This is a genomic window from Mesorhizobium sp. M7A.F.Ca.CA.001.04.2.1 (assembly GCF_003998485.1).
In the GTDB taxonomy this organism is placed as follows: domain Bacteria; phylum Pseudomonadota; class Alphaproteobacteria; order Rhizobiales; family Rhizobiaceae; genus Mesorhizobium; species Mesorhizobium ciceri.
Window position 1 is genome coordinate 1 of the sequence record NZ_RZQT01000016.1, and the last position, 57,671, is coordinate 57,671.

The following is a 57,671-nucleotide window of genomic DNA, read 5'->3' on the forward strand; positions in this document are numbered from 1 at the left end:
CTCCTCTGATGGTCGCCGCGCCAACGATCCTGCTTCGCGACGATGCATCGCTTCGTGTCTTCGACACGGGGCAGGGCAGGCCTCCCGTCGTCTTCCAGCACGGCCTCGGCGGTGATGCGGCACAAGTGGCGCAGAACTTTCCCGATGGTCCTTCATACCGCCGACTGACCGTCGAATGTCGCGCTCAGGGCGGCTCCGGCGCCGGCAGCAAGCGTCCTTTTTCGATCGAGATGTTCGCCGACGACGTGTTGGCTGCCGCCGATGCCGCCGGCCTCGACCGTTTCGTCGCCGGCGGCATCTCGATGGGCGCGGCAATCGCCTTGCGGCTTGCGGCCCGGCACCCGGATAGGGTCACAGGTCTCGTGCTTGTTCGCCCTGCCTGGGCTTTCGACGCGGCATCGCAAAACATGCGCCCTTACGTGGAAGTGGCGGAGCTCATCCGCGGCCGTCCGCTGGATGACGCGCGCGATGCGTTTGCGGCCTCCGCCACGGCGGCTCGCTTTCGCATCGAGGCGCCGGACAATCTTGCTTCCCTGCTCGGCTTTTTCGCGCGCGCCAATGCGAATGTTTTCGCCGAGGTGATGCGAGCGATCGCAAACGATGGGCCCGGCGTGACGCGGGCAGCGGCCGCCGGCCTCGCGCTCCCGACACTCGTCATCGGCAGCGGCATCGATCTCGTCCATCCGCTGGCCACCGCGCGCAGCCTTGCAGACACCATCCCCAATGCCGCCTTTGTCGAGGTGACGCCGAAGGCCACCGACAAGGAGCGCCATTTCGCCGAAATCCGCGCCGCCATCGGCGGCTTTCTCAACACAAATTTTGACAAGCAGGACCAATCATGATCTCGAAATCTCTCTCCGGCCCGGCCGCCATCGCCGAACTGCCACGCGATCGCATGATCGCCGAATTCTCGCTCTGGTCTGCCAATCTTGCCAATTTCGAGAACGACTTGAAGCGCATCGAACCCTATGTCGATCTTCATCATATCGATGTGGCGGACGGTCATTTCGCCCCGTCCTTCCTGTTCTTCCCCGACCTCGTCGCCCGCATCGCCGGGCTGACGGCCAAGCCGATCCATGTCCACCTGATGGTCGATGAAGCAATCGTCGAGGCGCAGACGCGCCAGTTCATCGAAGCCGGCGCCGACATGATCAGCGTCCATGCCGAGAATGGCGAGGCGGGATTGCGCGCCGTGCGGCTGGCGCGGGAGCTCGGCGCCGAGGCGGGCGTCGTGCTCAGGCTGGAGACGCCTGTGGAAGCGGTGACGGCCTTCGTCCCGGAAGTCGCCTTCGTAACGCTTCTTGGAACCGCAATCGGCGTCAAGGGACAGAGCCTGTCGGACAAGGCCTGCGACAGGCTGGGCGCTACCCGCGCTATCCTGAGAAAGGCCGGCCGTGAGGCGCAAGTGGTTCTGGCCGCCGACGGCGGCATCCGCCACGAGACCGTGCCGTTGCTGCGTGCCGCCGGCGCCGAAACCGTGGTTCTCGGTTCGCTCGCCTTCGGTGACAAGGACCTCGCCGGCCGCATCGGCTGGCTGCGCGGCTTGAAGGTCGCGGCATGACAACGGAAGCCGCCCTTGCGATCGATCTTGGCGGGACGGAGCTTCGCGCCGCCCTGGTCGACCGCGAAGGCAAGATCCTGGCATTCGCGGCGGTGCCGACGCAGGCGCAGGCCGGTCCAGACGTGGTGATCGGCCAGATCGAGGCGCTGGCGGCGACCGTCCATGCCGAAGCCCCGGCACTGTCGGTCGTCGGCGTCGGTGTCGGTGCGCCGGGACCGCTTGATCCGCTGGCCGGCATCGCCGTCGGCCCGCCGACACTCACCGGCTGGCTGGATGTACCGCTTGCCGACATCCTCGAGCGGCGGCTCGGCCTGCCGGTCCGTCTGGAGAACGACGCCAATGCCGCGGCGCTCGGCGAATGGCGCTTCGGCGCCGGCCATGGCGCTCGCTCGCTGGTCTTTGTCACGGTGTCGACCGGCATCGGCGGCGGTGTCGTCGTCGATGGGCGCATCCTGCATGGCCGCCGTGGCCTTGCCGCCGAGATCGGTCACATGACCATCACCAATGAGGGCGAGCGTTGCGTGTGCGGCGTCATCGGCTGCTTCGAGGCCATCGCTTCGGGAACCGCGCTCGGCCGCCGCGCCACCGCCGCCACGGCGGCCGGCGACGGCTCTGCCTTGCGGCGCCTGTCAGCGGATGCGGAGGTGACCGGCCGCCACGTCGTCGAGGCGGCACGGCTGCGCGACGATCTTGCCTCGGCCTTGCTGGACGAGGAAGCCCGCTGGCTGGGCGTCGGCTTCACCAACCTGTTACATCTCTATTCGCCCGATGTGCTGGTCGTCGGCGGCGGCATCGCCAATGGGCTCGACCTGATGGCGCCGACCATCGAGGCAACCATCAGGCAGCGGGCCATGCGCGCCTATCGCGACGTACCGGTCGTTCCAGCACAGCTCGGCCGCCATGCTGGGCTCGTCGGCGCCGCCAGCCTTGTGCTGTTCGACGACGAGGGCACTTTGGCAGCCCGCATGCCTGTCGGCCCAAGCACATATCCGGACACACCACTGAGCAAGATCGGCACCGTCTGACGTGCGACTGCATGACAAAGGCCGGAGGCAGCATGCCTCCGGCCTTTTACGCATAAGCCACGCGTGGTTACTCGGCGGGGACGACATCCGCCGGCAGGCTGTCGTCAGCCGTGCCCGCCAGCGCCCTCGCCAGCTTGGCCTCGTCGAGTTCGCCTTCCCAGCGCGCCACCACCAGCGTGGCGACGGCATTGCCAACGAAGTTGGTCAGCGCCCGGCATTCCGACATGAAGCGGTCGACGCCGAGGATCAGCGCCATACCGGCGACCGGCACCGCCGGAACCACCGACAGCGTGGCGGCAAGGGTGATGAAGCCCGCTCCGGTGATGCCGGCGGCACCCTTGGACGAGAGCATGGCCACCAGCAGCAGCAGGATCTGGTCACCCATCGACAGGTGGATGTTGGTCGCCTGTGCGATGAACAGCGCCGCCAAGGTCATGTAGATGTTGGTGCCGTCGAGGTTGAAGGAATAGCCGGTCGGGATGACCAGGCCGACCACCGAGCGCTTGGCGCCGGCCTTCTCCATCTTTTCCATCAGCGAGGGCAGGGCGGCCTCCGACGAGGAGGTGCCCAGCACCAAAAGCAGCTCTTCCTTGATGTAGCGGATCAGCGACAGGATGGAGAAGCCGTTGTAGCGGCAGACCGCACCCAGCACGATGAACACGAACAGGAACGACGTCACGTAGAAGGTGCCGACCAGCATGGCGAGATTGATGACCGCGCCGATGCCGTATTTGCCGATGGTGAATGCCATGGCGCCGAAGGCACCGATGGGGGCGGCCTTCATCAGCACGCTGACCAGCTTGAAGATCGGCGTCGTCAGCGCCTGCAGGAAATTGAGGACGGGCTCGCCCTTCTCGCCGACCAGCGCCAGCGCGATGCCGAACAGCACCGAGAAGAACAGCACCTGCAGGATGTCGCCGTCGGCGAAGGCGCCGACGATGGTCGACGGGATGATGTTCATCAGGAACCCGGTGACCGACTGATCGTGCGCCTTGGCGGCGTAGGTGTTGACGGTCGAGGCGTCGAGCGTCGCCGGGTCGATGTTGAAGCCGGCGCCCGGCTGCACGACATTGGCGACGACAAGGCCGATGATCAGCGCCAACGTCGAAAAGGTGAGGAAATAGAGCATCGCCTTGCCGGCAACACGCCCGACCTTCTGCAGGTCGCTCATGCCGGCAATGCCCGTTGTCACGGTCAGGAAGATGACCGGGGCGATGATCATCTTGACCAGCTTGATGAAGGCGTCGCCGAGCGGCTTCATGCTCTCGCCGACCGACGGATAGAAATGGCCGAGCAGGATGCCGACGGTGATCGCGACGAGCACCTGCACGTATAGTTGGGCATAGAAAGGTTTGCGCTGCGCGGCAAGCGCGCCTGATTGGTCTGCGATGTGCATCGAACTCTCCCTGGCCGGATGGGCGAAAACGGATCGCCTGCGTGACTTCTCCCATCGCGGCGCTCCGGTCGCACGCCGCTGAAAACAGTTTTGCAAGCGTCGTGCCAGATCGGGGAAAGGCCGGAATCGCGGATTTCCGCCTTTGTCAGAGGTCGCGCGGACAATACTTTTGTGCGGATTTCCGCACAAGTGGCGTTTGCCTGGGCGGATTTTCGCATTACACTGACCGGAAAGCCGCGAAGAAAAGGGAGAGGGCAGACGCCGCAGGCAGGCACCGATAGCGAATCCCAAGGGTTTGCCGGCCGTGAGTTGCTGCGCGAGGCGGTGGCCCGGCTGCGCGATGGCCGCTGGCTTGCCGTGGTCGCAGCCCTTGCCGTCCTGGCTGGCGCGATCGCCATCGCCGGGCGCATCGCCTCCGGCCAGGCGGCCGACAATCTGCGCGACACAGCACTTGCCGCTCTGCCGCTGGCGGCGGGAACGCTGACCGGCGAAATCGAAAAGCAGCGCCTGGTTCCCTTGGTGCTGGCCCGCGACGATGCTGTGCGGGGCGCGCTGCGCCGGGCCGGGAAGATGCAAGAAGCGGCCCTCAACGACAAGCTCAAGGCGATTGCCGGCGATGCCTCGGCCTCCGCCATCTATGTCATCGATACGGCAGGCATCGCCATATCAGCCAGCAATGCCGGCGAACCGACCAGCTTTGTCGGCATCGACTATAATTTCCGGCACTATTTTCAGGAGGCGATGGCGAAAGGTGCTGCCAGCCAATATGGCCTCGGCACGATCAGCGGACGGCCGGGACTCTACCTTTCGAGCCGCGTCGACGATAACGGCAAGCCGCTTGGCGTTGCGGTGTTGAAGGTCGAGCTCGACGGCGTCGAGGCAAATTGGCGTTCCAGCGGTTTCCTTGTCTTTGTCACCGATGAACGAGGCGTCGTGCTGGCCACCAGCCAGCCCGACTGGCGGTTTCGTGCGCTGGCACCACTGTCGGCCGAGGACGTGGCCGCCGCCCATGAGCAACTGCAATTGGCCGATGCTGCCTTCGAGCCGCTGCCGTTCAGACGCGGCGCCGGCGATGGCCTGGCGACGATCGACAACGCCGGAAAACCACGCCAGTTCGTCGAGGTGGTGCAGGATTTGCCCGGTGCAGTCCCAGGCTGGCGTCTGTGGCTGCTGACGCCCGCCGACGCTGCTCTCTCCTCGGCCGCCAATACGGCGCGCCTGACCACGCTCCTGGGCTTGCTGCTTCTAGGCTTGATTGCCTACGTGCTGACCCGGCGCCGGCGAACGCGCAGGCTGCGGCAGGAAGCGCTGGCGCGCATGAATGCCGAGCTCGAAAGCCGGGTCAGCACCCGAACGGCCGAGCTGACGCGCTCCAACACCGCACTTGCCGGCGAAATCGCCGAGCGCGAGAATGCCGAAGCCAAGGTCCGCCGACTGCGCGACGATCTCGCCCAGGCCAACCGGCTTTCCATCCTCGGCCAGATCGCCGCCGGCGTGGCGCATGAGATCAACCAGCCGGTCGCCGCCATCCGCACCTATGCCGAGAATGCAGGTCGTTTTCTGGACAGCGGCAAGACCGGATCGGCCAGCGGCAATCTGACATCGATCGTTTCGATGACCGAACGCATCGGCGCGATCACCGGCACCTTGCGCACTTTCGCCCGCCGGCCGGGCGTCGCCGCTTCGCCGCTGCCGGTGCGCGAGGCGATCGACGGCGCGCTGTCGCTGCTGTCAGGCCGCATACGCGATTCCGGCGTCACCATCGTCAGGCCGCGTGGCAATGCCTCGCCGGTGGTCATGGCGAGCCGCATCCGGCTGGAGCAGATCCTGGTCAATCTGTTGCAAAATGCATTGGACGCGATGAAGGACCAGCCCGATCCCCGCATCGAGATCGAACTTGCCGAGCGCGACGACAGGGTGCTGATTTCGGTGCGCGACAATGGCCCCGGCCTTGGTCCGGAGGCGGCTGGCAATCTGTTCATGCCGTTCCAGACCACCAAGGAGAAGGGGCTTGGCCTGGGGCTGGTGATCTCGCAGGAGATCGTCCAGGAATTGGGCGGCACGCTGCGGCTCGATCCCGGCAATGGCAGCGGCGCATCCTTCACCATCGATTTGAGGCGAATTGAATGACAGACGGATCAGGGCTGGTCGCGCTCGTCGACGACGATGCGGACCTCCTTCACGCCACCACGCAATTGCTCGAGCTTGCCGGCTTCACGGTGGTCGCACTCGACGCCGCCGAGGCAGCACTTGCCGTCGTCGACAGGAATTTTGAGGGCGTCGTCGTCAGCGATATCCGCATGCCGGGCATGAATGGTCTGCAGCTGTTCGATCGCATCAAGGCGATCGATCCGGATATACCGGTGATCCTGGTCACCGGGCATGGCGACGTCGATCTCGCGGTGGCGGCGCTCAAGGACGGCGTCTACGATTTCATCCCGAAACCCTATGCCGGCGATCGCCTTCTCGAGGCGCTGAAACGGGCGAGTGAGAAGCGGCGGCTGGTGATGGAGAACCGGCGGCTGCGCGAAGCCGCGGCACTGGCCGCCGACGGCCTGCCGCTGATCGGCGAGGCACCTTCCATCAAACGGCTGCGCGAGACCTTGCGCCAGATCGCCGACATGGATGTCGACGTGCTGGTCGAGGGAGAGACCGGAACCGGCAAGGAAGTGGTGGCGGACCTCCTGCACCGATGGGGGCGGCGGCGCGCAAAACCCTTCGTCGCGCTGAATTGCGGCGCTCTGCCGGAGACGGTCATAGAGAGCGAGTTGTTCGGCCACGAGGCGGGCGCGTTCACCGGCGCGCAGCGGCGGCGGATTGGCAGCATCGAGCATTCGAGCGGCGGCACGCTGTTTCTCGACGAGATCGAATCCATGCCGCCTGCGCTCCAGGTCAAGCTGCTGCGCGTGCTCGAAACGCGCAGCCTCACGCCGCTTGGCTCGAACGAGATACGGCGCATCGATCTCAGGGTCGTCGCAGCGACCAAGGTCGATCTCGGGCGGCCGGACCAGCGCGGCGATTTTCGCGAGGATCTGTATTTTCGCCTCAACGTGGTGACGCTGCGCATTCCGCCGCTGCGTGAACGCCGCGGCGATATCCCGATGCTGTTCGGGCATTTCCTCGGCAAGGCGGCCGAACGGTTTGGCCGGCCTGTCGCCAAGGTGAATGCAGCCGTCAGCGATCATCTCCAGTCGCATGACTGGCCGGGCAATGTGCGCGAGCTCGCCCATTTCGCCGATCGCGTCGCGCTCGGTCTCGGCCCGGACGAGGAGATGAAAACGGTTCGCGCGTATTCGCCGGAGCCTGCGGCAGCATTGCCCGAACGGGTCGGCCACTATGAGGCGCAACTGATCCGCGATGCGCTACGCGACCATGGCGGCGACGTGCGCGCCGCCATCGACGCGCTCGGCGTGCCGCGCAAGACTTTTTACGACAAGCTCAAGCGCTACGGCATTGCCGCGTCCGAATTTCGCAATGGCGGCGATGCCGATACGCAATCCATCTCGGAAAAGCGATGAACACGACACTGGAAACGACGGCAAATCCCTCGCCGCAAGACCTCACTTTTCTCAGCGAAAGGCTGACGGCGTTTAACGACGGCGATGTCGGCGCGTCCGAAAGGCATGCGCTTGCGGTGTTCGTGCGCGACGACGCCGGCGCGGTCGTCGCCGGCATTTCCGGCTACACCGCCTGGGGATGGCTTTATGTGCAATGGCTCTGGGTGGATGAGCGGCTGCGTGGCCAGCACATGGCCGGCAAGATGCTGGACGCGGCCGAACATGAAGCGGTGGCGCGCGGCTGTCAAAACGCCTGGATCGACACCTTCAATCCGAATGCCGCCAAGGTCTATCAGCGCCAGGGTTATCAGCCCTTTGGAACACTTGCCGACTTCCCCGTCGGCCGCAGCCGCATCTTCCTGCAGAAGAAACTGGCTTAACCGGCGAGTTTTCCGCCCTGCATCGGCCGCGGTGCGCCGGTCGTGCTCGGAAAACTGATCGGCAGCCCGCGCAGCACGCGAACCGCGAGGAAGGCAAAGCATTCCGCCTCCACCGCGTCGCCGCTCCAGCCCAGGCTCTCGGCCTGCACCACCTCGACGCCGGCGCGGCTGGCCAGCATCGCCATCATGGTCGGATTATGGCGACCTCCGCCGCTGACCACGAGTTTCTTCGGCCGGTGCGGCAAGAGGTCGAGCGCCTTTCCGACGGCCGCAGCGGTGAAGGCGTTGAGCAGCGCCGCGCCATCCTCGGCGCTTAGGCCGTCCGCCATCGCCGCGCCGAAGTCGAAACGGTCCAGTGATTTTGGGTAGGCTTTGCTGAGATAAGGGTGCTGCAGCAGCTTTGCCAAGCGCTCCTCGTCCACCTTGCCCGCCCCGCCAAGCGCGCCGTCGCGGTCCATTTCGCCGAGCCCTTTCGACTTGATGAAATCGTTCAGCGGTGCGTTGGCGGGGCCGGTATCGAAGGCAACGACATTGTCGGCACCGTCCCACCAGGTGATGTTGGCGACGCCGCCGAGATTGAGCACCGCCACCTCGCCGCTGGCGCCGGCGCTGCGCATCAGCGCGGTGTGGTAGGCCGCGGCCAAGGGCGCGCCTTGTCCGCCGGCGCGCATGTCGGCCGAACGGAAATCGTAAGCGACCTTGGTGCCCAATAACGCGTGCATCAGTTCACCGTCGCCGAGCTGCCTTGTCTGGCCAAGCCGTCCGACCTGCGGCGCACGATGCAGCACGGTCTGGCCGTGAAAACCGACGACGCCGATGTCGGCCATCGTCATGCCATAGCCCTCGACCAATTCCTTGACCGCCGCCGACTGCGCTCGCGTCAGGGCTTCTTCCGCGGTGCGAAAAATCGCCGGCTCCGGCCCGACAAAGTTCCACGCCCGTGCCTGCGTCAGCGTCTCTTCCAGCAGGGAGCGGATCGACGCGGGATAGGGCATCAGCCGGTAGGTGCCGAAATCCTCGATGCGTTCGCCATCGGTCTTGATCAGCGCGACGTCGATGTTACCGTCCAGCACCGTGCCGGTCATCAGGCCGACGGCCCAGATTGGTTCCATAGTCGTTTCCTCGTTGAGCATGATCTTTTCCGAAAACCGTTTCCCACTTTTCGGGACCATGCTCCAGTCCCCATCGATGAGATCGCCGATAGCTTTGCGAAGCCTGACGATTCTACCGTCAAAATATCGGTCGGATGAAGGTCCAAGCCTTGCCACTGTCGAAGCGGCGGTCTCGGTGCTGAAGGCCGAGCGGCCTTCGTAGCGCCACAGGCGATGCTGGACCGCGCAACGTTGGTTCTGCAGCCGTCTGGCTCAACAACCGCCGAGATGCCACCTCTTGCCTGTCAGCCCCGAAGGCGCGACCTTGCCTGATCTGGCGAACGCTTCCGCCGAAATCCGCAAGGAGTGAAAAATCATGGCATCCGATGTGGCCGTCATTGCAGGCGCCGGCGCTGGTCTGAGCGCCTCGCTTGCGCGCCTTCTCACCCGGGAAGGCTTTCGCGTGGTTCTGGCCGCCCGCAATGTCGAGAAGCTCAGCGCTCTGACCGACGAAACCGGTGCGCTGGCCGTCGAGACGGATGTTGCCGACGTCGCGTCCGTCGCCAGCCTGTTCGACACCGCAGACAAGGCCGGCCCGCTGGCGCTTGCAGTGTTCAACGCCAGCGCGCGCACCCGCGGACCGATCGCCGAGCTCGATGCCGAAGCGGTCAAACAGGCATTGCTGGTCGGCGCCTATGGCGGCTTCCTGGTCGGCCAGCAGGCGGCGCGCCGGCTGCTGGCGCGGGGTTCCGGATCGATCCTGTTCACCGGCGCCACCGCCAGCGTGAAGGGATTTCCCGGCTCAGCCGGCTTCGCCATGCCGAAATTCGGCCTGCGCGGCCTGGCGCAGTCCATGGCCCGCGAGCTCGCTCCGCAGAACATCCACGTCGCCCACTTCATCATCGACGGCCAGATCGAGCCGCCCGGACAGGTGGCCGATCCCGGCCGGCCGGACCGCCGTCTATCGCCGGACGCCATCGCCGAGGCCTATCTTACAACCCATCGCCAGCATCGCAGCGCCTGGAGCTCGGAGCTTGAGCTGCGGCCCTGGGCAGAGACGTTTTGACAGTGCAGCTGATCGCCTAGGGCCAACTGATCGCCTGGCGGGAAGTAACGCGGTCCTTCCGCCATTCCTTTTACATTAGGCGACACTAATATTTTGTGGCCATGAGCTGCTTATCCAATACATAAAAAAGCGCAGTGTAATATATACGTTTGTTTAACGTCGGTTGTGCATCTTGCTGGCTTTCCCGGTCTAATTGAGAACGCGTATGCCGGTTACACGTCGTACACTGCTTGCGGCCGGGAGCGGCGGGTTGCTGATCTCGCAAGCCCGGGCGGCCAACACTCCAGGACAGCAGGCGGAGAACGCCCCAAAGCCGATCGCGAGCGGCGATGTCTTGCGCATCGCAATGCCGGCCTTCGCTTCCAATCCGTTCTTCCCGGCCGACGGATCGGGGGACAATGGCATAGACATGGAACTGGCCCACGGCATCGCCGCGGCGCTTGGGGTCGAGCCGGTGTTCGACCGATCCGCCGCAACGTTCGACGATATCGTCAGACAGGTCAGTTCCGGACAGGCCGACATGGCGATTGGCAAGCTCAGCAGGACGCTTCAGCGCGGCCGGTCGATCATCTATTCCCGCCCCTACGCCATGCTGCGGCAAGGGCTGATCGCCAACCGCCTCAACCTGGCGCGTATCGCGCAAGGCAAGCCGCCAGAACAGATTGTCCGTGATTTCTCAGGTGATCTCGGCGTGATCGAGGGCTCTTCCTTCGCCACTTATGCGGCCACGACTTTCCCACATGCGCAAATCCATCGCTTGGCAAGCTGGGACCTGATCATCGATGCGATCCGAAACGGGACGATCGACATGGCCTATCGCGATGATTTCGAGATCAAGAAGCTGATGGTCGACGATCCGTCGATGACAGTCGTAGCGCGCTCCATCACGCTGACCGACAAGGTCGATACGATCGCAGTCGGCGTGCGGCCGGACAATCCGCATCTCGCGGCCTTTGTCGATCTGTATCTCGACCTCGCGCGGGGTCAGCAGATTCTCAACACGGACGAGATCATCGCCCGCTATCGCCTGGGGAGCAAAGCCTGACAATGGCCATCTCCGACGTAGCCGGACCCCTGCCTTTCGATTGGCGTCTCGCGGCAAGGCGTATCTTGCGATCGCCGGTGACGACGATTGCGATGATTGCTGCAGGAATCCTGTGCGGCCTCTACTATCCAGACTTTGCCCATGCGATCAGCCCTGTCGCACAACTCTACCTGAATTTCCTAAAGATGGTCGTCCTGCCCTATTTGGTCTCGTCGGTCATCTTCTCCATCACGGCGATGGTCCAGGACCCGAAATCGGTCCGCTACCTCGGTAAGGTGGGTATGGCCGTGCTGGTCGTGTCGTTCCTGGCCGTGCTGGTGAGCGGCACCTTGTCGCTGATCCTGCAGCCGGGCCAGATCGAGAATCCCCAGTCGCGCATCGAGCTTGGCGAGTTCATCAATTCGCAAGGCAGCGTGTCCACCGATCTCGCCTTCCCGTTCCAGCCGCCGCCCTCCAATGGGGATCCCAGCGGCGGGCATTCGATCCTGCTCGACCTGGTGCCGAACAACGTCTTCAATGCGCTGGCCTCGGGACAGACCATCCAGGTTCTGCTGTTCTGCCTGCTTTTCGGGCTCGCGATGGGGAAGATTCCCCAGCCCTCGTCCATGAGCCTGACGCAGGCGCTCAACGCGGTCTACAGGGCCTGTACGGTGCTGACCAACTGGTTCATCTGGGGGTTGCCCTTTGCAACCTTCATCCTGATCGCGGACCAGACCGCGTCGACCGGAACCAAGCCGCTCACGCTGATGGGCGGTTACCTGCTGGTGATGGGTCTTTCCTGCCTCATATTCGTTGCCGGCGCCTTTGCCATTATCGCCATCCGGTCGCGACGAAGCTACTGGACGACGATCAAGACCTGCCAGCCGCTTCTCATGGTAGCCATCACCACACGCTCTACGGTCGCCTCGCTGCCGTGGGTGATCAACCTTTTGAGCGAGCGCCTGCGGTTCAGCCTGGTGGTCGTGGAACTGCTGGTGCCGCTGCAGGCGGCTTTGCTGCGTACAGGCCCGGCGCTGCTCTACACTTCGGGTGCGCTGTTCATCGCCCAACTCTACGGCCACCCACTTGCCGTCTCGGACCTCGTGCTCGTCGGCATCATCTCGGCGCTTCTCGCCCTCACCACCGGCGGCATGGGCAGCCTGCTCATCCTGTCGCAGATGTCCATCGTCTGCGGCTACCTGAAGCTTCCCTTCGAGGCGGCGTTCGCTTTGTTCGTCGCGGTGGATGCGGCCGTGGACACGTTCATGACGCTGGCCAGCGTCTGCACCGTCGCAGCGAGCACGGCAATGATCGCTCCCAGCCACAGGGAGGCGACACAGCCTGAAACCGTCTCGGAACAGCTCGAAGCCGAGCCTGCCGGATGATCGACGACAGCATCCGTCCCCAACTCGGCATTATCGGCGGCCTCGGGCCGCTTGCATCGGCTGACTTCTACTTCAAATTGACCCGGATAACCCAGGCGTTCAGAGACAACGAACATGTGCCTGCCGTGATCCTCAGCGTACCGCAGCTGCCCGACAGGACCGAAGCCATCCTTGCCGGCCATGACGGCCCGCTGGCGCCTTTGAAAGCCGCGGTCTCGACGCTCAATGCGCTCGGCGTCGCCTGCGTCGCGATGCCGTGCAACACCGCCCATCATTGGTACGACCAACTGGCGGCGAATTCGCGCGCGGAAATCATCCATATCGGCGACGCCGTGGTGGCGGAGACGCGTCGTAGCCTGGAGCGGGGCCGGGTTGCTGTTCTCGCCACCCAGGGCACGCTGGTCTCCGGCTTCTATCAGGACAGGATGTCGGCGGCGGGATTTGAGCTCTGCCTTCCCGCGAACACCGAATTTCAGGCGTGCGTCGACAGCGCGATCAGCCTCGTCAAGGCGGGTTCGATCGTGGATGCGGCGGTTGAAACCGAGCGCGCGCTCGACATCGCGCAAGCGACCGGCGCCGATGCCGCCCTGCTCGGCTGCACCGAACTGTCGGTGGTGGCCGCCAGCCTCAACGACGTGAATGGATTGCTCGTCATCGACAGCAATGCGGCCCTGGCGCGAGCCTGCCTGACGCGATTAGGGTTCGGTACGCAGGAAGCCCGAGGGCTGCCGACCGTATCGCGACCGCCAGGACATGATTGGCCGATGCGCGGCAGCTTGGCCGTACTGGCGTAACCCGATCTAGACGCTCTCGAGGTATGTCTCGATCTCGAAATCGCTGACATTGAGCGCAAACGTGTTCAGCTCCTGGCGTTTGCAGGCCACAAAGGAGTCGCGCAGGATGGCTGGAAAAATCTCCGCCACATGCGTCCCGCTCTCGAAGGCGGCGATCGCGGATGCCCAGTCCGGCGGCAGCTTTGCCGGCGGAAGTCCCTGGCCGTCTGTGCCGATCGGATCACCCGGCGACAACTGTCTTTCGATGCCGGTCAGCGCGGCGCCCAATATGGCCGCAAGCACCAGATAGGGGTTGGCGTCGGCTCCCGATACGCGGTGCTCGATACGGCGAGCAGCGGTCGGCCCGCCCGGAATGCGGATCGCGACCATGCGATTCTCATAGCCCCAGGCGACCGCGGTTGGCGCATAGGATCTTGGGCGCAGCCTGCGGTACGAATTGAAGTGCGGCGCGAATACCAGCGTGCTCTCGGCCATTGCCGCAAGCAGGCCACCGACTGCATGGCGCATGGTCTCCGAGCCCTGGTCGGTGCCGTCGTCGAAGACGTTGCGCCCTTCACCGTCGACCAGGCTGAAATGAACGTGAAAGCCGTTGCCCGCCCGGTCGCCATAGGGCTTGGCCATGAAGCAGGCGGCAAAGCCGTGCTTGCGGGCAATGCCCTTCACCGTGCGCTTGAACAGCACCGCATCGTCAGCCGCCCGCAACGCGTCCGCGACATGGTTCAGATTGATCTCGAACTGACCGACGCCGTTTTCGGCGATGGCCGTGTCGACGGGAATGCCTTGCGTCCGGCAAGCCTCGTAGACGTCATGGATGAAGGATTCGAAATCGTCGATTTCGTCGATCGACAGCGCCGCGTCGGAATCGAGCCGGCGTCCGGTCACCGGCGAGACAGGGCCGACCGGCCGCTGCGATTGCGGATCGACGAGGTAGAATTCGAGTTCCGTTGCCGCGACCGGGGTCAGGCCCAGGGCCTTGTAACGATCGAGGATGCGGGCCAGCGCCCGTCGCGGGTCGCCGAGATAGGGCGCGCCGCTTTCGTCGGCAAGCCACAGCGGGACAAGTGCCGTCGGATGCGCCGTCCAGGCCACCGGCAGAATGCCGCGCCCGGTCCATTGGCACAGTCCATCGGCATCGCCGGTCGAGAAAACCAGGCTGTTGCCTTCGATGTCTTCGCCCCAGACATCCAGTCCGATCAGCGAAAAAGGCATGCGCAGCTTGCCTTCCAGCGCCTTTCTTGCCTGCTCGACGGGAATGCGCTTGCCGCGCATGATGCCGTTGAGGTCGCACACCGCCGCCCTCAGGCTCTGGATGTCGGTTCTGCTTTCAAGCCAGTTCAAAACGTCCGCAATTGCATCGCTCAATTTAAAACCTCTGGTTTTCGAAGGTGCCGCAGCCTGACCGGCCGCACGTCCCTGGTAAAAATAGCTGGTGAGTTTTAGGAAAACAGACGTGGCTGTCGCCAAGCGCTTTTCCTTATTTTTTCAAGTCACTAGCTGGTATGTCGGGAGGCATTTCAAAACCAATTGCGCGATCTGCGATCGCAACATAGAGGTTGGAGGGCGGAATGCCAAGCACGAGCCGGTAAACCAGCGCGCAGCCGCTATCGGCGGGATCGGCGAGCTCGCTGCGGTAAGATCTGGCGCACGCAGCGCCCGAGCCACGCTGTGCAAAACGATCATCACAAATCTTGACCTCGCATGCACTTGCACCTCTGGCCGCTGTCTGGCTTTTTGGGGTACCCATCGCAACGGACTGATTCGCGTCATGCCGCTCGATTGCAATATGCCCAAGGCAGTCTGCGGGTGGGTCGTGAAGCGCGCGCAATTGACGAAGGAGAAACAGGCATGGCCGAGTTCAAGAAGCCCGAAATCTCCGAGATGAGACCCAAGATCACCGTTATCGGCGTCGGCGGCGGCGGCGGCAATGCCGTCAACAACATGATCGCCGAGCAGCTTCAGGGTACCGAATTCATCGCCGCCAACACCGACGCGCAGGCGCTGACCATGTCCAAGGCGACGCGGCTGATCCAGCTTGGCGCTCATGTCACCGAAGGGCTGGGCGCCGGATCGCTTCCCGAGATCGGTCGCGCCGCGGCCGAGGAATCGCTCGACGAGATCATGGATCATCTGGCCGGCACGCATATGTGTTTCGTCACCGCCGGAATGGGCGGCGGCACGGGAACCGGTGCGGCTCCAATCATCGCCCAGGCGGCGCGCAAAGCCGGCATCCTGACGGTTGGCGTCGTCACGAAGCCGTTCACCTTTGAAGGCCGGCGCCGCATGCAGATGGCCGAAGAAGGCATCGAGCGGCTGCGCGAGAGCGCCGACACGGTGATCGTCATCCCGAACCAGAACCTGTTCAGGATCGCCGATGCCAAGACCACCTTCGCCGATGCGTTCGTCATTGCCGACCGGGTGCTCTATGCCGGCGTTAGCTGCATCACCGACCTCATCGTCAAGGAAGGCCTGATCAATCTCGACTTCGCCGATGTCAAATCCGTGATGCGCGACATGGGCCGCGCCATGATGGGCACCGGTGAGGCTTCCGGTGAAGGCCGCGCGATGAAGGCGGCCGAAGCCGCGATCGCCAACCCGCTGCTCGACGAAGTGTCGATGAAAGGCGCCAAGGGCGTGCTGGTCTCGATATCGGGCGGCAGGGACATGACCCTGTTTGAAGTCGACGAGGCCGCCACCCGCATTCGCGAAGAGGTCTACGAGGATGCCGACATCATCGTTGGCGCCATCTTCGACAAGGGCATGGAAGGCCGCTTCAGGGTCTCGGTCGTGGCGACGGGCCTCGACCGTGCTTTTGGCGCCGAGGATGCCGACGCCGGCATCGCGCGCGACCACGCCGGTCAGCCGGCGCGGACGCTTCAATAGTGTTCGGTAAACGGGCAGGGCGCTGCCGCGCTCCTGCCCTCGATACCAGCGTTCAGCTCAGCCGAACTTCGGGTCCAGACTGCCCGACTTGTAGCGCTTGGCCATTTCGGCGACCGGCAGCGGCTTGATCTTCTGCGCGTTGCCGGCGGTGCCGAACTGTTCGAAGCGCTCCTTGCAGAGCTTGCGCATGGCGGCCATGGCCGGTGTCAGATACTTGCGCGGGTCGAACTCGCTCGGGTTCTCGGTCAGCACCTTGCGGATCGCGCCGGTCAGCGCCATGCGGTTGTCGGTGTCGATGTTGATCTTGCGCACGCCGTGCTTGATGCCGCGCTGGATCTCCTCGACCGGCACGCCCCAGGTTGGCTTCATCTGGCCGCCATATTTGTTGATGATCTCCTGCAGGTCCTCGGGCACCGAGGACGAGCCGTGCATGACCAGGTGCATGTTCGGCAGCCGGCGATGGATCTCCTCGATGACGTTCATGGCCAGCACCGCGCCGTCCGGCTTGCGCGAGAATTTGTAGGCGCCATGGCTGGTGCCCATGGCAACCGCCAGCGCATCGACATGGGTGTCTTTGACGAACTCGACCGCCTGTTCGGGATCGGTCAAAAGCTGGTCGTGGCTGATCGCGCCTTCGACGCCGTGGCCGTCTTCCTGCTCGCCGCCGCCGCTCTCGAGCGAGCCGAGCACGCCGATCTCGCCTTCGACGGACACGCCGCCCCAATGCGCCATGTCGACGACGCGCTTGGTGATGCCGGAATTGTAGGCGTAGTCGGCCGGCGTCTTGCCGTCTTCCTTCAGCGATCCGTCCATCATGACGGAGGTGAAGCCGTACTGGATCGCGGTGACGCAGGTGGCTTCGTTGTTGCCATGGTCGAGATGCATGCAGACCGGAATGTCGGGATGGATTTCGACCAGCGCGTCGATCAGCTTGGCCAGCACCACGTCATTGGCATAGGCGCGCGCGCCGCGGCTAGCCTGCAGGATGACCGGCGACTTGGTCTCCTCGGCGGCCTCCATGATGGCGAGGCCCTGTTCCATGTTGTTCATGTTGAAAGCGGGCACGCCATAGCCGTATTCGGCGGCGTGGTCGAGCAATTGTCTCAGTGTTATGCGAGCCACCCAATAGTCTCCCGTATCTGGTTTCAAGCGCAACGTCGCGGGCCGGCCGGTTTGCCGGTCGGCCCTTGATGCTTCTGGCGGGATTTCAAGGGAACCGCAACCTTCGGAGCGCTTCTCGATCGCAATTCTTGTTGCAGGGCTGAAATCCGGCCAGTTTGACGACCTCAGGCCGCGATCAGGTCCCGCGCCGCCAGGAGTTGCACGCAGGCGTTCGCCGCTTCCTTGCCCTTGACGGTGAAGTGCTCGAAGAAGAAGCGGTGGTGCTCGGCGCTGTCGTGGTAGTTGTGCGGGGTGAGCACCGCCGACAGCACCGGCACGCCGGTCGACAGCTGCACGTTCATCATGCCGTCGATGACAGCACTTGCGACGAACTCATGCCGGTAGATGCCGCCATTGACCACAAAGGCTGTGCCGAGGATCGCGGCATAACGGCCGGTCCCGGCCAGGGTCTTGGCATGCAGGGGGATCTCATAGGCGCCGGGCACGTCGAAAATGTCGACGGTGAAGCGTTCGCCTCCCAGAGAGGCCAGTTCAGCTTCGAAGGCCTGTACGCACTGGTCGACGATGTCGGCATGCCAGCGCGCGCGGATAACGGCGATGCGGGTCGTTTCATAGTCTTTATGGGAATGCTGATTCATGGGTCCATCCTTCCGTTTCGAACCAGAATCAGGACGCACGATACGGATTAAGCCCGCAAAAAGCGGGCCGGCTTCCGTTTCGTCCTCTTCCATCCGGACTGTAACCGTCGGCTCCGGAATCACACCGGATCTGCTGACCTTTCCACTAGAGCGCCACGCGTCCCTTGGACGCGTAAAGGACGCTCTAGCACTTAAGAATCCACGCATTGATGCGTGGACCGGAAAGCGCTCGCGGGCTTGGGTAGAAACCCTTACCGCCGGTGGGGACTTTCACCCCGCCCTGAGAACATTAACGGCTTTGTATGAAAGGGCAGGACGCTGCTGTCAACCGTGAGAAGGTTGGGCCAAGCACGTTCGACTACCGCGTGCGCCACGCCGCCGCCGATGCGGCGATCAGCATGAGCAGTGCTGCAACCATCACGCAGACAGCAAAGCCGAAGTTGGAATAAAGCGGCCCGAAGCTGGTGGTGCCGACAAAGACCGCGAGGTAAGTCACCGCACTGTTCAGCCCCATGATCGTGCCGCGCCGCGACGGATCGAGCGCAGACAGGCGCATCACCAGGACGTTCAGGCCGAAATGATTGGCCAGTCCCCAGATTGCCACCATGGTCAGGGTCAGCCCGAAACTGCCGCTCGTCGCGGCCATCGCGACGTAGACCACGGCGACAAGAAGATAGGCAAACGGCATGACGCGCCGCGCACCCAGTCTGTCGATGATGCCGTCGAGCAGAGCAGCCGTCCCGAAGCCTATGCCGTAGGCAAGCGCCGCCAGGCCGTTGGCGCTCACCGGCTGTCCAAGCCCGACATGAAGATGGTCGCCGAGATAGCCATAGACGCCGTAGAACGAAGTCATGAAGGCCGCGCACGCGACCAGCAGCGGCAGGATTCCGGGAATGCCGAGCGCTTCCAGCCGGGCGGGCGCCGGTCCGGCCTTCCTGATGTCGCTGAGCGACGTCGCTGTCAGCCCCATCCATGCAAGGGCCGCAAGCACCGCGACCGCTGCGAAAACGGCGCGCCAATGCACCAGATCGGCAAGCACGGCCGAAAGCGAAACGCCGGCAACCATGCTGAGTGTCCATCCGGTCAGCACGACGCCGATCGTGCCGCTCTCCCTGCCCGGAGGAGCAATGGCCGCCGCGCTGGCATAGATCGCCGGCATGGCGACGCCGGCGGCGATGCCGGCCAGCAGCTGTGCGGCGACCAGCATGATCACCGTGGGTGCCGCGGCGCTGGCGACCAGCGCCAGTGCCAACAGCAGCAGTGCGCCCTGCAGCATTCTGCGAGCACCGAGCCGGTCGATGTAGCGCGCCAGGAACAGCGCGCTGGCAGAGGTGCCGAGGCCGAACGCGGCCGCCGCAATCATCACGGCCGGCACGCTGGTGCCGAACGACGAGGCGACAGCCGGTGCAATCGGACCCAGCACCAGCGAGTTCGAGCCGATGACCGCGATGCAGCCCGTCAACAGATAGGCAAGCGCCGGGATCGGGGCTCGGGCAGTCAATGGTGCAAGTTGATCAATGTTCGACATATCGGCATAATGGCCGTATTCTATTCAGCGGAGAACCAGGAATTTCGCCATGGATGAAGAAACAGATGGCATTCTGCAGAACAGGCCGGCGGCCCGCGATCTCGACGCGATAGACCGAAGAATATTAGGTGTCCTGGTCGATGATGCCACGATCAGCTACGCCGAACTCGGCGATCGCGTCGGCTTGTCGCCACCGGCAGCGCATGAGCGGGTCAAACGGCTCCGGCGCAGCGGCGCCATCCGCAACACGGTCACCATCATCGATCCCCGGGCGGTGAAAAAGCCTTTGCTCGCCTTTGTCCATATCGACACCAGGGGCTGGGGAAAGACGCCGGAACTGATGGCGGTCTCGCAATATCCCGAAGTGGAGGAAATCCATACCGTCGCCGGCGACACCTGCATGCTGCTGAAGGTCCGCACCGAAGACACCAGGGCCCTCGAAGGCCTTTTGGCGCGCCTCTACGAAACGCCGGGCGTCACCTCGACGCGCAGCTATGTGGTGCTCTCGACCTATCTGGAGCGGCCGGTGCAGCCGGGTATCACCGAGACTTGGCCGACACCCAAGCACATGGCCGAGCCTCTGTACTAGAAGCGAGCGGCTACGCCCGCTCGGGAAACATCTGCTTCAGGCCCTCGCGCGAGGCCTTGGCGACACCGCGCTCGGTGATCAGGCCGGTCACCAGCCGCGCCGGCGTCACGTCGAAGGCCGGGTTGGCCGCCGGCGTCGTCTCAGGCGAAATGCGCACCTGGGCAATCTCGCCGGCGGCGGTCTTGCCCCAGACCAGCGAGACCTCGTCGGCCGAGCGTTGCTCGATCGGGATTTCGGCCAGTCCGTCATGCACCGTCCAGTCGATGGTCGGCGACGGCAGCGCGACATAGAACGGCACGTCGTTGTCGGCGGCGGCGAGCGCCTTGAGATAGGTGCCGATCTTGTTGCAGACATCGCCGTCGGCCGTGGTGCGGTCGGTACCGACGATGACCATGTCGATTGCGCCGCGCTGCATCAGATGGCCGCCGGCATTGTCGACGATCAGCGTGTGCGGCACGCCGTGCCCGGCCATCTCCCAGGCGGTCAACTGGGCGCCCTGGTTGCGCGGCCGCGTCTCGTCGACATAGACATGGACCGGAATGCCGGCTTCTGTGGCCAGGTAGATCGGCGCGGTCGCCGTGCCGTAATCGACCGTCGCCAGCCAGCCGGCATTGCAATGGGTCAGGATGTTGACCGGCTCGCCCTTCTGCTTGCGCGCCGCGATCGCCTTGATGATGGTGAGACCGTTCTCGCCGATGGCGCGGTTGAGGCCGACATCTTCGTCGGCGATCTCACTGGCCCGCCGATAGGCGGCTGCACCGCGTTGTTCGGTAGGCAAAGGCCGCAGGAAGCGCCGCATTTCGTCCAGCGCCCAGCGCAGATTGATCGCGGTCGGCCGCGTCTCGTGCAGGGTCTCCCACACGGCGTCGAGCGCTGCATCCGACGCATCGTCGGCCATCTGCATGGCGACGCCATAGGCAGCGGTGACGCCGATCAGCGGCGCGCCGCGCACCCACATGTCGCGGATGGCGGTGGCGATGCCGGCAACCGTGCCGATCCTCTCGATGCGGAAATCATGCGGCAGCCAGCGCTGGTCGATGATATCGACCGAACGCCCGTCGTCGCTCAGCCAGATGGTGCGATAGTGGCGGTCGCCGACGTTCAAATGCTGCTCTCCTGTTCGATCAACGCGGCCAGTTGGTTGACCTCGTCGATGCTGTGGATCTGGCGCCGGTTGACGGCGAGGTGGCGGCCGAATTTCAGCGCCTTTGCTTCACAACTGGCGCGCAGATCCTCGTCGGCAATGGTCTCGAAATCGGCATTGTGAGCGAGACCGAGGATGCGCCGGTGCACTTCGACGCCGGCAAAGCCTAGCAGGTCGGTCCAGATCTGGTGCAGCACATGGTCGAGCGCCTGCTCTGAGGCAAGGATGTCGCCCTGGTCCTCGAACAGGCTCTTTTGGTAGAGCATGCCGGTGCGCTCGCTGCGCCATAGATGCGAAAACTCGGCGCGGAACACCGACCAGGTCTCGACCGTCACACCGAGCAGATAGGCGCGCATGGCGTCGCGCTTGCCCTTCTGTTCGTGGCCGCGTTGCGAGAAGAAGGACATCCAGAAATTGGCAAGCAGCATGCCGACGTCGAAAGCCATCGGGCCGTAGAAGGCGAACTCCGGGTCGATCATCCGGGTCTCCGTGTCGGTGACCATGATCGAACCGGAATGCAGGTCGCCATGCAGCAGCGTTTCGGCATTGGCGGCGAAGATGTGCTTCAGCCGCTGCGCCTCGACCTTGAGGTCGCGGTCGGCGCGCAGTTCGGCGACCAGGCCGTCGAGCTGCGGCGAGGTGTGCCGGTTCATCTTGGCATCGAAATAGGGATCGGAGAACACCAGGTTTTCGGTGATGTCGCAAAGCTCGACATTGTCGGCGAACAGCGCCAGATCGGCCTTGCGGTCCTTGGCGGCCATATGCAGGTCGGAGCCGCGAAACAGCGTCCGGGCCATGAACAGGCCGATATCCCGGGCGATGTTCGGCAGTTGGCGGCCGTCGATCAGGGCACGGCGCAGGATGATATGCGGCGGCGCAAGATATTCCATGATGATCAGCGCCTGGCATTCACCGAAATAATGGATCGCCGGCACCGAGCCCGGCGCGCGCGCCTCTTGCCTGGTCAGCGCGTGATATTCGAAGAAGGAGCGCTTCAACGGCAGCGGCCAGCTGTCGCCGACCAGGCGGACATAGGGCAGGGCCTGCTTGACCACGGCCGCACCGCTGGCGCCTTCGACGATGAACACCAGGTTGAGATTGCCGTCGCCGACCTCGCGGACCTTCCAGGCGCCGGTGTCCTTGCCGATCTTCGCGCACAGCGCCTCGTTGCCGCCAAGGCGTGCAGCCAGGGTTTCGACCGACAGGGCTTCGAACGGCAATTCTTCAGTCATCGTTATCCTCCCGCATATGCGCTTCCAACATAACGGAGGCGTGGCGGCCGGGCCAAGCTAGGAAGCGATCTGGCAATTGTCAATCGTGTTGACAATTGCCGATGCAGCTCATAGCGTCATGTCAGGGAGGAACGCATGGTCGGCAATGCCGTGTTCCGCGTAGAGGGACTGAGGAAATCCTTTGGCCATAACGAGGTGCTTGGCGGCGTCTCGCTGGAACTGTATGCCGGTGAAGTGACCGTGCTGATGGGCGCCAACGGCGCCGGCAAATCCACCCTCGTCAAGATCATCTCTGGTGTCTATGAACGCGGCGGCGGGACGATGGTGCTCGCCGACCAGGATTTCGCGCCGAAAACCCCGGCCGAGGCGATCCGCGCCGGCGTCGTCACCGTGCACCAGAACATCAATGACGGTGTCGTTGCCGATCTCGATGTCGCCACCAACCTGACGCTGGACCGGCTGAGCGGCAGCGGTGCGCCGACCCTGTTCAATCCAATGCGCGTGCGGCGAGAGGCCAAGGCGGTTGCCGACCGCATGGGGCTGGCCATCGATTTGAAGGCGCGGGTGAGTGATCTTTCGCTGGCCGATCGCCAGATGGTGGCGATTGCCCGCGCGCTGGCGCACAAGCCGAAAGTGCTGATCCTCGACGAGCCGACCTCATCGCTCTCCAGCGCCGAGGCTGATCGGCTGTTTGCCCTGATCGACAGGCTGCGCGAGCAAGGCGTGGCCATCCTCTACATCTCGCACCGTATGTCGGACATAAGGCGGCTGGCCGACCGCATCGTATCGATGCGGGACGGGATCATCTCAGGCATTTTCGACAAGAAACCGCTCGACTATGAAGGCGCGGTCAACGCCATGCTCGGCCGCAAGATCCATCTCGACCGGATTGTTGTCAGGGATTCAGCCAATGCCGTCTTCAAGATAGACGGTCTGCGCATCGCACAAGGCGCGCGGCCGATCTCGCTGACGCTCGGCGACGGTGAGGTCGTTGCCATCACCGGCCTCGTCGGCGTCGGCAAGACGGCGCTTGCCGAGACGCTGTTTGGCGTGCGCCAGCCGCTGGCCGGCACAATGACGCTGAACGGCAGGCCTTATGCGCCTGAAACAGCCGGCGAGGCGATCGCCGCCGGCGTGTTCCTCGTTGCCAAGGACCGCGGCGAGAACGGCATCGTCGGCGGCTTCAACATCCAGGAAAATATCAGCCTGCCGTTTCACAAGCGCATGTCACGTTTCGCTGTTCTCAAGCGCCGTCTGGAACGCGCCACGGCGCGCCGGCAGATCGAGGAGCTGGGCATCGTCTGCCGCTCCGAGAAGGACGAGATGTCGGAGCTCTCCGGCGGCAACCAGCAGAAGGTGATGGTCGCCCGCTGGATGGCCCAGCATGCGAGACTGTTCATTCTGGACGAGCCGTTTCAGGGCGTCGATATTTCCGCCCGGCGCGACATCGCCGCCAAGCTCAGGGCCAGTGCAAACGGACGCGCCACGCTGCTGTTCGTCACCGAACTCGACGAGGCGCTGGAGACCGCCGATCGCATCCTGGTCATGTCGGAACAGACCATCGTCGGCGAGCACCGCAATGCCGATGTCGATCTCGACCGCCTGTTGGCCGAGGTCGCCGGCGGGCCGCTGCACAGTGCCGCCTGAGCACGGGCGTTAGGAATGGGAATGGAAAGAGCATGGGTTCGGATTGGCTAAAAACGGCAGCAGCGCGCGGGAGCGCCGAATGACATTGCGCGACCACGCCATCCGCTACGGCTTCATCGTGCTCTTGTTCGGGCTCGTCGCCTATTTCTCGATCGCCGCCGACGGTTTCGTTTCGCCGCAAAGTGCGGTTTTCATCTTCCAGTCGGTCGCCATCACCGGCGTGCTGGCGCTCGGCGTCACCGCCACGCTGGTCGTCGGAGGTTTTGATCTATCGATCGGCTCGGTCGCCACCTCAGCCATGATGGCGGCCGCCTATGTCATGGTGGTGCTGGAGCAGAACGCCCTTGTCGCGGTCGTCGTCTGCCTGCTCATCGGCGCCATCGTCGGCCTGATCAATGGCTGGCTGATCGTCTACATGCGTGTGCCCGATCTGCTGGCGACGCTCGGCATGATGTTCCTGCTCGTCGGCCTGCAGCGCATTCCAACCGAAGGCCGCTCGATCGCCACCGGCATGACCATGCCGGACGGTTCGGTCGCCAACGGCAAATTCTCCGACGCCTTCCTGGCGCTCGGCCGCCACCGCTTCGACTTCTTCATCCCGAACCTCATCCCAGTGTCGGTGGTGGTGCTGCTCGTGCTCGCCGTGCTGATCTGGTTCTTCCTCGAATACACCCGTTTCGGCCGCATGATGTATGCCGTCGGCAGCAATGAGCGCGCCGCCGAACTCGCCGGTGCGCCTGTCAAGGCATACAAGATCTGGGCTTACGTCATTTCAGGTGTTTTTGCCTCGATCGGCGGCATTTTGCTCGCTGCCCGGCTTGGACGCGGCGACATCGCCTCGGGTAATAATCTGCTGCTCGATGCGGTTGCCGCGGCGCTGATCGGCTACGCGGTGCTGGGTGCCGCCAAGCCGAATGCGTTCGGCACCGCCATCGGCGCGCTGTTCGTCGGCATCTTGCTGCAAGGCCTGACGATGATGAACGCGCCTTACTACACGCAGGATTTCATCAAGGGCGTGGTTCTGGTCGTCGCCCTTGTCTTCACCTTTGCGCTTTCGGGCAGGGGCAGGAGATAGCTTTCGACCGGAACAGGATTTTCGAGTTCAACAAGAGTGGAGGAAAACAAAGTGAGCATTACAAGAAGACTTCTGGGGAAGGTGGCGCTCGGATTGGCCGGCGCAACCATGCTGATGCAGTTTCCGGCTTTTGCCGCGGACAAGCCGGCGCCCTTCGACAAGCCCGGCGTCAAGATCGCGCTGGTGCGCTATCTCTCGACCGGCGACTTCTTCCAGGCCTATCTCTCGGGCGTCGAGGCGCAGTCGAAGGCGCTCGGCATCGACCTGCGCGTCCTCGACAGCCGCCAGGATGCGGCTCTTCAGTCCGACATGGTCGATCAGGCCATCGCGCTCGGCGTGCAGGGTATCATCATCCAGCACGGCCTGACCGAATCGATGAAGGACGCCGCGCAGCGTGCGGTCGACGCCGGCATCAAGGTTGTGGCCTTCGACGTCAATGTCGAAAACCCCAAGATCCCGCAGATCGAACAGTCCGATCGCGACCTGGCCCGCCTCGCGCTCGAGCAGGCGGTCAAGGACAATGGCGAGAGCTGGAATGCCGGCTATGTCTATGTCGCCGGCATCGCGCCGCTCGACCGCCGCAACGAGACCTGGGTTGACGTCAAGAAGAAATATGCCGGCATCAAGGAAGTCGCGATGTTCGGCACGCTCGACAATCCGATCGCCAACTCCGTCGCCAACCAGGCGCGTTCGGTGCTGACGGCGCATCCCGACATCAAGGTGATGTTCGCTCCCTATGACGAATTCGCCAAGGGCGTGAAGATCGCTGTCGACGAAGCGGGCTTGAACAAGGGCATCAAGATCTATTCGGCCGACATTTCGACCTCGGACATCGCTGCGATGCGCGAGCCCGACAGCGCCTGGGCTGCGACCGCCGCGACCAATCCGGCCGTCGTCGGCCAGGTCTCGGTGCGTGCGCTGGCACAGCTGCTGGCCGGTGAAGATCCGGGCCACAACGTCGTCGTGCCGCCGACACTGATCACCCAGAAGGACCTCATCGACAAGGACATCAAGAACATGGAGGACCTGTCGGCCAAGCTGCCGCAGTTCGCCCACGCCGATGTCGCGATGCCGGCCTGGATGCCGAACCCGAACGCCAAGTAACTTTCGCAATCGAAGGCCGCCTGCAGCCGCTTGCTGCAGGCGGCCTTTTTGCCGAATATCTGCAGCCGGCGCCAGGCTCCGGCCCAAGGTTCGGTGCGTATATGGAAGCTCAGGCGGCAATCGAGGAAAACCTATCCGGCGCCGTCGCCGGAACCTTGTTTCGATGCCCGCAGGCCACCACGGGTGTCGTGGTGTTGGGTGGGTCGAGTGCCCGCGTCGATGTTGGGCGCGCACGGCTCTTTGCAAACGAGGGCTCGTCGGCTTTGGCCCTGCAATGGTTCGGCGGTGAGGGCCAGCCTCCCGGAATATGCGAAATTCCCCTCGAAACCTTCTTCGCGGCAACCGATTGTCTCCTTGAAACAGGATGCCACCGCATCGTCTATGTCGGCACATCCAAGGGTGCCGAGGCCTCACTGCTTGCGGCGGTCCATGACCCGCGCATCGACGCTGTGGTCGCCATCAGCCCGTCATCGGTGATTTGGGGAAATATTGGTGCTGGCCGGGATGGCGTCAGCTGGCCTGAACGATCCTCATGGTCGCTCGACGGAATCCCCCTGCCGTTTGTGCCGACGGATCCAAACTGGACACCAGAATACGTGGATGGCTTGGTATCCTACAGGGGACTCTTCGAACATTGCTTGAAAACCTCCAGGCAGGAAGCGGCTGCGGCGACCATCCCCGTTGAGACGGCATCGGCCGAGATCCTGCTGGTCGCAGGCGGCGACGATGCGCTGTGGCCCTCCCTATGGTTCGCGACAGAGATTGTTCGGCGGCGCAGCGAAGCAGGCAAGATCACACATCTCGTGTCATCGCCGGATGCGGGGCATCGCATTCTCTTGCCTGGCGAGAACACACCACGCTCGACATTGCATGCACATGGCGGCAATGACGAGGCCGAATCACGGTTGGGCAGAATGGCGTGGGAAGGCATCCGAGAACTGCTGTAGCTGCAGATCCCGAATACTTTCGCCTGTTTTGCGTCAGTCTCGGCCGGTTTTCCCTACCGCAGCGCTGCCGCGATATTGCCGCCGTCGACGGTCGTCACGTCGGCGGTGGTGCGGTCGGCCAGCGCATGATGCAGGAAGGCCTGCGCCACGTCCTGCGCCGTCACTTCCTGGCCGAGCAGATTGCCGGACATGTAGTCCTTCTCCGACACGCCGCGCGCGCCTGAGCGGCTGGCGATCATGGCGTCGGTCAAGAGGCCCGAGCGGATACGGTCGGCGTTGACGGCGTTCGAGCGGATGCCATGCGCGCCATAGTCGAGCGCGTACTGCCTGGACAGGAACAGCGTCGCCGCCTTCGGCACGCCATAGGCGCCGAACTTCGGGCCAGGGTTGACCGCCTGCTTGGAGGTGTTGAACAGAAGCACGCCGCCGGTGCCCTGTTCGAGCATGATGCGCACGGCGTTCTGCGCCACCGACTGGTGGGCGAAGAAATTGAGCTCGAAACTCTTGCGCAAAAGCGCATCGTCGAGCTCGCCGATGCGGCCTTCCCAGGCAGCGCCGGCATTGGAAACCAGGATGTCGACACCGCCGAACACGGCGACCGCTTTGTCGAAGGCGGCACGCACCTGTGCCGGGTCGGTGATGTCTGCGGCGACGCCGATCGAATTGTTGCCGGCTTTCTTCGCTGCATCGGCGGCTTTTTCGGCGTCGAGATCGACGACGACGGCATGGGCGCCATTGTCGGCGAACAGCTTTGCCGTCGCTGCACCGATCGCGCCGGCACCGCCGGTGATCAGCACCACCTGGCCGGTCAGCGGCTTCGGCTTGTTGGAGGCGAGCTTGGCCTGTTCCAGCGACCAGTATTCGAGCGGGAACAGGTCGGCCTTGGAAAGCGGATGGAACCGGCCGACGGCCTCGGCGCCACGCACTGCCTCGATCCACATCTCACCGACATCCGACGCGATCTTCGCGTCCTTCAGGGTGCGGCCGTGGCCGAACATGCCGAGGCCGGGCACCAGCGTCAGCCGCGGCATCTGGTCGAGCATGGTGCGCTTGACGTCGTCGAGCGCATCGTTGGTTTCGAAATAGGCGCGATAATCCTTGGCGAACGCGTCGACATGGCTCTTGATCACCGCCTTGTAGTCGCCGGCCTTGTCCGCGTCGGGCGCCGGCAGCGCCATCGGCCCGGTCTTGATGCGGATCGACAGATCGGGCGTCGAGACGCCGCGCCCGGCATAATCGGCGATCTCGGCTGAATTGATGAAATCGACAATTGCCGGCGAAGTGCGGAAATCGCTGACCATTCGGTCGAAGCGGCCTTCGCCGCGCGCTACCGCCACCGCGCCGCGCAGCATCGGCGCGATCGACGCCGGCGTCGCGAGCTTTGCCGGCAAGGCTGCCTTTGCCGCCTTCGGCTTGCCGCTTGCGGCAATATAGTCCTCGGCGACGTTCACATAATGGATCATCCGGTCGTAGGCCTGCTTCGCATCGTCGCCGAAGGTGAAGATGCCATGCTTGTCGAGGATCAGGCCCTCGACGTCAGGATCGGCGTCGAAGATGTCGGCAGCCGCCTTGGCGAGGTCGAAGCCGGGCATGATGTAAGGCACGTAACCCATCTTGCTGCCGAAAACCGTCTTCACCAGCGGCTTGGAGTCCTCCTGGTCGACGATGGCGAGAATGGCGGTCGAGTGCGTGTGGTCGACGAATTTGTGCGGCAGGAAGGCATGCAGCAACGTCTCGACCGACGGGTTGGGCGAGGACGGATCGATGAGGTTGACGCGTTGCAGGGCAACCATGTCCTCGTCGGCCAGCCTGTTCAGCGCGCGCGCCTTGAGCAGCGGCTTGAGCTTGACCGCCGGCAGGCCCTGCGGCTCGATGACGCCCATGTCCCAGCCGCTGCCCTTGACGCACAGCACGTCCCACTGGTCGCCGACGAGGTCGGTTGCCGTCGTCTTGCAAGAAGTGTTGCCGCCGCCATGCAGGACCAGCCGTGGTTCGCCGCCGAGCAGCCGGGTCGTGTAGACGCGCAGCGCCAGGTCGCGGCCGACACCCTTTTTCGCGTAGTCGGCGACGAGTTTTTCGGCTGCTTCGTCATTCCACAAATTCTTCATGTTCGCTTCGTCCGGTTGTTTGTCTTTGATGGTGAAACAGGAATGCCGCGACGCTTTGATGACAATGCGCCGGCGACGGAGAGGGGATTTCCTAGGAGGCCTTTTCTGTCGTGGCAGCAGCATGATCCAGGAGCCGCTGCGCCATGTGCGCGCCGACCACCAGATGCGTGCAAAGGCCGCCGGCGATCGCCGCGAGCAGCGGTTCGAACTTGCTGTCCTCCTGCACCACCACCAACCGCCTGGCGATGGCGCGCAGCGATGCAAGCTCGGCGGAGATCACCCGCCTGTTATAACTGCAGTCGAGCACCTTGCCCTCGGCGTCTATGATCTGCCCGGCAATCACGCCGGCAGCGCCTTGGCTGCGCAGATCCGCCATTTCACTTGGCGTCAGCGCGCCGCATTTGACCAGATGGCTGTCGGCGTCGACCGCGCCGACCGAGTATAACGCCAGGTCGCATTCGCCGACACCCGACAATTGTTCCCGGATCACCGGCTCGGCACGCAGCGCACGCGCAAGTTCTTCCGTAGACAGCACCAGCGGCGCGTAGAAATTGAGCCCTTTGGCGTTGAGCCGCCGCGCGATCTCCATAGTGCATTGGTCGGGGCGATAGGAATAGGGCGCGCCGAGATTGCCGCAGAGCTGCACCACCGTGACATCCTGCAGATCGGCATAGGACATGACGTCGGCAATCATATAGACGGTGCGGCCCCAGGCAACGCCGATGCGGTCGCCCTTCTTGACCAGTTCGAGAAAGACGCTCGCCGCCAGCACGGCGATTTCCGTCGACGGGTCGGCAATATGATCATTCTCCGGCGCGATCCAGACGGCGTCGAGGCTCAGCGCATCCTCGAGCTTGCGCGCCAGCACGTCGTCGGTGAAAAGCTGGGTCGAAGTCGAGATGTTGACGATGCCGGTCTCGCGCGCCTTGCGCAGGTACATGGCGACCGAGGCACGGGAAATGTTAAGCTGGCTCGCCACCTGGTCCTGCCGCAGGCCATGGGCATAGTAGAGCCAGGCGGCCTTGTGGATGAGTTGTTCTGCCGGTCGGATCGCCATGCCGTCTCCTCAGCTGACATTATTCACGGCTCTCGACAAAAGTCAAACTGGGCAGAGGTATGCGATGCTCCCGCTTGCGCCGAATCTGGTTCATCATTGTGCCGAATGCGCTCCGTCGTGGCATCGTTTGTGGTGACGCGGCCCAAGCCTGTGATTAGAACGTCTGAAAGAAAATCGCGGGGGAGCATGGGATGGGCAATCCTTACGAACAGGATCTCGACAAGAACGCGGCCAACCATCAGCCGCTGACGCCGCTCACCTATCTGGAGCGCGCGGCCAAGACCTATCCCGACCATATCGCCATCATCCATGGCCGCCAGCGCATCGACTATCGCACTTTCTGGCAGCGGTCGCTGAAGCTTGCCTCGGCCCTTCAGAAGCGCGGCATCGGCAAGGGCGACACCGTCACCGTCATGCTGTCAAACACGCCGCCGATGCTGGAGGCGCATTTCGGCGTGCCGATGACCAAGGCGGTGCTGCATTCGCTCAACACCCGCCTCGATGCGGCGGTCATCGCCTTCCAACTCGATCATGCCGAGACCAAGGTGCTGATCGTCGACCGCGAATTCTCCGGCGTCGTCAAGCAGGCCCTGGAACTGGCCAGGGTCAAGCCGCTGGTCATCGACTATGACGATCCCGAATACGCCGCCGACGCGCCGTACCCAAAGGGCGAGCGGGTAGGCTCACTGGACTATGAGGCATTTGTCGCAGGCGGCGACGCGGACTTCGCCTGGTCGATGCCCGACGACGAGTGGGATGCGATTTCGCTCAACTACACGTCCGGAACGACGGGCAATCCGAAGGGCGTCGTCTACCACCATCGCGGTGCGGCCCTGATGGCCTACACCAACACCATCCATGCCGGCATGGCCAAGCACGCGGTCTATTTGTGGACGCTGCCGATGTTCCACTGCAATGGCTGGTGCTTTCCTTGGACGCTCGCCGTCCAGGCCGGCACCCATGTCTGTCTGCGCTGGGTGCGGCCGAAGCCGATCTACGATGCGATCGCCGATCAGGGCGTCACCCATCTGTGCGGCGCGCCGGTCGTCATGTCGGTGCTGATCAATGCCAGGGACGACGACAAGCGCGCATTTCCGCAGACGGTCACTTTCAACACGGCTGCAGCACCCCCGCCGGAAGCCGTGCTGTCGGGGATGGCGGATGCCGGCTTTGCCGTCACCCATCTCTACGGCCTGACCGAGACCTATGGCCCGGCGGTCGTCAACGAATGGCACGGCGCCTGGGATGATCTCGAAAAGGGCGAGCGCAGCGCCAGGAAGGCGCGGCAGGGCGTGCGCTATGCAGCGCTCGAAGGCCTGACGGTCATGGACCCCGAGACGATGCGGACGACACCGGCCGACGGCGAGACAATCGGCGAGGTCATGTTCCGCGGCAACATCGTCATGAAAGGCTACCTGAAAAACCGCAAGGCGAGCGACGAAGCCTTCGCCGGCGGCTGGTTCCATTCCGGCGATCTCGGCGTCATGCACCCCGATGGCTACATCCAGCTCAAGGACCGCTCCAAGGACATCATCATCTCCGGTGGCGAGAACATTTCCTCTATCGAGGTCGAGGACGCGCTCTACAAGCACCCGTCGGTTGCCTCTTGCGGCGTCGTCGCCAGGCCCGACGACAAATGGGGCGAAGTGCCTGTTGCCTATGTCGAGCTGAAACCCGGCAAGGTCGCGACCGAAGCCGAGATCATCGATCACTGCCGCGCGCTGCTTGCCCGGTTCAAAGTGCCGAAGGCGGTCATCTTCGCCGAAATCCCGAAAACCTCGACCGGCAAGATCCAGAAATTCCGGCTACGCGAGATGGCCAAGGGGGCTTAGCTGCATCGCCACCCATGCTTCGCCTCGACAATTTGTCGCGGGCTTCGTCATCCTAGGGTATAGCAGTCGCGAAGCGACGTCGCGGAAACCCCTGGAGCTGCTCCGCAGCCCCAGGGATCCATGCCGTGACCTTGCGGCCGAGCTCCGACAGTCGAGAATGGCGGCTGCAGGCTACAGCTCGCTGACCGGTGTAAACCTGTTGATCCGTCGCACTCTTTGACCAACGTCGCGGCATGGATCCTAGGGTCTGCGCCGCGTCGCTTCGCTCCTTGCTTCGCCCTAGGATGACGAATTCATCAGGGCCAGCCGCTAACGGCGATCGTCGATTCCACCTTCTCACTGTCACCATCTGTCACCATTCGTACGTGTATACCGAATCCGCATTGACAGGTCCTTCTTTTCGATTTACGAGTGATGAAAATCAAAATTCGTCACTCGTAAATCGATAGAGGATCATGTCCGAAGCCGCCACCATAGTCGCCGAAGCCGCCCGACAGGAAAATGTAACGCGCATTCTCGATTGCGCCGAGCGCCTGTTCCGGCACTATGGCTACGGCAAGACCAATGTCGCCGACATTGCGCGTGAGCTCGGCATGTCGCCGGCCAACATCTACCGTTTCTTCGCCTCCAAGGTCGAAATCCACCAGGCCGTCTGCGGCCGGATGCTCGGCGCCAGCTACAAGATGGCCTACGAGATTTCGCGCCTGCCGATCAGCGCCGAGGAGCGGCTCCGGCGCTACGTGCATGCGCAATACAAGATGACGATGGAGGTCATGCTCGACGACCAGAAGGTCCACGAGATGGTCATCGTCGCCCTCGAACGGGATTGGGGTGTGATCGACAAGCATGTCGACAGCATTCACGACCTGTTCGCGGAAATCATTCGTGACGGGATCGAGGCCGGTGAGTTCAGAAAACAGGATCCGGTTATCGCGTCTCGCTGTTTCGGCGCCGCGACCGTCATCCTGTGTCATCCGCAGATGGTGGCGCAATGCCTTGCCAAGACCAACCGGGCAATGCCTGACGACCTCGTCGACTATGCAATCAAGGCCTTGAAGTAGCCTCCGCCCGCCGGGCGCCGGTTTCAACGATTCATCTCCATTTCGGGAGTACGCGCGTGTCTTCGTTCAGTTCAATCATCGGCAGGTTGCCGGCTGTAGGCCCGGTGCTGCTTGTCACCGCCACTCTCGGGCTTGCCGGCTGCAGCCAGGAAAAAGCCGAAGTCAAGGATATCATCCGCCCGGTCAAGGTTGTCGAGATCGCGAAGGTACATGACACCCGCACGCTCTCCTATTCCGGGTCGGTGAGGGCCCGCACCGAGAGCGCTCTGGCATTCCGCGTCAATGGCAAGATCACCGAGCGCCTCGTCGATATCGGCCAGCATGTGGCCTCGGGCGATGTGCTCGCCCGCATCGATCCCATTGACTACGACCTTTCGGTCAAGAGCGCGCAGGCAGCGCTCGATGCCGCCGAGCGGCAGGTCGAGACCGTGGAACTCGCCCGCAAGCGTGCCGAGCAGCTTTTTGCCAAGAATTTTGCCCCGAAATCACAGCTCGAACAGGCGACCTTGACCTATGACCAAGCGGTCGCCACCCGTGATTCCGCCCTTTCGACACTGGCTCAGGCGAAGAACCAGGTCGGTTATACCGATCTCAAGGCCGACAGGGATGGCATCGTCACCACGGTCAGCGCCGACGTTGGCCAGGTGGTCGGTTCCGGCACGCCGGTTGTCACTGTCGCTGTCGACGGCGAAAAGGAAGTGCTGATCGCCGTCCCCGAAATGGAAATCGCCGAATTCAAGGCGGGCAAGGCGGTCAAGGCGGGCTTCTGGTCGGATGATGCGCTGGCGCTCGACGGCAAGGTCCGCGAAGTCGCCGGCAGCGCCGATCCGCAATCACGCACCTTTGCCGTCCGCGTCAGCCTGCCCAACGATCCGCGTGTGCTGCTCGGCATGACCGCCAGCATCGAAGCCACGGCGGCCAATGAGCGGCAGCTGGTCTCGATCCCCCTGAGCGCACTGGCCGAGCAAGGCACCCAATCGATCGTCTGGACCGTTGATCGTGGCGCCGACACCGTTCATGCTCGTCCGATCAAGGTTGCCGAGTTCGCCGCCGATGGCGTGCGTGTCGCGGAGGGTTTGAAACCCGGCGATGTCGTGGTCGCCGCCGGCACGCAATTCATGACCGAGAACCTCAAGGTGAAGCTCGCCGGTGATACGGCGCTGCAATCGGCATCCGCGGCGGACGGCGACGCCAAGCAGGTGCGCTGACGACAGACAACCGGCTGCGCGTTCCCGCAGCCGCTGGTTTCCGGGCGGCAGGCGCCCGACCGAGACGCTCGATTGATGTAACCCCACATCGATTTCGCGTCCCACCGCGATGAGTGCTTCTCCGCTGGGAGAGCCTTGCCGCCCGGAAGCCACTACGAACCCTCGATTTTGTTGCGCTAGATAGATGGACCAGCGTCGATGACCAATTCCACGGAAGAGAAGCGGCCCTTCAACCTGTCGCGCTGGGCAATCGGCCATCCCGCCATTGCGCGGTTCCTGTTCGGCCTGATCATCATTTCCGGCGCGCTCGGCCTGATGCGCATGGGCCAGAAGGAAGATCCCGATTTCACCTTCCGGGTCATGGTCGTCCAGGCGATCTGGCCGGGCTCCTCGATCCAGGAGATGGAAGACCAGGTCGTCAACAAGATCGAACGCAAGCTGCAGGAGACGCCGCATCTCGATTTCGTGCGCTCCTTCACCCGCGCCGGCAGCGCCATCATCACCGTGCAGATCAAGGGCGACACCAACACCGCCGAGGTGACCGACGCGTTCTACCAGGTGCGCAAGAAGGTCGGTGACATTGCCGGTGACTTGCCACAAGGTCTGCTCGGCCCCTATTTCAACGACGAATTCGGCGACACCTTCATCACCCTGCATTCGATCAGCGGCGACGGCTTCAGCTATCCCGAGCTGAAGAAGTTCGCCATCCAGGCGCGCGACATGCTTTTGACGACGCCCGGCGTCGAGAAGGCCGTCATCATCGGCGACCAGCCTGAAAAGCTCTACATCGACGTCTCGTCCAAGGCCCTGGCCGAACGCGGCCTGACGCTGACCGATCTGCAGAATGCGATCAAGGGACAGAACAATGTCGACCCGGCCGGCTCCGTCGATACCGGCACCAACTCGGTGCGCATTTCCGTCGAGGGCGATGTCGGCAAGGTCGAGGATATCAGGAACCTGCGCCTGCGCGCCGGCGGTCAGGTCACGAGGCTGGGCGACATCGCCACGGTGAGTTCGGGGTTGCAGGATCCGTTCCAGCGAAAGTACCGCTTCAACGGTCACGACAGCGTGCAGTTGGGCGTCGTCATGGCCAAGGGCTTCAAGGTTACCGATGTCGGCAAGGATGTCGAGGCCACCTACAAGCGCTTCGAAGAGGCGCTGCCCTACGGCGTTGCGGTCGACCAGATCTCCGACCAGCCGGGCGTCGTCACCGATGCGGTGGCGGAGTTCATGCATGCGCTTGGCGAAGCGTTGCTGATCGTGCTCGTCGTCTCGTTCCTGTCGATCGGTTGGCGTTCCGGCCTGGTCATCGCCATCGCCATCCCGCTGGTGCTGGCCGCGACCTTCGCCATCATGTACGAGCTCGGCATCGACCTGCAGCGCATCTCGCTCGGCGCGCTGATCATCGCGCTCGGTCTTCTGGTCGACGACGCGATGATCGTCGTCGAGATGATGGAGCGCAAGCTGGAGGAGGGAATGGTCAAGGTCGAGGCGGCGAGCTTCGCCTATTCCTCGACCGCCTTCCCGATGCTGACCGGCACGCTGATCACCACGGCCGGCTTTATTCCGGTCGGCTTCGCGGCCTCGACCGCCGGCGAATATGTCCGCACGCTGTTCTATGTCGTCGGCATCGCGCTGATCGTCTCCTGGTTCGTCGCGGTCTATTTCACGCCATGGCTCGGCAACATGATCCTCAAGCAGCGCAAGCATGCCGGCAGCCATCACGATGTCTTCGACACGCGTTTCTACCGCCGGCTTCGTGCCACCGTCAGCTGGGCCGTGCGCCATCGCATCATCGTCCTGGTGATGACGCTGGTCACCTTCGGCACCAGCCTGTGGGCTTTCCAGTTCATTCCGCAGAACTTCTTCCCGCAATCGTCGCGGCCGGAAATCCTCGTCGACCTTTGGCTGCCGGAAGGCACCAGCATCAAGGAAGTCGAGGCGCAGGCCAAGGCGCTCGAGACCAAGATGATGGACGACAAGGACAAGCGTTTCATCGCCACCTATATCGGCGAGGGCGCGCCGCGCTTCTTCCTGCCGCTCGACCAGCAGCTGAGCAACCCCAACTTTGCCCAGTTGCTCGTCATGGCCAATGACGAACCGGCTCGCGAGCGTCTGATCGTCAAGTTGCGCACCGTTCTGGCGCAAGACTTCCCGTCCATCCGTGCCAAGGTCGATCGTCTGTTCCTCGGTCCGCCGACCGGCTGGCCGGTGCAGATGCGCGTCATGGGGCCGGATCGCCAGGAGGTGCGCCGCATCGCCGACCAGGTGAAGGCGAAGTTCCGTGAAGATCCGCTGCTTGGCGCCGTGCATGATGACTGGCTGGAGCCGGTTCCGGCGATGAAGCTGGTCATCGACCAGGATCGTGCCCGCGCACTCGGCGTCACCTCGCAGCGCATCCGCCAGATGCTGCAGGCGACGATGTCCGGCGCGCCGCTCGACGACTTCCGCGACGGCGAGGAGACGGTGTCCATCGTCGCCCGCGAGCCGAATGCCAGCCGCAGCCTGCTGTCCTCGGTCGACTCGGTCTATATCCCGACCGACTTCGGCGGTTTCGTGCCGCTGTCGCAGGTGGCCAAGGTGGTGCCGGTGCTGGAGCAAGGCATCGAATGGCGCCGCGACCGCCTGCCGACCATCAGCGTGCGCGCCACCTTGCCCGACGGCGTGCAGTCCAACGACGTCGTCACCAAGATGTACAACGACATGAAGGACCTGCGTGCGGGTCTGGCGCCCGGTTACAAGATCGAAATCCAGGGCGGTGCGGAGGATTCGGCGGAAAGCCAGGCTTCGATCGCCGCCAAGGCACCGATCATGCTGGCCGTCATTGTCGTGCTTTTGATGATCCAGCTGCAGAACTTCGGCAAGGCGATGCTGGTGCTGGCGACCGGTCCGCTTGGCATTATCGGTGCTGCCGCGGCACTCCTGATCAGCGGTGCGCCGTTCGGCTTCGTCGCCATTCTCGGCGTCATCGCGCTGCTCGGCATCATCATGCGCAACTCGATCATCCTGGTCGACCAGATCGACCAGGACATCGCCGCGGGCATGGACCGCTACGAGGCCATCATCGGTTCGGCCGTTCGCCGTTTCCGGCCGATCACGCTGACGGCGCTGACGGCGGTGCTGGCGCTGATCCCGATCTCGCGCGGCGTCTTCTGGGGTCCGCTCGCCTACGCCATGATGGGCGGCATCCTGGTTGCCACGGTGCTGACCATCCTGGTCCTGCCGGCCGGTTACGCCCTGTTCTTCGGCCGGGAGCCGAAGAAGCGCGGGGCGGAGGGACGGACGGACGATCTGGAACTGAGCCAGGAAGCCGAAAAGCCGCAACTGGCGCTGGCCGCCGAATAGATCGATCGCGCCAGTCGAAAAGGATCGGGCGCGCCGAAGCGCGCCCGATCCTTTTTATTTTTATGAGGTCAGATGACGAAGAACCAGTTGGCGAGCAGCATCACCACCACGCCGGCGACCAGCGTCAGATAGGGCAGCATGCCCGCCTTTTTGACCGAGAGGTCGGCCCCCGTCATGCCGAGATCGGCCAGCATGTGGTCGGGGAACTTGCCCTTGTCCTGAATGTAGTGTCGGAAGCAGAACACCGGGATGATCAGCGCTGCCGTGATCAGGCCGGCCCACAGCGCCATCGGGTTCCATACCTTGGCACCGGCGCCCATGAAGATCGCGTTGACATAGGCGAAGATCGCCCCGATCCCGAGCAGCCAGCTCGGCGCCTTCCAGGGCCGTGCGATATGGCCGTTGTCGATGCGGTGGATCCAGCCGGCGTTGAGGTTGAGGAAGTTGAAGATGATGTAACCGCAATTCGACACGGCGAGGATGAAGAAGAAGCTCGTCGCGTCGGCCGAGGCGATGGCCAGCACGATCAGGTTGAAGACGAGATCGGTCCACATTGCCCGTGTCGGCGCACCATGTTCGTTGACATGGCTGAGATAGCGCGGCAGCCAGCCGTCGACCGAGCCCTGGTAGAGCGTACGCGAAGAGCCGGCCATGGCCGTCATGATGCACAGCACCAGCGCCAGGATCATCAGCATCACCAACAGGCTGTGGACTAGCGCGCCGCCGCCGACCATGCCGGCCAGCGCGTCGGCGACCCCGGAGCCGTCGACGATCGGCGTCGCCAGCATACCGTTGAGGCCAAGCACGCCCTGGAAGGTGAACGGCACCAGGATGAACAGCAGCATGCACAGAAGGCCGGAATAGAAAATCGCCTTGAACGTGTCGGTGCCGGGGTTCTTGAACTCGGATGTGTAGCAGACGGCGGTCTCGAAGCCGTAGGTCGACCAGGCGGCGATGAACATACCACCAAGCACCAGCGTCCAGCCGGCGATGTTCCAGGCACCGGGCTCGGGCGCGTAGGCTGCGGCCAGCGGCACCAGCGGCGAAAAATTCGCCCAGTTGATCTGGCCGGTGACGATCGGCACCACGCCGACGATCAGCATCGGGACGATGACCAAGAGGCCGATATATTTCTGCACATTGGCGGTGCCGAGAATGCCGCGATGCTGGATCGCAAAGATGATCAGCATCAGCACTGCGCCGATGAAGAAGGTCGCGTTGAAGGTGAACGAGACCGGTCCCAGCGTGTGGCTGTAAAGCGTCCAGTTGCGGATTGCCGGCGTCGCCGCCGCGGTCACCGCTGTGATGGCGTCGGCGGCACTCGTCCCGGCATGCGCGGCGATATAGGCGACGACATCGGGTGAGGTTTCGGTGAACAGCGGCACTGGCGCCAGCGCGTTGAGGATGTAGGCGGCGGCGATCGAGCAGCCGAGCGACAGCACCGGCGACCAGGCGAACCAGTTGCACCAGACAGACAGCGGCGCGATGAACTTGGAATAGCGCAGCCAGGCGGTGGCGCCGTAGATCGACGCGCCGCCCGACTTGTTCGGAAACAGGCCGGCGATTTCGGCATAGGTGAAGGATTGCAGGAAGCCCATGATCATGGAGAAGATCCAGATCGCGAAGGCCAGCGTGCCGGTCGTGCCGGCAATGCCGCCGATCGAGAACAGGACCAGGGCCGGCACGCCGCTCGCCACCCAGAAGGCGCCGCGCCAGTCGATATTTCGGTGCAACTTGCCTTCGGCAAGCGGCTCCAGGACAGTCGTTATCGTGCTCATATGTCTTTGTTCCCCATTTTGATGTTCCCCGTTCGTGACGGCCGCGACTTCGCGAGGCTTCATCATCGACGCATGCTTTGGGCGGCTGTCGGTGTTTCCACTCAGTCGCATTTTTTTCTTAACAGTGAAGATTGATCCGGCGCGCTTTCAGGTCAAGCGATTTGTCGCGCCGTGCACATCACGCTTGCGAAACATGTCGGCTTCACACTGCCGCGGTGGGATTGTTCGGAAAAGGACCAAGGGTCAGGAAGCGAAAACCCGCCGGAGGCGGGTCGCGGCGCAAATCAGCACCATGGACGAATATGTAGCATAGCTGCCCTCAGCAGGTCAAGAAAAAATTCCTATCACGAACTGCAGCACGGCCTCACTGTCTTGGGAGGGAAGGGCCGTCAGGAACGCGGTTTGGTCTTTTGCGGATCGTAGTGGGCGAAGGCGACGACTCGCGCCGGCAGCCGCTTGGCATGGCCGTCGAGCTTGCCGATCTCGACCTCGGTACCGACAGCCGAATGGGTGACATCGAGCCTGGCCAGCGCGATGGTCTTGTTCAGCACCGGCGAGCGCATGCCTGACGTGACCACGCCGATCTGGGCACGGCCGACATGCACGCAATCGCCATGGCCGACGTCGACATTGGCGTCGATGTCGAGACCGACCAGCTTCGTCTGCGGGTGCTCCTTGCGGCGGATCAGCGCCTCGCGGCCGACGAAATCGTCGGTCTTGCTCTTCAGCGGCACGGTGAAGCCGATGCCGGCCTCGAACGGATCGGTCTGGTCGGAAAATTCGTATCCGGCGAAGATCAACCCGGCCTCGATGCGCACCATGTCCAGCGCCTGCAGTCCCATCGGCTTCAGCCCGTGAGGCTGGCCGGCTTCCCAGATGGCGTCGAAGACTTTTTCGGCGTCGCGCGGATGGCACCAGATCTCGTAGCCGAGCTCGCCGGTATAGCCGGTGCGCGAGACGACGACCGGAATGCCGTTGCCGCCACCAATGCGGGCGACGGCGAAGCGGAACCAATCGAGTTCGTCGATCGACGGCTGCAGCGGCGAGGTCCAGATCACCTCCCTGAGGATGTCGCGGCTCTTTGGTCCCTGCACGGCGACATTGTGCATCTGGTCGGTGGAGGAACGCACAAGGACATTGAGGCCGAGTTTTGTCGCCGTCTCGCGCAGCCACTCGCCAGACAGATCGTCGCCGCCGACCCAGCGGAAATTGTCCTTGCCCAGCCGCAGCAGGGTGCCGTCATCAATCATGCCGCCATGCTCGTAGCACATGGCCGAATAGACCACCTGGCCAACGCCAAGCTTCTTGACGTCGCGGGTTAGCGTGTATTGCAGCAGCGCTTCGGAATCCGGGCCGGTGACCTCGAACTTGCGCAGCGGCGACAGGTCCATGATCACCGCGCCTTGGCGGCAGGCCCAGTATTCGGCGATCGGCCCGTCCTTGGCGAAGGAATTGGCGAGCCAATAGCCCTTGTACTCCTGAAAGTTGCGGGTGTGCTTGGCAAAGCTCGAATGAAAAGCGGTCTCGCGGGTCATTTTCGGTTCCGAATCGGGCGTCATGCGTCTGGCGATCGCTCGCGAGAATTTGTGCTGGCCGGAATAGGTCCGCACATGGATGTCGGTCGGGTTCCAGCCATTGGCCGGCGTCGTGTCGTCGGGGCAGGCGGAGGAAACGCAAACGATGTCGGTGAGCGCCCTGAGCAGCACATAGTCGCCCGCCCGCGACCACGGCTCGTCGGACACCATGACGCCATGCGCGTCGATCGCCGTGTTGAAGAAGAAGTTGATCGCCATCCAGCCCGCGCGGGGATTGACGCCCTTGCCGGCCAGAGCGCCGTTGAAATTCTCCGAACAGTTGGTGTGTCCGGGATAGCCGATGTCGTCGTAATATTTGGCGGCGCAGGCGAGCGCGAAGGCGTCGTGCCGGCCGCATGTGTCCTGCACCACCTCGACCAGCGGCTCCATGTCCTGGTCATAGTATTTGGAATGCAGGCCGGGCATCGGGTAGCTCGCACCCATGAGCGTGCGCGTCGTCGTCACGTCGAGCGGATGATCCAGTCCCCTGTCCAGCTTGCGCGCCGAAAAGCACTGGAAATCGGTGCATTGGCGCCCGTCGATATCGATGATCTGCAGATAGTCGCCAGCCCTAACGAAATAGGCCTCCGCGGTCGCCGAATGGACGCGCAAATCGAGCACCGGGTCGGCAAGCGGATCAGCCAATAGCGATTTCGCCGCCGGGCGGATCGTGGCGCGGCGAACGAAGACGGTCAGCGGTGTCGCCGTGTCATGACCATCGACCAGCATCGGCCTGCCGGGGGCGGCAATCAGCACCGCACCATCGCGTGCGACGGTGAAAGCCTGCTCGGTGCCGGCCGGTGTCGTGACGCCGAACACCCGCACGGCCTTGGCGTGGTCAAGCTGCACCTGCCGGCGGGCGAGCCCGCTCCGCAGGGATGCGAGACTGTCGTCGCCCTCTATGAGCAGCGCTTTGATGCCGGCAGCGTTGCTGTTCGATGCTTCACCAAAAATGCCGGGATCGGTCGCGCCGGTCCTGTCCCAGGCCAGAAGTTCGCAGGCCTGGCCGCCTTCGACATTGCGCACGGTGATTGCGTCGCCGGCCTCGATGTCGATCAGCACCGCGCCGTTGCCCTGGATCGTATAACGCTCCATGCCCGGCGGCAGCGCGATCTGGCCGGGCCTCAGGATGAGGCTAGGCTTGGGCGGTCCGGCGGCAATTGCGGGGTAGGGCGACTGGCTCATCTCAGCCTTGCGGTTCGAGAAACAAGTTTGCCTGTGCGTGAAATTATTTTAGCAGCAAGAATAGCAGGGGGATCGCGTTTGGCAAGGAGAGCGCGCTTTTTCCCTTCTCCCCTTGTGGGAGAAGGTGGATCGGCGCGCAGCGCCGAGACGGTTGAGGGGTGCTGGCCGGATCACCGTTCTTGCCAAGCTGGAGCACCCCTCATCCGACCTCGCTTCGCGAGGCCACCTTCTCCCACAAAGGGGAGAAGGGAAGGCCGCGCACAAGCGTTACGCTAAGTCCTTGGAGTGACTGATGTCCACGCCGTACTCGGCCGCAGCGTCAAGCATCGTATGCCAAAGGCTCTCGGCAAACGTCGCAAACATCAGAACGTTGAACACCGCCTGCCCATCCGTCCGATCACTGTCGCGCCAGAGCGTGACGCTGGTGTGATCCATCGACGTCGCGGCGGCGGCGCCAACCGGAAACGCATCGGGATGCAAATCGATCGACGACAGTTTCGCCAGCATTGTCCGCGCCTTGGCGCCGGAGATGCTGACCAGAACCCGCGCATGCGACTGGTCCGACAGCGAGCCGGACAATGCGGGCTCCAGCGTCTGCATCGTGTGCTTGCCGCCCTTCGACAGCACGAAGAACTGGTCCGGTCCCGACCAGATCAGCGTTGCGTCCGAAGTCCGCACCGCCTTGGGCGCATCAGGGACAGCAACACCAAACCGAGCCTTGGCGGCTTGTCCCAGCTCGGCCGCCTGGCCGCGCCGCGCCATCACCTGGATCAGATCAAAATTGCGGATCTCGGTCAGCGAGACGCCGACCTCAATACCGCGTGCACCATGCACGCCGGCAACGAGCGCCTTTTCAAGCGGACTGCGGGGAGCCCAGGAAAACTCAACCACGCTGGCGCCCTCCATCCGGGTCGTAGAAGACGGGATTGCAGAGTTCGACGTCATAGTCTTCGCCGCGCAATGGATCATGCGCGTGCACGATCTCGCCGATGCGTTCGCGGCCGCGTTCGACAAGCGCGAGCCCGATCCACTGATCCAACGTCGGCGAGAAGCAGACCGAGGTGACATAGCCCTGGTCGTTGCCGGGGCCGGGCGTCTGCCCCTTCGGGATGATGTGTGCGCCGGAGCGCAACCGGCGTGTCTCGTCCGTCGGCTTGATGCCGACGACGACCTGGCGATCTGGGGCTACCAGCGCCTCGCGTCCGGCCATGACGCGGCCGATATAGTCTTTCTTGGTCGACATCATCTTGCCCAGACCAAGATCGGCCGCTGTCGTCGTGCCGCTCAGTTCCGGTCCGGCGATGTGGCCCTTTTCGACGCGCATGACGCCGAGCGCCTCGGTGCCGTAAGGCGTCACGCCGAATGGCGCGCCGGCCAGCATCAGATTGCGCGCCATCGCATCGCCGAAGCGTGCCGGTACCGAGATCTCGAAGGCCATTTCGCCGGAGAACGAGATGCGGAACAGCCGCGCCTTGAGGCCGCCGCGCAATGTCACTTCGCGCGCGCCCATGAACGGAAAGCCTTCGTTGGAAAGGTCCTCGGACTCATCAACGATCTGTTTCAGCAACTCCCGCGCGCTCGGTCCGGCGATCGAGAACTGCGCCCACTGGTCGGAGACGGAAGTGAGCTGCACGTCGAGCTTCGGGAACAGCACCTGGCGGCAGAATTCGAGATGCTGCATCACCAGACCGGCCTTGGCCGTGGTGGTGGTCAGGAAATAATGATCCTCGGCCAGCCGCGACGTCGTGCCATCGTCATAGACGATGCCATCCTCGCGCAGCATCAGCCCGTAGCGCGCCTTGCCCACTGCAAGACTGGAGAAGGTGTTGATGTAGACGCGGTCGAGGAAGGCGCCGGCATCCGGACCGTGCACGTCGATCTTGCCGAGCGTCGAGACATCGCAGAATCCGACGCCTGAGCGCACCGCCTTGACCTCGCGCGTCACCGATTCCAGCCAGTCCTTCTCGCCAGCGCGGGGGTACCACTGCGCCCGCTTCCACAGGCCGGTGTCGACGAAGACAGCACCTTGTTCCACGGCCCAGTGATGCGACGGCGTCAGCCGCGTTGCATGAAAAGTCTCATCGCGATGGTGTCCGGCAAAGGCGCCGATGGCGACGGGCACGTAAGGCGGGCGATAGATGGTCGTGCCAGTCTCGGGAATGGATTTGCCTGTTACCGCCGCCATGATGGCGAGGCCGGCGACGTTGGAGGTCTTGCCCTGGTCGGTCGCCATGCCGAGCGTGGTGTAGCGCTTCAGATGCTCGACCGATTCAAAACCCTCGCGCTGCGCCAGCTCGATGTCGGACGCGGTGACGTCGTGTTGCTGGTCGACAAAGGCTTTGCCCTTGCCGGCGACATGCCAGAGCGGGGTGAGCGAGAAAACCTCGTCGTCGGCGACAGGCGCCGATCCCGCATTGCCGGTCCGGCCGGCATCATGCGCGGCTGCCGCGCCGGCGGCAAAGCCTTGACTGAGGCAGGCGCCAAGGCCAAAGGCACCATTGGCGGCACCTGCGGCGACCATGCCTGGAGGCGCGCCGTCGGGCACGAAGGCGGAGATGTCGCTGCGCCATTTCGGCCGGCCGCGATGATAGGAGGTCAGCCCGACCGCCGGGTTCCAGCCGCCGGAAACGGCTAGCCCGTCCGCTTCGACCTCGGCGCGCGCGCCGCCGGTCAGCGACACCGCGATTTTCCTGACGCCATCCTTGCCGCCGTCGACGCCGCTGACGGAACCGTGCAGCACCGGGAAGCCGCCCTTCGAGGCCAGCGAACGATGCGCCGGCGATATTTCGGGCCGTGCATCGATGACCGCCGCGATCTGCAGGCCGGCACCGAGGGCCGCTTCGACCGTGCGCCAGCCATCCTCATTGTTGGTGAACAGCGCGATCCGTTTTGCCGGCGCTGCGGCGTAGCGCGCGACATAGGTCCGCATGGCGGAGGCCATCATCACGCCGGGCGTGTCGTTGCCGGCAAAGACGATCGGCCGTTCGATGGCGCCGGCTGCCACGACGCAGCGCTTCGCCACGATCCGCCACAGGCGCTGGCGCACCTGGTGCTCGGGCGGCGAGGGCAAATGGTCGTTGACCCGCTCAATGGCGCCATAGGTGCCGCCATCGTAGACGCCGAACAGCGTCGTGCGGGTCATGACGCGGACGTCGGGCATACCAGCCAGTTCAGCCAGCGTCCGCGAAATCCACTCGGCCGCAGGTTCGCCGTCGATCATTCCGCCATCCGACAGCAGACGGCCGCCGAGGACAAAATCCTCCTCGCACAGGATGACGCGGGCGCCTGCGCGGCCGGCTGCCAACGCCGCGGCCAGACCAGCCGGGCCGGAGCCGGCGATCAGCACGTCGCAATGCGCCCATGCCTTGTCGTAGTGGTCGGGATCGGCAAGGCCGGCGGCACGGCCAAGGCCTGCGGCGCGGCGGATCGCCGGCTCATAGATCGCTTCCCAGAACTTCGCCGGCCACATGAATGTCTTGTAGTAGAAGCCGGCAACGAAGATCGGCGCGAACAGCTGGTTGACCGACATCACGTCGTGGCGCAGCGACGGCCAACGGTTCTGGCTGGCGGCCTCGAGCCCGTCATAGAGTTCGGCCGTCGTCGCCTTGGTGTTCGGCTCGCGCCGTGCCCCGGTGCGCAGCTCAACCAGCGCATTGGGTTCTTCCGAGCCCGCAGTCAGGATGCCGCGCGGGCGATGGTATTTGAATGAGCGGCCGACCAGCTTGACGCCGTTGGCGATCAGCGCCGAGGCGAGCGTGTCGCCCTGGAAGCCGGAGAAAGCCTTGCCGTCGAAACGGAAGTTCAGCGGTGCCGAGCGGTCGACAAGCCCGCCATTGCCGAGCCGGTGTGTCTGCGCGCCGGCCATCACGCACCAACCTTCGCAGCGCCGGCACCAGCCGCCGGTTCGATGGAGGAAATCTCGTGCGTCAGCGTGTTGCGGGTGACCTTCAGCCAAGCCCGGCAACCACCGCCATGGTACCAATATTCGCTGGTCGCGCCGGCGACATTGTCGCGCAGATAGACATAGTCGAAGACCTCGTCTTCCGAGGCGCCGGCCTCGGGCCGCACCGGCTTGGCGTCGCCGAGATAGGTGAACTCGCCGAGTTCGCGTTCACCGCAGAAAGGACAGGCAATGCGCATTTCTTCTAAACCGCCTTCAATGCAGGTTCGGTTGGGCGCCCTGGCCCTTTTCGTCGATCATGGCGCCAGTTCGGAACCGGTCTAGGCGGAACCGTGCCGCTTCTTCATGCGACTCGTCGCGAGCCAGGAGGTGCGCAAAGACAAAACCGGACCCTGGCGTCGCCTTGAAGCCGCCATAGCACCAGCCCGCGTTGAGATAGAGCCCGTCGACGGGCGTCTTGTCGATGATCGGTGAACCGTCCATCGACATGTCCATGATGCCGCCCCACTGGCGCAGCAGGCGCACGCGGCCGATCATCGGCATCAGCGCCATGCCGCCCTCGCAGACGTCTTCCATCACAGGCATGTTGCCGCGCTGGGCGTAGGAATTGTAGCCGTCTATATCGCCGCCGAAGACGAGGCCGCCCTTGTCGGACTGGCTGACGTAGAAATGGCCGGCGCCGAAGGTCATGACGCCCGGGATGAGCGGCTTGATCGCCTCGGAGACGAAGGCCTGCAGCACATGGCTCTCGATCGGCAGGCGCAGACCGGCCATTGCTGCGACGCGCGACGAGGAGCCGGCGACCGCCATGCCAACCTTTCCGGCGCCGATCTTGCCGCGCGACGTCTCGACGCCGATAACCTTGCCATTGGCGTCCCTGACAAAACCGGTGACTTCGCAATTCTGGATGATGTCGACGCCGAGTTCGCTCGCCGCATGCGCATAGCCCCAGACCACCGCATCGTGCCGCGCCGTGCCGCCGCGCCGCTGCAACAGCCCGCCTTGCACGGGAAAGCGCGCATTGTCGAAGTTCAGGAACGGGATCATCTTCCTGACGGCAGCGAGGTCGAGCAGTTCGGCGTCGATGCCGTTGATGCGCATGGTGTTGCCGCGCCGCGCATAGGCGTCGCGCTGCGCGTCGGAATGGTAGAGGTTGATGACGCCGCGCTGGCTGACCATCGCATTGTAGTTGAGGTCCTGCTCCATCCGCTCCCACAGCTTCATCGACAATTCGTAGAAGCCGGTGTTGCCGGGCAGACCGTAATTGGAGCGGATGATGGTGGTGTTGCGGCCGGCATTGCCGGAGCCGATCCAGCCTTTTTCGAGCACGGCGACATTCTTGATGCCGTACTCGCTGGCGAGGAACCAGGCGGTGGCCAGCCCGTGCCCACCGCCACCGATGATCACCACGTCGTAGCGATCCTTCGGCGTGGCGTCGCGCCAGGTGCGCTGCCAGTTCTTGTGGCCGGACAGGGCGGCACGAGCGAGCGAGAAGATCGAATATTTCATCAGTTCATTCCGAGGTCGCTCGCGTCGCGCTGGTGGTCAAATATCCAGCGTGTGGTCGCGCTCCCATTGCGTGAAGTGCGAAGCATAGGAATTCCATTCCTGGTGCTTCAGCTTTAGGTAGGCCGACGAGAATTCCTCACCCAGCGCCGCCTTGAGCGATTTGTCCTTGTCGAACTCGCGCAAGGCGTCAAGCAGGTTGAGCGGCAGTTTTGGCGCGCCCTTTACCGTATGGCCATGCTGGTACATGTCGATGTCGTAGCGCTTGCCAGGATCGGCCTTCGAGCGAATGCCGTCGAGGCCGGCGGCGATGATGACCGCTTGCAGGAGATAGGGATTGGCGGCGCCATCCGGCAGCCGCAGCTCGAAGCGGCCGGGGCCGGGCACCCGCACCATGTGGGTGCGGTTGTTGCCGGTCCAGGTCACCGTGTTCGGTGCCCAGGTCGCGCCCGAAATGGTGCGCGGCGCGTTGATGCGCTTGTAGGAATTCACCGTCGGGTTGGTGATCGCGGCCAGTGCGGAGGCATGTTTCATGATGCCGCCGAGGAAATTCCTGCCCTTGGCCGACAGGCCGAGCTCCATCGAATTGTCGGCGAAGACGTTGGTCTTGCCGGCCTTGTCCCAGACCGAGATATGCGCATGGCAGCCATTGCCGGTCAGGCCCTGGAAGGGCTTCGGCATGAAGGTCGCGCGCAGGCCATGCTTTTCCGCGATCGACTTGACCATGAATTTGAAGAACGAGTGCTTGTCGGCGGTGGCCAGCGCGTCGTCGAAGGCCCAGTTCATCTCGAACTGGCCGTTGGCGTCCTCATGGTCGTTCTGATAGGCGCCCCAGCCGAGCGCCAGCATGTGGTCGCAGATCTCGGCGATGACGTCGTAGCGGCGCATCACCGCTTGCTGGTCGTAGCAGGGTTTTGAGGCCGTGTCGTATTCGTCGGAGATCGTCTTGCCGTCAGGCGAGATCAGGAAGAACTCGGCCTCGACGCCGGTCTTGACATGCATGCCGTCGCTGGCGGCTTCCGCGATCAGCCGCTTCAGTGTGTTGCGCGGCGCCTGGTCGACCTCCTTGTCGTCCATGATGCAGTTGGCCGCGACCCAGGCAACCTCAGGCTTCCACGGCAGCTGGATCACCGAATCCGGATCCGGCACCGCAAGCATGTCGGGATGCGCCGGCGTCAGGTCCAGCCATGTGGCGAAACCGGCAAAGCCGGCGCCGTCCTTCTGCATGTCTGATATCGCCTGCGCCGGCACCAGCTTGGCACGCTGGCCACTGAACAGGTCAGTGTAGGAAATCATGAAATATTTGACGTTTTTCGCCCTTGCGAATTCAGCAAGATCAGTTGCCACGGTAGTTCCCCATTTTTATCGATTGTTGTTCCCGAGTATGCGGGAATCGGCCCTTCGTTGATCAGAAGCCGTTCTTCCCCGGTATCCAGTTGGTGCCGGCCAGCGGCACGCCGGCCATGGCGGCTGCCTCGATCGTCAGCGCGACCAGGTCCTCGGGTTCGAGATTGTGCAGGCTGTTCTTGCCGCACGCGCGGGCGATCGTTTGAGCCTCAAGGGTCATCACCTTGAGGTAGTTCGCCAGCCGGCGCCCGGCAGCCACCGGATCGACCCGCTTCATCAGTTCCGGATCCTGCGTGGTGATGCCGGCGGGGTCGCGCCCCTCGTGCCAATCGTCATAAGCGCCGGCGGTGGTGCCAAGCTCGTTGTACTCCGCCTCCCAGCGCGGATCGTTGTCGCCGAGCGCGACAAGGGCCGCCGTGCCGATCGAGACCGCGTCGACGCCGAGCGCCAGCGCCTTGGCGACATCGGCGCCGTTGCGAATGCCGCCGGAGACGATCAACTGCACCTTGCGGTGCATGCCGAGGTCCTGCAGCGCCTGCACGGCCGGCCTGATGCAGGCAAGCGTCGGCTGGCCGACATTTTCGATGAACACTTCCTGGGTGGCGGCGGTGCCGCCCTGCATGCCGTCGACGACAACGACATCGGCGCCGGCCTTCACGGCAAGCGCCGTGTCATAATAGGGGCGCGCGCCGCCGACCTTGACGTAGATCGGTTTTTCCCAGTCGGTGATTTCGCGCAATTCGAGGATCTTGATCTCGAGATCGTCGGGTCCGGTCCAGTCGGGATGGCGTGAGGCCGAGCGCTGGTCGATGCCTTTCGGCAGCGTGCGCATTTCGGCGACACGATCCGAAATCTTCTGGCCAAGCAGCATGCCGCCGCCGCCCGGCTTGGCACCTTGCCCGACGACGACCTCGATCGCATCGGCGCGGCGCAGATCGCGCAGGTTCATGCCGTAGCGCGAGGGCAGATATTGATAGACCAGTTGCTTGGAATGGCCGCGCTCCTCCTCGGTCATGCCGCCGTCGCCCGTCGTGGTCGAGGTGCCCGACAGGGTAGCGCCGCGTCCGAGCGCTTCCTTAGCGGGACCCGACAGCGAGCCGAAGCTCATGCCGGCAATGGTGATCGGAATCTTCAACTCGATCGGCTTCTTGGCATGGCGAGAGCCGAGCACGACCGATGTGTCGCAGCGCTCGCGATAGCCTTCGAGCGGGTAACGCGAGATCGAGGCGCCGAGGAACAGTAGGTCGTCGAAATGCGGCAGCTTGCGCTTGGCGCCGGCGCCACGGATGTCATAGATGCCGGTCGCCGCGGCACGGCGGATCTCGGAAAGCGTGTAGTCGTCGAAGGTCGCGGATTTGCGCGGCGTCGTCGGCGGGTTCCTGTAGGTCATGCTGCCTCAATACGCGTCGGCGTTGTCGATATTGAAATTATAGAGGGTACGCGCCGAGCCGTAGCGCTTGAACTCCGACGGCTTGACGCCGGTGACGCCGGCGCGGTCGAGCAGGCCCTGCAGCAATTCCAGATGCTCGGTCCGCATTTCCTTGGCGATGCAGTCGGCGCCGAGGCTGTCGACCTTGCCGCGCACGAAGAGCCGCGCCTCGTAGATGGAATCGCCGAGCGCATCGCCGGCATCGCCCAACACCACCAGATTGCCTGACTGCGCCATGAAGGCCGACATATGGCCGATATTTCCATGCACGACGATATCGATGCCCTTCATCGAAATGCCGCAGCGCGACGAGGCGTTGCCTTCGATGACCAGCAGGCCGCCCTTGCCGGTGGCGCCAGCATACTGGCTGGCGTCGCCTTTGATGGTGATCGAGCCCGACATCATGTTCTCGCCGACTCCAGGCCCTGCCGAGCCATGCACGGTAATGGTGCTGCCGGAATTCATGCCGCCGCAGTAATAGCCGACGCTGCCGCGCACATCGATGGCAACAGGCTGGTCGACGCCAACGGCCACCGAATGGCTGCCTTTCGGGTTCAGCACTTCCCATGCCGTTTCGTTCGAGCCGGGAGCCAGATTGTGCAGCGCCTGGTTGAGTTCGCGCAGCGACAACTGGTCGAGATCGAAGACCCGAGGGTCGTGTGCCGCGGTTTTTGAAAGCGTGGTTGCCGGCATGAACTCAATGCTCCCAGAAATAGACGGTTGCGGGCTCGGGTTCCCAGACCCTCGCATTGTCTATGCCGGGCAGTTTGGTCAGCGCGCGATATTCCGAGCCGAAGGCGACATATTGGTCGGTTTCGGCCATCACGGCTGGCTTGCAGGCAATCGGATCGCGCACCACGCCAAAGCCGTTCTTGGTGCCGACGACGAAGGTGAAGAAGCCGTCGAGGTCGGAGAGCGTGCCTTCCAGCGCCTCGCCGAGATTCTTGCCATGCGCCATCTGTGACGAGAGATAGGCGGCAGCAACCTCGGTGTCGTTCTCGGTTTCGAAGGTCATGCCTTCGCGGATCAGTTCGCGGCGGACATTGTTGTGGTTCGACAGCGAGCCATTGTGCACCAGGCACTGGTCGGCGCCGGTCGAGAACGGATGCGCGCCCATCGTCGTCACCGCCGATTCCGTCGCCATGCGGGTATGGCCGATGCCATGTGTGCCGGTCATCTTGCAGACATCGAAGCGATCGACGACTGCCTCGGGCAGGCCGACTTCCTTGTAGATCTCGACCACGTCGCCGGCGCCCATGATGCGGATGTCGGGGCGCAGCGCCTGGATGGTTTCGCGCGCTTCATCGATCTTGGCAGGCGTGGTCCTGACGACTGCATGGGTGGATTTCACCCCGATCGTCACCGGCGTGCCGATGGCCTTAGCGAGCTCCGCCTCGAGGCCGCGGAAATCGCGGTCGGGCTTGGCCGACTGGATGGTGATCTTGGCCTCATTCTTGGACGGCGCGCCATAGATGGCGATGCCGGCGCTATCGGGACCGCGATCGCTGAGCGAAATCAGCATCTGCGACAGCATCGCGCCAAGCTGGGGTTCCAGCGACTTGTCCTTCAAAAACAGTCCGACAATTCCACACATGTCAGCCTCCCGACGTTTTGTAGCTAAGAGATCGTTTGCACTCTGAAATGATGTATCGAATGAGGTCCGCAAATTCAATCGTATGAAAAAAATATTCCTCTAATTACCTATGCGTCTCAATGCTGCTCTGCCCACTATCGTTGCCTTGCCGGGCGTTGTGAACCCATTTGGCGGTGCGGATGCGGGCGAGCTTGTAGGCGTCCAGGATCGATAAAGCATAGATCAGGAAGCCGCCGGCGTGACGGCCGACGAAGCTGGCATCGGGCGGCGCGATCTTGGCCGTCACCCATGCCAGGATCACCATGAAGAAAAGGAATTGAAGGCCGCGCACCGGCACGCCCAGAATGACGTGCCCGCTTCCCGGCAGCACGATTGCGGCGCCGAGAACCAGATAGGGATTGGTGGGTGCAGTGGCGGAACTGGTCATGCGGCCTGCCGTTCGCTTTTGTTGATCGCGTCGCGAAGCGCCGACACCGACATCAGCAGCCTTTCGATCAGCGCGGGATCGAGTGCGGCGTCGCCGAATTCGGCCTGCCGGAAAACGCCATAGCGCGCCCGCTCGGCTTCGGCCAGAAGCCAGACGATGCGTATACCCTTGGGCGTGATCAGCAGTTCCTTGGCGCGCCCTTCGGAAAAGATCTCGATATGGCTGGCGATCAGGCCTTGCGGAAAGCGCGCCGCCCTGCGGTCGGTGCGCAGCACCGACTCGGCGGGAAATCCCGGAGCCTTGGGCAGCGTATGCTCGAGATGATCGAAATTGGAGAAGGTCGTCGGCGAGCCCGGCCGCATCATCATGTCGAAGGTGGCTGGTACCGCGACCTCTTCGGTGATCGAAACACTGAGCCAGCGCGCCGGCAGTTTGCGCGTCGCCAGCGTATCGACGATGGTGCGCACCTGGACACGTTTGCTGTTCCAGGATCCTTCCCAGGTGATGACGCCGGCGGTGCCATCCGAAACATTGGCAGCATCGGCGATGATTGTGCGGATGCGGTCCTGCTCGACGGCGAGCGCCATCGATGCCCTGCTGCGGCTGGCACGCGCTTGCCAGGCAAGGTGGAGAACGACAACCAGGACAATGGCCCCGGCCAGCAGTGCTGATGTCAGATCGGACATTTTCTCATGCCAGGCCCGCCCGGGATCCGGACGGGCCTACTCCCATCAATAACCCTGCGGCTTTGGCCACGGCATGGTGAACTGGTCGCCGCGCCGCACGAATTTGTAACGGTAGAAGTGGAACCACAGCGAGATCAGGAAGTAGAAGGCGACCATGGCGATCAGCTGCGAGCCGAAGCCGAGGAAGATGGCGAAGAAGGTCACCACGCACAGGCAGAACAGCACCATGGCCGGGATCGGATGGAAGGGGTGGGTGTAGCCTCGGCGGATCGAGCCCAACGGCCACTTCTTGCGGAACATGATGATGTTGATGCTCATGAACGTGTATTGCAGCACCCCCGACAGGATCGAAAAGGTGATCGCCTGGTTGAGGTCGGCGATGAAGGCGAAGGCCAGCGCGATCGGCAGCAGGAACAGGATCGAGCGATAGGGCGTGCGATATTTCGGATGCACGGCCGAGAACCATGTCGGCAGATAGCGGTCACGGCCGAGCGAGAACCAGGCGCGCGCCGCATCGTTGATGCAGCCATTGGCCGACGCCAGCGCCGCCAGCAGCGTGGCGACGAACAACAGGTTCTCGAGCAGCGGGCTGCCGGTCAGCTTGCCGGCGTCCCACAGTGGATAGTAGGTGATGCCGAGATATTCCCAAGGCATCAGGGAGGCGCAGACATACCAGGTCATGGCCGCCGCGATCAAAAGCGTGATCATGCCGGCCATGGTGCCGTAAGGCAGCGAGCGGGCCGGGGAGCGCACTTCCTCGGCGGCCTGTGTGGTGCCTTCGATGCCGAGATAGTACCATATGCCGAACTGGAAGGCGGCGATGACGCCGATCCAGCCATAGGGAAGCGCATTGCCTGGGGTGACCAGTTCGTTCAGCTTCAGCACCGCGCCTTGCGTCCACGGGCTGACCGAAAAGAACAGGATGACGATCGAGATATAGGCGATCGCGGTGATGACGAAGTTGACGTTGAGCGTCATCAGCACGCCGCGATAGTTCAGCCACGCCAGCACGACGATGGTCGCGGCGATGAAGGAATTGTGGGTGAGCCCTTCGACGCCGGCCTTGGCGACGATGGTGTCGCCGAGCAGGATAGCGTCGGACACTTCGAGCATCGTGTAGGCAAAGACCAGGAACAGCGCGACGTTGAACGCCATCAGCGGTCCGACGATGTGCTTTGCCTGCGCATACTGGCCGCCGGCGGCGGCCACGGTCGATGTCACCTCGGAATCGATCATCGCGACCGAGGTGTAGAGCAATCCGACGACCCAGCAGACGATCAGCGCGGCCAGCGCGCCACCCTTGTCCGCCGAGAAATTCCAGCCGGTGAATTCGCCGACCAGGACGATGCCGACGCCGAGCGCCCAGACATGGGCCGGTCCGAGCACGCGCAGGAGTGAAACTCTGTCCCCTTGGACAGCCGGGGCAGCCGGTTCAAGTGCGATCGTCATTGTTCAATCCTCACTCAGATCCGGTGTTTTTCGGAAGTGGCTTCCAGTTCGCCTTCGCGCGAGGAGGTCAGCACCTCTTCGGAGAAGGTCGTGTCGACCTTGAACCAGTCGTAGAGCATCCACAAAGCGAGCACGATCGAGATGCCCCAGCATGCGTAAGAGAGTGCCACCCACATGATCGTGTCCCCGAATTAAATCGTCCTCAGAACTCTTACTTGTCGTCGAATTTTTCGTTGATGACGTCGCGATATTCGCGGTCGGATGCGCGAAACAGGAAGACGAAATAGCCTATCAGCACCGCAGCCATTATGATCAGCGTCGGCCAGTCGATGACATAGTGGAAGCGGTTCTGGATGATGTCGTGCGCGGTCTCGGGCGTGTAGCCGAGCTTTTCCCAGATCGAGGCCATGGTCGGGTTCTGGCCGAGCGCTTCCCACGTCTTGGCGTCGAGCGCGTCGATGGATTTCGCCGCACCGGCGAGGCCCAGTTTCAGCGGCAGCCACAGCGCCACGAAAATGGCGACGACGACGACGGCGATGTCGAAAACCTGCCCGGCCTTGCTCTGCTCCGGCGGCGTGTAGCGGGACATTTCTTCTACCCCTCAGGACTTGCGGTTGCGGAATGCGTCGGCGTTCTTGATGTCGAGCCCGTAGATGAATTCCTTGTCTTCCTTGTAGTGCTTGACCATCGCCAGGATGGCGGCCGTGTTGAAGATCAGCACGGCGGCGGCGGCGATCGCGACCACGGCCTTGATGCCGCTGTGCGGGATGTAGGGCCATGTCATGAGCAGGACGAAGAGGATCGTCGCCCACAGGCAGACGATCAGGAGCGCGGATCCGCGCACGTCGGAGCGGTACAGCGCTTCGATGCGCTGTTGCATGTCTGACATCGGTTTTCCCCTTTTTCCAACGCCAGGCCCCGAATTGGCCGGCCGCTGCCCTCTTTCAAGAGAGTGAAATTTTTTTCATAAATTGAGTCCGAATCCCGCAATTGTCAAGCGCGATTTACGTGAGGTTAACTGTTTGCTTTGCGCGGTGGATTTTGCCTGACAATGAAATTAATTGCTTATGGGTATTGCGGCGTCCTGGCGTTTGCGATCAATATTCGGTCAAAGCTCCCGCCACTGCGCAGGGGGCAGGGAACAGCAGAGCATTATCGAAACGGAGGACGAGCGGATGACGGCATCCTGGAGATTTTCGACCCTGGCGGATCGCCACCGAGCGCTCGGTTCGAAGCTCGAAGACTGGAGCGGCATGGGAACCGCCTGGACCTACGACAAGGATGCCGACGAGGAGTACATCGCCATCCGCACCAAGGCTGGCCTGATGGATGTCTCCGGCCTCAAGAAGGTGCACATCACCGGGCCGCATGCTTCACACCTGATCGACCTGGCGACGACGCGCGACGTCGAAAAGATCTACCCCGGCAAGTCGGCCTATGCCTGCATGCTGAACGAGGCGGGAAAATTCACCGACGATTGCATCCTCTACCGCACCGGCCCCAATGCCTGGATGGTCGTACATGGTTCGGGCACCGGCCATGAGGAGTTGCAGCGTGCTTCGGTAGGGCGCGACGTATCGCTGCGTTTCGACGACAATCTGCACGATCTGTCGCTGCAGGGGCCAACCGCCGTCGACTATCTGGCCACGCATGTGCCGGGGATTCGCGACCTCAACTATTTCCATCATATGCAGACGCAACTGTTCGGCTTGCCCGTCATGATCTCGCGCACCGGCTATACCGGCGAGCGCGGCTACGAAATCTTCTGCCGCGGCCAGGATGCCGGCACGATCTGGGACAGGATCCTCGACGAGGGCAAGAGCGCCGGCATCATTCCGTGCCGCTTCACCACCCTCGACATGCTGCGGGTGGAAAGCTATTTGCTGTTCTACCCCTACGACAATTCGCAGAAATACCCGTTCGAGAACGAAGGACCCGGCGACACGCTGTGGGAGCTCGGCCTCGACTTCACCGTCAGCCCCGGAAAGACCGGCTTTCGCGGCGCCGAGGAGCATTATCGCCTCAAGGGTAAGGAGCGCTTCAAGATCTACGGCGTTCTGCTCGACGGCAAGGAGCCGGCCGATGAGGGTGCGCCGGTCTATCGCGACGGCAAGAAGGTGGGCGTGGTGACCTGCGCCATGTATTCGCCGCTGGTCGAGAAATCGATGGGCATCGCCCGCCTCGACGTAGACTGCGCGGTCAAGGACACCAAGCTCGAAATCCGCAACAGGAGCGGCGCCATCAAGGCCACCGCCCAGCCATTGCCATTCGACGATCCCAAGAAGACCAAGCGCACGGCGAAAGGTTGAGGCATAGTCGACGGCGAGGGGTTCGAGCAATTCCAGGAAAAGTGTGAAACGGTTTTCCGTCCGGAATTGCGTCAAAGCAAAGAGATAGAGCGGTCCGCCGTTTCTATGAAACGGTGAAGCGCTCGAAGGCACGAAGACTTAAATGGCAGCCAAAAGCATCATCAGCCGGCCTGTTTACGGAACCTTGTCTCCGCAGCCCGGCAAGCATCATCTTTTTATCGCGGATGCGGAAGGGGCGCTGGCGATAGCGGAGATGGCCGGGAGGGCGCCGCCCGGGTTTTTCGACGACGCCGAAATCGTCTTCATTCCCGGGCCTGACGGCAAACACACCGCAGCCCTCGAAGCGCTGAGACCGGTGCAGTTTCATCTGTCGCCATCCTTCGCCAGCCTGCTGCCACGGCTTAGGCAGACACTGGCAAATGCGCATATGGGCCTGCGCCTCTATCTCGCCGGCACTGAGGGCCTGATCGGCCAGGCGATGCAGGTGGCGCTTGAAGCCGGCATCGACCACACTTCGATCCAGACCGAGCACCGCGGTTCGCTGGCGCGGCGCATGCAATGCGTCCACTGCAAGGGCATCACCGAGAATGTGACGACGCAGCCGGCGACCTGCGCGCATTGCGGCCTGCTGCTTCTGGTGCGCGATCATTATTCCAGGCGCATCGCGGCGTTCCAGGGCGTCTGCATCAA

Annotated in this window: 48 protein-coding genes and 1 riboswitch (1 of these 49 running past the window's edge); of the genes, 22 read left to right on the top strand and 26 right to left on the bottom strand. The window is 63.4% G+C overall.

Features of this window, described 5'->3' with window-relative positions:
* Positions 1-8: 8 nt before the first annotated feature.
* From EN955_RS07680 to EN955_RS07690, 3 genes are read left to right on the top strand one after another with little or no spacing between them, the layout of a single operon-like run.
* Entirely contained in the window at positions 9-842 is an 834-nt protein-coding gene (locus EN955_RS07680) for an alpha/beta hydrolase (protein ID WP_024502563.1), read from the top strand.
* The gene (locus EN955_RS07685; protein ID WP_024502564.1) at positions 839-1,561 is read left to right on the top strand and encodes a ribulose-phosphate 3-epimerase; all 723 of its coding nucleotides are present in this window, start codon (positions 839-841) and stop codon (positions 1,559-1,561) included. Before EN955_RS07680 ends, EN955_RS07685 begins: the two co-directional genes overlap by 4 nt.
* Complete coding sequence (locus tag EN955_RS07690) at positions 1,558-2,586, top strand: ROK family protein (protein ID WP_024502565.1); 1,029 nt, start codon at positions 1,558-1,560, stop codon at positions 2,584-2,586. Before EN955_RS07685 ends, EN955_RS07690 begins: the two co-directional genes overlap by 4 nt.
* 67 nt (positions 2,587-2,653) lie before the next feature.
* Here the strand turns inward: EN955_RS07690 and EN955_RS07695 are convergent, their stop codons facing one another.
* The gene (locus EN955_RS07695; protein WP_024502566.1) at positions 2,654-3,982 is read right to left on the bottom strand and encodes a dicarboxylate/amino acid:cation symporter; all 1,329 of its coding nucleotides are present in this window, start codon (positions 3,980-3,982) and stop codon (positions 2,654-2,656) included.
* A gap of 171 nt (positions 3,983-4,153) precedes the next feature.
* Here EN955_RS07695 and EN955_RS07700 point away from each other — a divergent pair, with 171 nt between their 5' ends.
* Genes EN955_RS07700 through EN955_RS07710 form a run of 3 tightly spaced genes read left to right on the top strand, consistent with a single transcriptional unit; the run spans position 4,154 to position 7,919 of the window.
* Positions 4,154-6,112 (top strand): sensor histidine kinase, encoded by a 1,959-nt coding sequence (locus EN955_RS07700; RefSeq protein WP_024502567.1) that lies wholly within the window; start codon positions 4,154-4,156, stop codon positions 6,110-6,112.
* Complete coding sequence (locus tag EN955_RS07705; protein ID WP_024502568.1) at positions 6,109-7,500, top strand: sigma-54 dependent transcriptional regulator; 1,392 nt, start codon at positions 6,109-6,111, stop codon at positions 7,498-7,500. Before EN955_RS07700 ends, EN955_RS07705 begins: the two co-directional genes overlap by 4 nt.
* Positions 7,497-7,919 carry a GNAT family N-acetyltransferase gene (locus EN955_RS07710; protein WP_024502569.1) on the top strand — a complete coding sequence of 141 codons (423 nt, stop codon included), beginning with the start codon at positions 7,497-7,499 and terminating at the stop codon, positions 7,917-7,919. The genes EN955_RS07705 and EN955_RS07710 overlap by 4 nt, the downstream gene beginning before the upstream one ends.
* On the opposite strand, the gene EN955_RS07715 is transcribed toward EN955_RS07710, so the two are convergent.
* The gene (locus EN955_RS07715; protein ID WP_024502570.1) at positions 7,916-9,031 is read right to left on the bottom strand and encodes an anhydro-N-acetylmuramic acid kinase; all 1,116 of its coding nucleotides are present in this window, start codon (positions 9,029-9,031) and stop codon (positions 7,916-7,918) included. The two genes, EN955_RS07710 and EN955_RS07715, sit on opposite strands and share 4 nt — an antisense overlap.
* A 355-nt stretch (positions 9,032-9,386) precedes the next feature.
* On the opposite strand from EN955_RS07715, the gene EN955_RS07720 reads away from it, so the two are divergent.
* The 4 genes from EN955_RS07720 (at position 9,387) to EN955_RS07735 (ending at position 13,279) form a co-directional block, all read left to right on the top strand.
* The gene (locus EN955_RS07720; RefSeq protein WP_024502571.1) at positions 9,387-10,076 is read left to right on the top strand and encodes an SDR family NAD(P)-dependent oxidoreductase; all 690 of its coding nucleotides are present in this window, start codon (positions 9,387-9,389) and stop codon (positions 10,074-10,076) included.
* A gap of 205 nt (positions 10,077-10,281) precedes the next feature.
* Positions 10,282-11,121 carry a transporter substrate-binding domain-containing protein gene (locus EN955_RS07725; RefSeq protein WP_024502572.1) on the top strand — a complete coding sequence of 280 codons (840 nt, stop codon included), beginning with the start codon at positions 10,282-10,284 and terminating at the stop codon, positions 11,119-11,121.
* Between the two features lie 2 nt (positions 11,122-11,123).
* Positions 11,124-12,485, top strand: a complete 1,362-nt coding sequence (locus EN955_RS07730) for a cation:dicarboxylase symporter family transporter (protein ID WP_024502573.1) — start codon at positions 11,124-11,126, stop codon at positions 12,483-12,485.
* Positions 12,482-13,279: an amino acid racemase gene (locus tag EN955_RS07735; protein ID WP_024502574.1), complete on the top strand. Its 798-nt coding sequence runs from the start codon at positions 12,482-12,484 to the stop codon at positions 13,277-13,279. The genes EN955_RS07730 and EN955_RS07735 overlap by 4 nt, the downstream gene beginning before the upstream one ends.
* A 6-nt stretch (positions 13,280-13,285) precedes the next feature.
* On the opposite strand, the gene EN955_RS07740 is transcribed toward EN955_RS07735, so the two are convergent.
* Complete coding sequence (locus EN955_RS07740; protein WP_013532930.1) at positions 13,286-14,641, bottom strand: glutamine synthetase family protein; 1,356 nt, start codon at positions 14,639-14,641, stop codon at positions 13,286-13,288.
* A gap of 483 nt (positions 14,642-15,124) precedes the next feature.
* On the opposite strand from EN955_RS07740, the gene ftsZ reads away from it, so the two are divergent.
* Positions 15,125-16,159: a cell division protein FtsZ gene (gene ftsZ / locus EN955_RS07745; protein WP_013532929.1), complete on the top strand. Its 1,035-nt coding sequence runs from the start codon at positions 15,125-15,127 to the stop codon at positions 16,157-16,159.
* A 57-nt stretch (positions 16,160-16,216) separates the two neighbouring features.
* Here the strand turns inward: ftsZ and fba are convergent, their stop codons facing one another.
* The 3 genes from fba to EN955_RS07760 all read right to left on the bottom strand — a co-directional run bounded on the left by fba (position 16,217) and on the right by EN955_RS07760 (position 19,447).
* Complete coding sequence (fba, locus tag EN955_RS07750; RefSeq protein ID WP_013532928.1) at positions 16,217-17,281, bottom strand: class II fructose-bisphosphate aldolase; 1,065 nt, start codon at positions 17,279-17,281, stop codon at positions 16,217-16,219.
* Between the two features lie 164 nt (positions 17,282-17,445).
* Positions 17,446-17,919, bottom strand: coding sequence for a 6,7-dimethyl-8-ribityllumazine synthase (locus tag EN955_RS07755; protein WP_024502575.1), 474 nt, complete (start codon positions 17,917-17,919; stop codon positions 17,446-17,448).
* 77 nt (positions 17,920-17,996) lie between these two features.
* Positions 17,997-18,211: riboswitch (FMN riboswitch) on the bottom strand.
* 66 nt (positions 18,212-18,277) lie between these two features.
* Positions 18,278-19,447, bottom strand: a complete 1,170-nt coding sequence (locus EN955_RS07760; protein ID WP_024502576.1) for an MFS transporter — start codon at positions 19,445-19,447, stop codon at positions 18,278-18,280.
* A 49-nt stretch (positions 19,448-19,496) separates the two neighbouring features.
* On the opposite strand from EN955_RS07760, the gene EN955_RS07765 reads away from it, so the two are divergent.
* A complete protein-coding gene (locus EN955_RS07765) occupies positions 19,497-20,036 on the top strand; it encodes an Lrp/AsnC family transcriptional regulator (protein ID WP_013532925.1) in 540 nt (179 codons plus the stop codon).
* 10 nt (positions 20,037-20,046) lie between these two features.
* Here EN955_RS07765 and mtnA read toward each other — a convergent pair whose 3' ends face one another.
* A complete protein-coding gene (mtnA, locus tag EN955_RS07770; protein ID WP_024502577.1) occupies positions 20,047-21,141 on the bottom strand; it encodes an S-methyl-5-thioribose-1-phosphate isomerase in 1,095 nt (364 codons plus the stop codon).
* The gene (mtnK, locus tag EN955_RS07775; protein WP_024502578.1) at positions 21,138-22,412 is read right to left on the bottom strand and encodes an S-methyl-5-thioribose kinase; all 1,275 of its coding nucleotides are present in this window, start codon (positions 22,410-22,412) and stop codon (positions 21,138-21,140) included. The genes mtnA and mtnK overlap by 4 nt, the downstream gene beginning before the upstream one ends.
* 135 nt (positions 22,413-22,547) lie before the next feature.
* Between mtnK and EN955_RS07780 the strand changes: the two genes are divergently transcribed.
* The 4 genes from EN955_RS07780 (at position 22,548) to EN955_RS07795 (ending at position 27,185) form a co-directional block, all read left to right on the top strand.
* Complete coding sequence (locus tag EN955_RS07780; RefSeq protein ID WP_024502579.1) at positions 22,548-24,059, top strand: sugar ABC transporter ATP-binding protein; 1,512 nt, start codon at positions 22,548-22,550, stop codon at positions 24,057-24,059.
* 79 nt (positions 24,060-24,138) lie between these two features.
* Positions 24,139-25,134, top strand: coding sequence for an ABC transporter permease (locus EN955_RS07785; protein WP_013532921.1), 996 nt, complete (start codon positions 24,139-24,141; stop codon positions 25,132-25,134).
* Positions 25,135-25,185: 51 nt separating this feature from the next.
* Entirely contained in the window at positions 25,186-26,238 is a 1,053-nt protein-coding gene (locus EN955_RS07790) for a substrate-binding domain-containing protein (protein WP_013532920.1), read from the top strand.
* Positions 26,239-26,339: 101 nt separating this feature from the next.
* Positions 26,340-27,185 carry an acyl-CoA thioester hydrolase/BAAT C-terminal domain-containing protein gene (locus tag EN955_RS07795; RefSeq protein ID WP_024502580.1) on the top strand — a complete coding sequence of 282 codons (846 nt, stop codon included), beginning with the start codon at positions 26,340-26,342 and terminating at the stop codon, positions 27,183-27,185.
* A 53-nt stretch (positions 27,186-27,238) separates the two neighbouring features.
* Here EN955_RS07795 and EN955_RS07800 read toward each other — a convergent pair whose 3' ends face one another.
* Together EN955_RS07800 and EN955_RS07805 are read right to left on the bottom strand one after the other, a co-directional pair.
* Positions 27,239-29,293: a bifunctional aldolase/short-chain dehydrogenase gene (locus EN955_RS07800; protein ID WP_024502581.1), complete on the bottom strand. Its 2,055-nt coding sequence runs from the start codon at positions 29,291-29,293 to the stop codon at positions 27,239-27,241.
* A 91-nt stretch (positions 29,294-29,384) separates the two neighbouring features.
* A complete protein-coding gene (locus EN955_RS07805; protein ID WP_013532917.1) occupies positions 29,385-30,350 on the bottom strand; it encodes a sugar-binding transcriptional regulator in 966 nt (321 codons plus the stop codon).
* Between the two features lie 191 nt (positions 30,351-30,541).
* Between EN955_RS07805 and EN955_RS07810 the strand changes: the two genes are divergently transcribed.
* From EN955_RS07810 to EN955_RS07830, 4 genes are all read left to right on the top strand, one after another.
* Entirely contained in the window at positions 30,542-32,182 is a 1,641-nt protein-coding gene (locus EN955_RS07810; protein WP_024502582.1) for an acyl-CoA synthetase, read from the top strand.
* A gap of 455 nt (positions 32,183-32,637) precedes the next feature.
* Positions 32,638-33,243, top strand: a complete 606-nt coding sequence (locus EN955_RS07820) for a TetR family transcriptional regulator (RefSeq protein ID WP_013532915.1) — start codon at positions 32,638-32,640, stop codon at positions 33,241-33,243.
* 56 nt (positions 33,244-33,299) lie between these two features.
* A complete protein-coding gene (locus tag EN955_RS07825) occupies positions 33,300-34,451 on the top strand; it encodes an efflux RND transporter periplasmic adaptor subunit (RefSeq protein WP_024502583.1) in 1,152 nt (383 codons plus the stop codon).
* Between the two features lie 198 nt (positions 34,452-34,649).
* Positions 34,650-37,796 carry an efflux RND transporter permease subunit gene (locus EN955_RS07830; protein ID WP_013532913.1) on the top strand — a complete coding sequence of 1,049 codons (3,147 nt, stop codon included), beginning with the start codon at positions 34,650-34,652 and terminating at the stop codon, positions 37,794-37,796.
* 68 nt (positions 37,797-37,864) lie between these two features.
* On the opposite strand, the gene EN955_RS07835 is transcribed toward EN955_RS07830, so the two are convergent.
* The 16 genes from EN955_RS07835 to EN955_RS07910 all read right to left on the bottom strand — a co-directional run bounded on the left by EN955_RS07835 (position 37,865) and on the right by EN955_RS07910 (position 55,561).
* Positions 37,865-39,574, bottom strand: a complete 1,710-nt coding sequence (locus EN955_RS07835; RefSeq protein ID WP_024502584.1) for an APC family permease — start codon at positions 39,572-39,574, stop codon at positions 37,865-37,867.
* A gap of 389 nt (positions 39,575-39,963) precedes the next feature.
* Entirely contained in the window at positions 39,964-42,333 is a 2,370-nt protein-coding gene (locus tag EN955_RS07840) for an aminomethyltransferase family protein (protein WP_024502585.1), read from the bottom strand.
* Positions 42,334-42,600: 267 nt separating this feature from the next.
* Entirely contained in the window at positions 42,601-43,224 is a 624-nt protein-coding gene (locus EN955_RS07845; protein ID WP_024502586.1) for a sarcosine oxidase subunit gamma family protein, read from the bottom strand.
* Positions 43,217-46,198 carry a sarcosine oxidase subunit alpha gene (locus EN955_RS07850; RefSeq protein WP_024502587.1) on the bottom strand — a complete coding sequence of 994 codons (2,982 nt, stop codon included), beginning with the start codon at positions 46,196-46,198 and terminating at the stop codon, positions 43,217-43,219. Before EN955_RS07850 ends, EN955_RS07845 begins: the two co-directional genes overlap by 8 nt.
* A complete protein-coding gene (locus EN955_RS07855) occupies positions 46,198-46,473 on the bottom strand; it encodes a sarcosine oxidase subunit delta family protein (RefSeq protein ID WP_024502588.1) in 276 nt (91 codons plus the stop codon). Before EN955_RS07855 ends, EN955_RS07850 begins: the two co-directional genes overlap by 1 nt.
* A gap of 16 nt (positions 46,474-46,489) precedes the next feature.
* Positions 46,490-47,743: a sarcosine oxidase subunit beta family protein gene (locus EN955_RS07860; protein ID WP_024502589.1), complete on the bottom strand. Its 1,254-nt coding sequence runs from the start codon at positions 47,741-47,743 to the stop codon at positions 46,490-46,492.
* 36 nt (positions 47,744-47,779) lie between these two features.
* Positions 47,780-49,087: a type III glutamate--ammonia ligase gene (gene glnT, locus EN955_RS07865; protein ID WP_024502590.1), complete on the bottom strand. Its 1,308-nt coding sequence runs from the start codon at positions 49,085-49,087 to the stop codon at positions 47,780-47,782.
* 61 nt (positions 49,088-49,148) lie between these two features.
* Positions 49,149-50,477 carry a glutamate synthase-related protein gene (locus EN955_RS07870; RefSeq protein WP_010914750.1) on the bottom strand — a complete coding sequence of 443 codons (1,329 nt, stop codon included), beginning with the start codon at positions 50,475-50,477 and terminating at the stop codon, positions 49,149-49,151.
* Positions 50,478-50,483: 6 nt separating this feature from the next.
* The gene (locus tag EN955_RS07875) at positions 50,484-51,209 is read right to left on the bottom strand and encodes a GXGXG domain-containing protein (RefSeq protein ID WP_013532905.1); all 726 of its coding nucleotides are present in this window, start codon (positions 51,207-51,209) and stop codon (positions 50,484-50,486) included.
* 4 nt (positions 51,210-51,213) lie between these two features.
* On the bottom strand, positions 51,214-52,110 hold the full coding sequence (locus tag EN955_RS07880) for a glutamine amidotransferase family protein (protein WP_024502591.1): 897 nt from the start codon (positions 52,108-52,110) through the stop codon (positions 51,214-51,216).
* 103 nt (positions 52,111-52,213) lie between these two features.
* Entirely contained in the window at positions 52,214-52,537 is a 324-nt protein-coding gene (locus EN955_RS07885; protein WP_024502592.1) for a hypothetical protein, read from the bottom strand.
* The gene (locus tag EN955_RS07890; RefSeq protein WP_024502593.1) at positions 52,534-53,223 is read right to left on the bottom strand and encodes a hypothetical protein; all 690 of its coding nucleotides are present in this window, start codon (positions 53,221-53,223) and stop codon (positions 52,534-52,536) included. The genes EN955_RS07885 and EN955_RS07890 overlap by 4 nt, the downstream gene beginning before the upstream one ends.
* Positions 53,224-53,268: 45 nt before the next feature.
* Positions 53,269-54,672 carry an amino acid permease gene (locus EN955_RS07895; RefSeq protein WP_024502594.1) on the bottom strand — a complete coding sequence of 468 codons (1,404 nt, stop codon included), beginning with the start codon at positions 54,670-54,672 and terminating at the stop codon, positions 53,269-53,271.
* A 14-nt stretch (positions 54,673-54,686) separates the two neighbouring features.
* A complete protein-coding gene (locus tag EN955_RS07900) occupies positions 54,687-54,848 on the bottom strand; it encodes a hypothetical protein (RefSeq protein WP_013532900.1) in 162 nt (53 codons plus the stop codon).
* Positions 54,849-54,883: 35 nt separating this feature from the next.
* Entirely contained in the window at positions 54,884-55,261 is a 378-nt protein-coding gene (locus tag EN955_RS07905) for a hypothetical protein (protein ID WP_013532899.1), read from the bottom strand.
* A gap of 12 nt (positions 55,262-55,273) precedes the next feature.
* Positions 55,274-55,561: a hypothetical protein gene (locus EN955_RS07910; protein WP_013532898.1), complete on the bottom strand. Its 288-nt coding sequence runs from the start codon at positions 55,559-55,561 to the stop codon at positions 55,274-55,276.
* 286 nt (positions 55,562-55,847) lie between these two features.
* Here EN955_RS07910 and EN955_RS07915 point away from each other — a divergent pair, with 286 nt between their 5' ends.
* Together EN955_RS07915 and EN955_RS07920 are read left to right on the top strand one after the other, a co-directional pair.
* Positions 55,848-56,981 (top strand): aminomethyltransferase family protein, encoded by a 1,134-nt coding sequence (locus tag EN955_RS07915; RefSeq protein WP_024502595.1) that lies wholly within the window; start codon positions 55,848-55,850, stop codon positions 56,979-56,981.
* 142 nt (positions 56,982-57,123) lie between these two features.
* Positions 57,124-57,671: the 5' portion of a dimethylamine monooxygenase subunit DmmA family protein gene (locus EN955_RS07920; protein WP_024502596.1), read on the top strand. It continues 49 nt past the right edge of the window; 548 of the gene's 597 nt are visible here — the first part of the coding sequence; it begins with the start codon at positions 57,124-57,126; its stop codon lies beyond the right edge, outside the window.

Bases quoted from the DNA above. Each gene is read 5' to 3' on its own strand.
- EN955_RS07725 (WP_024502572.1), top strand. From the start codon at position 10,282: ATGCCGGTTACACGTCGTACACTGCTTGCGGCCGGGAGCGGCGGGTTG.
- EN955_RS07900 (WP_013532900.1), bottom strand. From the start codon at position 54,848: ATGTGGGTGGCACTCTCTTACGCATGCTGGGGCATCTCGATCGTGCTC.
- mtnK (WP_024502578.1), bottom strand. From the start codon at position 22,412: ATGACTGAAGAATTGCCGTTCGAAGCCCTGTCGGTCGAAACCCTGGCT.
- EN955_RS07835 (WP_024502584.1), bottom strand. From the start codon at position 39,574: ATGAGCACGATAACGACTGTCCTGGAGCCGCTTGCCGAAGGCAAGTTG.
- EN955_RS07880 (WP_024502591.1), bottom strand. From the start codon at position 52,110: ATGTGTGGAATTGTCGGACTGTTTTTGAAGGACAAGTCGCTGGAACCC.
- EN955_RS07910 (WP_013532898.1), bottom strand. From the start codon at position 55,561: ATGTCAGACATGCAACAGCGCATCGAAGCGCTGTACCGCTCCGACGTG.
- EN955_RS07685 (WP_024502564.1), top strand. From the start codon at position 839: ATGATCTCGAAATCTCTCTCCGGCCCGGCCGCCATCGCCGAACTGCCA.
- EN955_RS07915 (WP_024502595.1), top strand. From the start codon at position 55,848: ATGACGGCATCCTGGAGATTTTCGACCCTGGCGGATCGCCACCGAGCG.
- EN955_RS07690 (WP_024502565.1), top strand. From the start codon at position 1,558: ATGACAACGGAAGCCGCCCTTGCGATCGATCTTGGCGGGACGGAGCTT.
- EN955_RS07715 (WP_024502570.1), bottom strand. From the start codon at position 9,031: ATGGAACCAATCTGGGCCGTCGGCCTGATGACCGGCACGGTGCTGGAC.
- EN955_RS07855 (WP_024502588.1), bottom strand. From the start codon at position 46,473: ATGCGCATTGCCTGTCCTTTCTGCGGTGAACGCGAACTCGGCGAGTTC.
- EN955_RS07820 (WP_013532915.1), top strand. From the start codon at position 32,638: ATGTCCGAAGCCGCCACCATAGTCGCCGAAGCCGCCCGACAGGAAAAT.
- ftsZ (WP_013532929.1), top strand. From the start codon at position 15,125: ATGGCCGAGTTCAAGAAGCCCGAAATCTCCGAGATGAGACCCAAGATC.
- EN955_RS07780 (WP_024502579.1), top strand. From the start codon at position 22,548: ATGGTCGGCAATGCCGTGTTCCGCGTAGAGGGACTGAGGAAATCCTTT.
- EN955_RS07735 (WP_024502574.1), top strand. From the start codon at position 12,482: ATGATCGACGACAGCATCCGTCCCCAACTCGGCATTATCGGCGGCCTC.
- EN955_RS07765 (WP_013532925.1), top strand. From the start codon at position 19,497: ATGGATGAAGAAACAGATGGCATTCTGCAGAACAGGCCGGCGGCCCGC.
- EN955_RS07705 (WP_024502568.1), top strand. From the start codon at position 6,109: ATGACAGACGGATCAGGGCTGGTCGCGCTCGTCGACGACGATGCGGAC.
- EN955_RS07860 (WP_024502589.1), bottom strand. From the start codon at position 47,743: ATGAAATATTCGATCTTCTCGCTCGCTCGTGCCGCCCTGTCCGGCCAC.
- EN955_RS07785 (WP_013532921.1), top strand. From the start codon at position 24,139: ATGACATTGCGCGACCACGCCATCCGCTACGGCTTCATCGTGCTCTTG.
- EN955_RS07710 (WP_024502569.1), top strand. From the start codon at position 7,497: ATGAACACGACACTGGAAACGACGGCAAATCCCTCGCCGCAAGACCTC.
- EN955_RS07695 (WP_024502566.1), bottom strand. From the start codon at position 3,982: ATGCACATCGCAGACCAATCAGGCGCGCTTGCCGCGCAGCGCAAACCT.
- EN955_RS07795 (WP_024502580.1), top strand. From the start codon at position 26,340: ATGGAAGCTCAGGCGGCAATCGAGGAAAACCTATCCGGCGCCGTCGCC.
- EN955_RS07885 (WP_024502592.1), bottom strand. From the start codon at position 52,537: ATGACCAGTTCCGCCACTGCACCCACCAATCCCTATCTGGTTCTCGGC.
- EN955_RS07730 (WP_024502573.1), top strand. From the start codon at position 11,124: ATGGCCATCTCCGACGTAGCCGGACCCCTGCCTTTCGATTGGCGTCTC.
- EN955_RS07870 (WP_010914750.1), bottom strand. From the start codon at position 50,477: ATGACCTACAGGAACCCGCCGACGACGCCGCGCAAATCCGCGACCTTC.
- EN955_RS07720 (WP_024502571.1), top strand. From the start codon at position 9,387: ATGGCATCCGATGTGGCCGTCATTGCAGGCGCCGGCGCTGGTCTGAGC.
- EN955_RS07875 (WP_013532905.1), bottom strand. From the start codon at position 51,209: ATGCCGGCAACCACGCTTTCAAAAACCGCGGCACACGACCCTCGGGTC.
- EN955_RS07810 (WP_024502582.1), top strand. From the start codon at position 30,542: ATGGGCAATCCTTACGAACAGGATCTCGACAAGAACGCGGCCAACCAT.
- EN955_RS07755 (WP_024502575.1), bottom strand. From the start codon at position 17,919: ATGAATCAGCATTCCCATAAAGACTATGAAACGACCCGCATCGCCGTT.
- EN955_RS07830 (WP_013532913.1), top strand. From the start codon at position 34,650: ATGACCAATTCCACGGAAGAGAAGCGGCCCTTCAACCTGTCGCGCTGG.
- EN955_RS07680 (WP_024502563.1), top strand. From the start codon at position 9: ATGGTCGCCGCGCCAACGATCCTGCTTCGCGACGATGCATCGCTTCGT.
- EN955_RS07850 (WP_024502587.1), bottom strand. From the start codon at position 46,198: ATGGCCGGCGCGCAGACACACCGGCTCGGCAATGGCGGGCTTGTCGAC.
- EN955_RS07895 (WP_024502594.1), bottom strand. From the start codon at position 54,672: ATGACGATCGCACTTGAACCGGCTGCCCCGGCTGTCCAAGGGGACAGA.
- EN955_RS07760 (WP_024502576.1), bottom strand. From the start codon at position 19,447: ATGTCGAACATTGATCAACTTGCACCATTGACTGCCCGAGCCCCGATC.
- EN955_RS07890 (WP_024502593.1), bottom strand. From the start codon at position 53,223: ATGTCCGATCTGACATCAGCACTGCTGGCCGGGGCCATTGTCCTGGTT.
- EN955_RS07840 (WP_024502585.1), bottom strand. From the start codon at position 42,333: ATGAGCCAGTCGCCCTACCCCGCAATTGCCGCCGGACCGCCCAAGCCT.
- EN955_RS07800 (WP_024502581.1), bottom strand. From the start codon at position 29,293: ATGAAGAATTTGTGGAATGACGAAGCAGCCGAAAAACTCGTCGCCGAC.
- EN955_RS07905 (WP_013532899.1), bottom strand. From the start codon at position 55,261: ATGTCCCGCTACACGCCGCCGGAGCAGAGCAAGGCCGGGCAGGTTTTC.
- EN955_RS07805 (WP_013532917.1), bottom strand. From the start codon at position 30,350: ATGGCGATCCGACCGGCAGAACAACTCATCCACAAGGCCGCCTGGCTC.